Here is a 57,671-nt window from a genome sequence, read left to right as displayed (position 1 = left end):
TTCGGTTTCGTCCATGTAAAATGACTGAACGTGCTGTTGGTTTGGGGTATTATTCCAGTCGTGCATAGGATCATCCTGAACACGGCCCATGGTAAATGTACCTCCTTCAATAAATACTAGTCCAGGACCAGTTTCTTGTTCTTTAAACTGAGGGTCGTACTGAAAGCCGCCTTCTTTAGAGTTTAACTTCCATCCGGTAGCACGGGAACTGTCTTTGTAGTCTCTAGATTTATTGCAACTAACAAATACTGTGGCTGCAAGCGCAGCAACAAATAGCTTTAATGCAAGGTTTTTTCTTAACATCATAAATTCAAAAATATGTGAGAATTGGGTTCGCAATATAGTAATTAACGACAAAATCACAATAATATTTTATTATTATTGCGTTCTAGTAAAGGCTTTACTAAAAAACCTTTTCACGATAGCAAACGTATTAGTTTTGATAATATTATCCTAATTACAATATTGCACAAAGTTATTAAAAAGGTTCAGCTATACTAACTGTTTATTTAAAGCGTTAATAATATTGATGAAAAAACAATTATTTTTATTACTACTTTTTTGCATCCCATCTATAGGTATAGCTCAGTCTCGAAACATTTCAATTAGCTGGAACAACAAAGCAGAATTTGTTGAAACTACAGGAAATAAATTTTCAGATACTGCTACTAAGCAAGAAAAACTTGAAGAATTAAATCTTCAAATTAACGAACAAACCATCAGCTATGGCACACAATGGGAGGATCAAGGCTTCGCCGATAAAAATTCAGTAAGAGTTACCAACGTTACCTACGCCCCACTCTCATCAAGCGCTGTTAGCAATCTAAATACAGATTTAATTCCAAAAGAATTAACCTATAAATTGGTTAGTACAAAATCTAGAGAAAAACTTTTTACAACATTTATTGTTTCCCCAATTGTAGGTTCAAATGGAAATTATAGACGCGTTACATCGTTAAAAGTTGATTATAATTACGGGCCACAAAGTCGTAATATGCCCCCGGGTATTACAAATTCTGTTCTATCACAAGGCCAGTGGTTTAAATTTAAAGTTGATAAAACTGGTGTTCATAAAATTGACAAAGCTTTTTTAAATAGCTTAGGCATGAATACCGACGGAATTAACCCGCAAACCATAAAAATTTATGGCCACGGCGGACAATCGCTACCCTTATTAAATGCTGAGAACAGATTTTTCGATTTACCTGAAACCCCTATACAGGTGGTAGGTGAAGCAGACGGAAGCTTTGATTCTAGCGATTATATACTTTTCTACGGTACAAGCACTAAAGGTTATGTTGAAGAAAACGACTCCAACATCAATCCTTATACCGATGAGTCTTATTATTATATTACTGCAGATGGCGAAAGTGGAAAACGTATAACTCAAATGGTTGAACCAACCGCTACCCCTACTATGACTATCGATGAATTTGACGATTATCAATTTCACGAAAAAGACGAGGAAAGTCCAACGAAATTAGGAAGAAGATGGTTTGGAAACAGATTCGACATTCAAAGTGAACAAAGCTTCACTTTCGACTTCCCTAATATTGTATCGGGTGCTCCAATGAAAATATTAATCAAGGCCGCCGCAGCATCCGAAAGTGCTACTTCTATGAATGTAACTGTAAATAGCACTAGCCTTAATCCTATTACATTTTCTGCTCTAGGCTCTTCTGGGCTTTTAAACTTATCTGAACTTGACACCGAAGTTCCTGCTAGTGGAGAGTCGGTAACAATTGACCTAGCGTATAACAATAATGGAAACCCGTCTAGTATAGGATATTTAGACTATATAAGTATATGGGTTAAAAGAAAACTCACAGGGACAGCTAAACAAATGGCTTTTCAATATAATGATGCTGTCAATCTAAGTGGCGTGGCAGATTATCAATTAGCAAATGCAAGTCAGATAAGTCAGATTTGGGATGTTACAGACCCACAGTTTATCACTTCAAAAAAAAATGAAGAAAGCGCATCTTCAATAAGTTTTAAACAAAATTTAGGCAGGCTTAGAAAATATGTAGCACTTAATCCAAACGACTATTTCACTCCTATTAAGGTTTCCCAATCTGCAGTAGCAAACCAAAATTTAAAAGGAAGTATATTCAAAGATGAGTCGGGACAATTTAAAGACATCGACTACATTATTATAACGGTTCCTTTTCTAATTCAACCTGCATTAAGACTTGCAAATCATCATAAAAACTTAAACGGCCTTAATGTAAAAGTGGTAACTACAGATAAAATTTACGAAGAGTTTAGCTCTGGTAGTCAAGATATATCGGCAATTCGAAATTTTATTCGATATGTTTATTTTAATGCCTCTTCCGAAACTAACCGCGTTAAATACGTCGGTATATTAGGAGACACCTCTATAGACTATAAAAACAGAATTTCAAACAACAATAATATAGTACCAACTTTTCACACCTTATCGAGCACTAGTATAAGTTTTTCATTTATGTCTGATGACTTCTTTGGAAATATGGATGAAAATGAAGGTACTATCGGGCTAAGGTCTGGAGATATTGATTTGTTAGATATCGCTATGGGAAGAATTGTTGCCGATAATGTTCCCTTAGCCAACGCAATGGTCGATAAGGTAATAAACTACACCTCTGAAAATACTTATGGCAACTGGAGAACAAATTTTGTATTAGTTTCTGATGATGCCGATAATAGCACAGACGCAACCCTACAGCGTAATCTCGATGCCCTAGGTGATCAAATTTCAGACGAAAAACCTTTTATAAATGTAAAGAAAATTCACTCCGACTCATACCAGCAGCAAGCATCTGCTGGAGGTAATAGATATCCTGAAGTAAATGAGGCTATAAAAACTGCTTTTGAAGCGGGAGCAATAATCCTAGATTACTTTGGTCACGGAGGTGAAGACGGACTAGCACACGAATTTATATATACTAAAGGAACAGCTGAAGGACTTAAAAATAAAAACAAGCTCCCTTGTGTTATAACCGTAACGTGTGAATTTACCAAGTTTGACAACCCACTTCGCATTACCGCTGGAGAATTAACCTACCAAAACAAAGAAGGGGGTGCCATATCAATGGTTACCACTACCCGTGCAATTTTTATTAGAACAGGGGTAACTTTTAATGAATACTTAGCAGAACATCTTTTTGGCTATGGCAGAGACGTTCCCGTTGCTCCTTCTGAAGGACTTCGCCTATCAAAAGCCGACTTAGGAATAGGAACTCCACTTCGTCGTGTAGTTTTCTATATTGGAGATCCTGCGATGAATCTTGCTTTTCCAAAAAAAGATATCCAAATTACTCATTTAAACGATGTACCAATTGCGCAAGCTACCGACACACTTAAAGCCTTGAGCAAAGTAAAATTTAGCGGTCAAATTTTAAGTCCGAATGGAACACCTATGACAGATTACAACGGCACCCTTGGCGCGAAGGTTTTCGACAAAAAAGTGCAACGACAAACCTTAGACAACGACAATATTGGGGAAATAATGGATTTTGAAGTATTAGGTGAGGTATTGTTTAACGGACAAGCATCAATACAAAATGGGCAATTCGATTTTGAATTTGTTGTTCCTCGAGATATTCAAATTCCGGTTGGTAAAGGACGAGTAAGCCTCTATGCCGAAAGAGAAAACGCTTTGGAAGATCAAGCAGGTGTAAACCTAGACATTAACGTAGGAGGATTAAATGAAAATGCTCCTGAAGACAACGAAGGCCCACTTATTAAATTATTTATGAACGACGAGAGTTTCGTTTCGGGTGGAATAACAGACGACTCCCCTATTTTATTAGTAAAACTTGAAGATCCAAATGGAATAAATACCGCTAGCGGAATTGGTCACGATATAGTGGCTACACTGGACGGAGATGAATCAAATCCATTTGTATTAAACGAATTTTACCAAGCCGAAGTGGACGATTACACTAAAGGTACGGCAACTTTTAAGTTTCGTGATTTAGAAGATGGATTACACACATTAAAGCTAAAAGCCTGGGATGTTTACAACAACTCTTCCACTGCAGAGATACAATTTGTGGTTGCTGGTAATGAAAAATTAGAAATAACTCGTGTTTTAAACTATCCTAATCCATTTGTAAATTACACAGAATTCTGGTTTAACCACAATAGACCTGATGAAACCCTAGATGTACAAGTTCAAGTTTTTACCGTTACCGGAAAAGTAGTTTGGACAAAAAATGCAGCAATTCCGCCATCTGGAAGCTATCTATCTCGAGAAATTACTTGGGACGGTCGCGACGATTTTGGAGATAAAATAGGAAAAGGTGTATATGTATATAAGATTACAGTTAAATCTGCGTTAACCAATCAGCGAGTTGAAAAATTTGAGAAACTCGTTATCCTTTAAAAATTAAAATTATATTTGCTCAAAATTCACAATAATGAAGAAAATTCTTATTACCGTACTAATAGGTTTAGTTGCTTTTAAATCGGTGAAAGCACAAAATGATATCGAAAAATTTAATCCAATTACAACAGGTGTTCCTTTCTTACTTATTGCCGCTGACCCTCGTGCTGGCGCATTAGGAGACATAGGTGTTGTGACTTCTCACGATGCTTTTTCACAGCATTGGAACCCAGCTCAAAACGTTTTTGCATTGTCTAAGCAAGGAGTTGGTATTTCATACACGCCATATTTAAGTAAACTGGTAAACGATATATTCTTAGCAGACGTAACCTATTACAACCGTTTAAGCGAGCGTAGTGCGGTAGGTGCTAGTTTAAGATATTTTAAACTTGGGGACATTGAAGCACGTCAAACATTAGAGCAAGACCCGTTAATCTTAAGCCCTAACGAATTTACTTTCGATGTGTCTTATGCTCTTCGATTAAGTGAGCGTTTTTCTATGGCAGTTTCTGGTAGATACCTTCGTTCAGATTTGAAACTTCAAACAAGTGATGCCGATGCTTCCGCAGCAAGTTCATTTGCAGTAGATGTTTCAGGATATTATCAAAGTGAAGAAATTCCTTACAGCGATTTTGATGGTCGTTGGAGAATGGGTTTCAATATTTCAAACATTGGACCTAAAATTAAATATGACAACTCAGACAATTCTGAAAGTAATCTTCCAACAAACCTAGCTTTAGGAGGAGGTTTCGATTTTATTCTTGATGAGTACAACAAAGTAGGGGTTTCATTAGAAGTTAATAAACTTTTAGTACCAACGCCACAAGATCCAGACCTTAACGGTGATGGTGAAGTTACTTCTGAGGAGATTGCTCAAAACAACAGAGACTATAGAAACATAAGTTTTATCTCTGGTATGTTTAAGTCGTTTGGAGATGCTCCAGGAGGAATGTCTGAAGAGTTAAAAGAATTTACTTGGGCATTAGGTGCTGAATACTGGTATCAAGATGTATTTGCTTTCCGTGCGGGTTACTTCAACGAAAGCGACATGAAAGGGGGAAGAAAATTTGCTTCTGTAGGTGCAGGTTTCCGTTATACTGCTATCAACATTGATATTTCTTACTTGTTCGGAACTGGTAAGGTTGTTACGCCACTAGACGGAACACTTCGTTTTGGATTGACGTTCAACTTTGGTGATACTTACGACGAGTATTAGAATGAAATATTGAGCAATTGGGCTCTCTTCCTGTAAGGTTTTCAAAACCTTTTAGGTATATTAATAATCACACGTGAAAAAACAAAAAATAGAAATCTCAATTGAAGTTTTTGAATCTGTTTCAGAGCTTCCAAAAGATATTCAAGAATTAATGAATAAGGCGCAAGAAGCACGTAATAATGCTTATGCGCCTTATTCGCTTTTTCAAGTTGGAGCAGCTATTCGGCTTGCTTCAAACGAAATTACGATTGGCAGTAATCAGGAGAATGCAGCCTATCCTTCAGGCTTATGTGCAGAGCGTGTGGCTATTTTCCATACAGGAGCGCTTTATCCTAACGAAGAAATTAAAGCAATTGCTATTTCTGCAAGTTCTTCTAAACAAGTTTTAACCGAACCCATTGGGCCTTGTGGCGCCTGCAGACAGTCTTTGGCGGAATACGAACAAAAACAAAAATCTCCAATCGCCGTTTACTTTATGGGTGAAACTGGAAAAATAGTGAAAACTAATTCAGTACTAGATTTACTCCCCTTAGGCTTCGATGCCAAATACCTCTAGCAGAGGCATCACACACAAAACAACTATTTTATAAATAAAACATGGTTTAAAACTTGCTTTTTGCATTTTTTAGGGCATTTGTATTTTAGGAATTGTTATTTGTATTTTCTCCTTTTAAAGTACTATTTTTGTTATCCGTTTAATAAATTTTCCCCTGGGAAAACCTTATAGCAGATAGATGAAGAAAATCACTAAGAAAACGTACCTAGATTGGTACGAAAACATGCTCTTTTGGCGCAAATTCGAAGACAAACTTGCGCAAGTTTATATCAATCAAAAAGTAAGAGGTTTTCTACACCTTTACAATGGTCAAGAAGCTGTTCTAGCAGGTGCTCTGCACGCTATGGACCTTTCTAAAGACCGAATGATTACCGCATACAGGAATCACGTACAACCTATTGGTATGGGTGTAGACCCAAGAAAAGTAATGGCAGAGCTTTACGGTAAGGCAACTGGTACTTCTCAAGGTTTAGGAGGTTCTATGCATATTTTTGCAAAAGAACACCGTTTTTACGGAGGTCACGGTATTGTAGGAGGACAAATTCCACTAGGTGCTGGCTTGGCTTTTGCCGATAAATATTTTGAAAGAGATGCTGTAACCTTAACCTATATGGGAGATGGTGCTACGCGTCAAGGTTCGCTCCACGAAACTTTTAACCTTGCCATGCTTTGGAAACTTCCAGTGGTATTCTGTGTTGAAAACAATGGGTACGCTATGGGAACTTCGGTTGAACGTACTGCAAACCACACCGATATTTACAAACTTGGTCTTGGCTACGAAATGCCGTGTAAACCAGTTGATGCTATGAAGCCAGAAGTAGTAGCAAAAGAAATGGACGAGGCTATTAAACGCGCACGTCGCGGAGATGGACCCACTTTCTTAGAGTTGCGTACCTATCGCTATCGTGGTCACTCAATGAGTGATGCACAGCATTATAGAACAAAAGAAGAAGTTGCCAAGAAACAAGAAGAAGATCCTATAAGTTATGTTCTTCATCAAATCTATGAAAACGATTGGGCAACTCAAGACGAGATTAAAAAGATAAACCAAAGGGTGAAAGATTTGGTTGAAGAATGTGAAAAATTCGCTGATGAATCTCCATACCCAGAGAAGAACGTGATGTTCGATTCTGTATATGAACAACAAGATTACCCTTTTTTATCAGATAAATTATAAGAGATGGCAGAAGTAATTAACATGCCGCGTTTAAGCGACACTATGGAGGAAGGAACGGTAGCAACTTGGCTTAAAAAAGTTGGGGATACCGTAAACGAAGGCGATATTTTAGCCGAAATTGAAACCGATAAGGCTACAATGGAGTTTGAATCTTTTTACGAAGGAACATTACTTCACATAGGTATTGAAGAAGGGGAAACCGCCCCTGTAGATACACTTTTGGCTATTGTTGGTGAGGAAGGTGAAGATATTTCAGATTTAATTGATGGGAAGACATCAGATAAATCTTCGGAAGATGAGGTTCAAGATGAAGATGAAGCAGAAAAAAAGTCTTCGGATAAAAAGAAGGATACTTCTAAAGATGAAGATTCTTCTGGTTCGGCTGGACTACCTGATGGTGTTGAGGTAATTACAATGCCACGCCTAAGCGATACCATGACGGAAGGAACTGTTGCTACCTGGCTTAAAAACGAAGGCGATAAAGTTGAAGAAGGTGATATTTTAGCTGAAATTGAAACCGATAAGGCAACTATGGAGTTTGAATCGTTCTACTCTGGAACACTTTTAAAAATTGCCATTGGCGCAGGCGAGTCGTCACCTGTAGATGCTGTACTTGCTATTATTGGTCCAGAAGGAACAGACGTTTCTGGAATTGTTGAAAGCTATCAAACAAAATCAAAATCTTCTGAGGCACCTAAAGAGGAGAAAAAAGAATCTTCTAAACCAAAAGAAGCGGAAAAAGCGACTCCGGTTCAAGCTTCAAAAGAAAACACAAGATCAGAAACTGTTAATGAGGGAAGACTATTTGTTTCTCCTTTAGCAAGAGTTTTGGCAGAAGAAAAGGGAATTAACCTGCGTCATGTTCGCGGAAGTGGTGAAAATGGACGTATTGTAAAAAGCGATATTGAAAACTATCAGCCAGCCGCAGCAGGTGGAGCACAAGCTTACACTCCAGTTGGAACAGAAAGTTTTGAAGAGGTGAAAAACTCTCAGATGCGTAAAACCATCGCCAAGCGATTGTCTGAATCTAAATTTACGGCTCCAGAATACTATCTAACTGTTGAGTTGGACATGGATATCGCAATTTCCTCTCGCCAAGCAATTAATTCTGATCCTGACGTGAAAATATCGTTTAACGATATGATCATTAAAGCGTGTGCAATGGCGTTGCGTAAGCACCCACAAGTAAACAGCCAATGGTCGCCAGAAGCTACAAAAATCGCAAAGCACATCCATATTGGGGTTGCAGTAGCAGTAGATGAAGGGTTACTTGTACCGGTATTGAAATTTGCAGACCAAATGACGTTCTCTCAAATTGGAGCACAAGTAAAAGAGTTGGCTGGAAAAGCAAGAAATAAGAAAATAACTCCACAAGAAATGGAAGGTAGTACGTTTACTGTTTCCAATCTTGGTATGTTTGGAATAGATGAATTTACTTCCATTATAAATCAACCAAATTCAGCAATACTATCAGTTGGAGCAATTGTTCAAAAACCAGTTGTGAAAAACGGGCAGATTGCAGTTGGTAATACTATGAAAGTAACCCTAGCTTGTGACCATAGAACAGTAGATGGCGCAACAGGAGCAAAATTTTTACAAACAGTACGACAGTATATTGAGAATCCTGTTACTATGTTTGTGTAGAAATTAAAAGACTACAAGGTGTTTTCCTCTTTTTAACAGGTCTCCTTGTAAGTTTAATATTCATTAGGTTTAGACCTACAAGGTGGGCTCCGGCAGCACCTTGCAGGTCTTTTCATTAAATATCACTTCATGAAAAACATAATAATTACAGGAACATCAAGAGGTATTGGCTTTGAAATGGTGAAGTTATTTTCAGAAGCTGGACATAATGTATTGGCGCTTTCGAGAAACTCTAAGCCTGTTTCAGCGTTAAACTTGAAAAATGTTACTGCTTTAGAATTTGATATAGCCGATGCAGCTGCTATTGTAAAACTATCGAGCTTTTTACAAGCCAGAATGGAAAGAGTAGATGTATTAATAAACAACGCTGGACACTTGGTTAATAAACCTTTCGAAGAAATTACTGCTGAAGAGTTTAAAGCTTGTTACGATGTAAATGTGTTAGGGCCTTCTATTTTAATAAGAACCTTGCTACCTTATATAAACAAGGATGGACACGTGGTAAATATCAGTAGCATGGGTGGTGTTCAAGGCAGTGTGAAGTTCCCAGGACTAAGCGCATATAGCAGTAGTAAAGGCGCAATACTTACCCTAACAGAATTGCTTGCTGAAGAGTATAAAGAAACGGGTCCTTCTTTTAATGCGTTAGCATTAGGCTCTGTACAAACGGAAATGCTTGAAGAAGCTTTCCCAGGTTTAAAAGCCCCACTTTCAGCCACCGAAATGGCGCAATACATCATGGATTTTTCACTTACAGGAAATAAATTCTACAACGGAAAAATACTTCAAGTTTCTAGTACTACGCCTTAACTTTTTACAATTTTCTAAGCTTTCTTTTTAGCAAGTTTTTTCTTTTTATCTTTTAATTTTTTAAGCCAAATAATTACTCCTGTAATCGGAAGACTTGTGGCAATTAAACAGGAAATAAAGTAAATAGTTTTTGAAAACCAGCCAAAAATTGTTCCCATATGAAGTGATTTTATGGAACTCGCAATTTGCTTATTTAGGGATTTTTTTGAAAAAATTTCTTTAGCTATTATTGATCCATCACGATCAATTTTCAATTCGTCTACAGCAGTTTTAAAAAATTCTTGATCGTGGTATTTTCTAATATTAAATATTTCTTTTTCATCTGTAGGAATTTGTAAAACTGTAGTACCCTCAAAAGGTAATTCTCTTTCAGTAATGTTTAATATATCAGTAAAATCTACACTTCCTTTATCTAAATCAATTTTAGATTCTATTTTAGGTCCGCCACCGCGACCACCAAAAACCTCAGTCCCGAGTACTGCGCTTCCGGCATCCCTATACCACTCAAAAGACCAAAACAAACCTGTTACAGACATTATAACTAAAAATATAGCCGTATAAAATCCTAGAGTAACATGTAGGTCATGGTTAATACGCTTCCACTTGGCTCGCCAAGCAATTTTAAAACCAGGTTTTAAATGTTTCCACTTCAGTTTTGACAATTTTTTCTTCGGAAACCAAAGTACGATTCCAGAAATAGAAAGAATTAAAAATATAATAGTTGAAATTCCAACAATAGGCCTTCCGATAGATATATCTAGTAACAACCACCGATGCAATTTAAAGTTGGTCATAAAAAAACCATCCAACGGATTTTTAGGTTTTATGGCATACACCCCCTTGTACTGGTCAACAAAAAACGTAGTTCCTCGACGGTCATTTTTATTTGTCTTTACAGAAAACTCATAGGGTTTTGTAGGTTCTGGGCTAATACTCACGCGCATAACTTCACCTTCAGGAGTAAGCGTTTGTACTAATTGCTCAATAGGTATCTTTATTTCGGTTGGTGAAACTGCAATTTCCTCAGCAAAAACACTTTTAATTTCTTCTTCAAAAGTAAGTATGGTTCCCGTTAAGCAAATAATAAGCAAAATAATTCCACTACCTATTCCCAACCACAAGTGAACATCGTTTATAAACCTTCGGAGTGTATATTTTTTAGTTTTCATCTATAAATAACTCAATTAATGATAAAGGCACAACCTTGGTCGTGCCTTTATTAATTAACAACTCAAACAACTAAAAGCTATAACGAACTACCCCAGCAACACTTCTTGGGTCAGTTTGATTGATATAGCGAGTTCTATAGGCGTTGTAGCCTATTTCATTAAAGACGTTATTTAAAAGAAATTGAACACTCCAGTTTTGATCGAATCTATATTCAGCTTGGAAGTTTACTAGCGTATATGCTTCTACATTGAAAGGTTTTTGTCCAGGAACAATCCCTTCATGCGTTACAGGTCCTGAAGACCAATCGTTAATTGGGCGTTCACCTGTAAAGTAAGCTCCTGCTCCGATAGTTAAACCATCCAATGCACTATTTCTAAATGAATAATTGGCATAAGCATTAAACGTATGCTTTGGAGTATTAAGCGGGGCAGATCCGTAAACATAAGAGGTGTGCTCCTTGTACTGAGCGTCTATATACGAATACCCACCAATCAACTCCAAGTTTTGAAGCGGACGACCTGTCAATTCAACTTCTATTCCTTGTCGCTGGTCATTACCACCTTGGGTGTAATACAAGATGTTAGTCCAAGTTTCATCGTAAACAGGGAGGTTAATATTTTTATTGTTGATTTTGAAAAGTGTCACATTAAAACGCAGTCTGTCGTTTAACCAAGTAGTTTTTAAACCTGTTTCAATCTGATCGTAACGCTCATTACCCAATTCCTCACCGTTTTCACCTAAGCGTGAAGCTGTTCTTGGATACGAACTATTGGTGTATGAAGCAAAAATATTGATGTTTTTAATTGGTGAAATAATAAAACCACCTAATGGATTAAAAGCGTCGCTACGCGTATTCTCAGTTTCAGAAATTGTTTCCGTAGAACTATAGCGCGCTCCTAAAAATGTTTTTAACCATGAATTCCATGAAATTACATCTTGTGCCACAAAACCTAGTGAATTTGTTTTTCCACCGCTAATATTGGGGTCGTTTAGAGAAACATTTGGTAAGCGATGTGCTATATTCTGAAAAACATTAATAGTATCGACTACTCCGGCAGATTGGCTACTAGTACTTACTCGAGAAGAACGATAATCAAACCCAACTTGAAAAGTGTGTTTAATAGAACCCGTGTATACATCGTCACCAATTAAATCGAATTGCAAAACGCTGTTGTTATCATCTCGGGTTGATGTAGTATAGCTACGCTGACGAACATTGTATAATGGAGCGTCATTTTCTTCAATTGTTTTCCCTAGACTAGCACCTTTATCGTCTAAACTTAAAGACGAGCTGTAAAACGCACCTTTTAAGGTAAGCTTATCGTTTAATTCGTGATCCATTCGAATTGCATAGGTCGTATTTTGAGTAATGGAACGATCATTTTCAAACCCTAAAAACTGTGAATCTGGAAGATTGTAGATTGCGTTTACATCATTATCTGCAAGGTTAACGGTTCCTAAATCTGGCGTACGACTATCGTAATAATGGTCTAACTCTAGTGTTACAGTAGTTTTCTTATTCACTTTCCATTGGAAAGAGGGGTTGAAATAAAAGCTTTCTTTATCTACCATATCGCGATAGCTATCAGCTCTTTCTAATGCTCCATTTAAACGGAATGCAATGTTTTTTTCTTTATTAAGTGGTCCATATAAATCGAAGGTTGGCCTAATCTGTCCAAAACTATTTCCTCTTAAACTCACACTTCCTCCTGTGTTGTATTTAGGGGTTTTGGTAACTATGTTTATAATTCCACCCGGACTTCCCAAATCGGTAGCCACCCCTTGTGTAATTGAGGCTGTACCTTTTAAAATTTGAATATTATCTACTCCCTGCATATCGGTCAATACTCCAACACCTCGAAAATCGGAGTGTACTCGCACGCCATTTTTAAGTATTGGAATACCTCTAAATCCACGAGACGACATACTTTCACGCTTATTGCCATAAGTGGCAAAAGTGTAAACTCCGGGAACATTTTTAGTAGCATCAGAGATAGAAAGAGCTCCTTGATCTTCAATTACCTTTTTAGAAATAACAGAAATACTCTGAATCTGCTCATAAGGTTTTAATGGTAAACGCGTAATAGATTCAATTTTATCTGGATGGTCGTTTCGGTTACCAAAAACTTCTACTTGCTCTAATTCATTATCAAAAGGAAGTTGAAAAACAATCCCGCTTAAAACAGATTGATTAGGATGAATTGCAATTGAAATTGCCTGATACCCTACTCCACTAGAAGTTAATTGCCATTCCCCATAAGGAATATTGTTTAAGGTAAATTCACCATCTCCATTTGCTGTTCCTCCTTTCTTTATTTCGGAGATATAAACACTAGCAAAAGGGATAGGATTGTTGTCGATATCGATAACCTTTCCTTGAATTGTTGCTACTTCCTGCGCTATCATAAACTGGGCGCAAATCATAAAAAGTAACGAAGTAATGTATTTCATTTTATGTTATATTAATTTAGATTGAATTTAAATAAAGTGCAAAACTATTGCGCAAAACTCAATTATCCAAGACTATTTAGAATTAATTTAAATAAAAATATTTAACTAATTGATACTAAAATGAATGGTAACTACAATAGCTTTCGATTCTTAATTTTATTTTATATTTTGACATCTAAACGGGCTTTTTAAGGCTAATTCTGGGTATTTTTGAAGCTATTTCTAGGCGTAAAAATTTATATCTTGTCCTTCTATGATAGAGATTCTTGAGAAATATATTCCGCAGGCGTCTGTTGTTCCTGTTTTTGAGCTAATAAAGACTTACAATGTTCACCTAAAAATTGTTAACCAACGTGTTACACGTCACGGTGACTATAGAAGAATGCCTAATGGGCAACATCAAATTACTGTAAACACTTCTTTAAATAAATATCGTTTTCTTATTACCCTTATTCACGAAATAGCACATTTAGAAGCTTTCGAAAAGTACGGCAAGCTAATTAAACCACACGGAATTGAATGGAAACGCACATTTCAATTGCTAATGCTTCCCTATTTACGACCAGAGGTTTTTCCTAATCAACTTTTACCATTATTAGCGCGGCATTTTAAAAATCCGACAGCATCTAGTGATACCGACGCAAAATTATCTTTAGCGCTGAAGCAGTTCGATCCCGAGAATGATAAAAACTATATCTTTGAAATCCCCTTAGGTGGTAGTTTTAGACTGTATAATGGAAGAATATTTAAACGCGGAAAGAAGAAAGTGAAGCGATATGAATGTGTAGAAATTGCAACAGGCAGAGTTTACCTTTTTAATCCAAATGCGGAAGTGGAATTTTTGAAATAAATATGAAAAGATTCCGATAAACCGTTAGCAAGAACTATACTTAACCTATTAAAACATACAGACATCGAATTAGATCTTGTTCTCTAATTCTTTAGTGTCTTGAATCAAAACATTAACTATGAATAATAATTATTATGCAGTAATAATGGCGGGTGGAATTGGCTCAAGATTTTGGCCAGTAAGCACACAAGAGTTTCCAAAGCAGTTCCACGATATGTTGGGGTCTGGAGAAACCTTACTGCAGAAAACATTTTCGAGGCTTAATAAAATTATACCTTCGGAAAACATCTATATACTTACCAACGAAAGGTATTTGGAGATTACACTTGAACAACTACCCAAGATTTCAGAAAAGCAAGTAGTATTAGAACCTGCAATGCGAAATACTGCGCCTTGCATTTTACTTTCCGCTTTAAAAATAAAGAAAAAAAACCCAAATGCACTAATGTTGGTTGCCCCAAGCGATCACTGGATAGAGGATGAATTAGCTTTTTCGAAAGACGTTCAAGAATGTTTTGAGGCTGCTGAAAAAGAAGATATTTTACTTACTTTAGGAATTAAACCTACATTTCCTAACACTGGATTTGGCTATATAGAAAGTAAAACGGAGCCTACATTAAGTGAAGCTGAAAAACTTGATAACCAAAAAGTAGATAATAAAAACATTACTAAAGTAAAACAGTTTCGAGAAAAACCAGATTATGAAACTGCCAAGAAATTTATAGCCGCTGGGAATTTTAATTGGAATGCTGGTATTTTTATTTGGAGTGCAAAAAGCATAGTTAGTTCCTTCGAAAAATATTTGGGTGAGATGTACACCTTATTTTCAAATGGAAATGAGTATTTAAACACAGATAAGGAAAAGACATTTATTGAAGAAAACTATTCAGCGGCAGAAAATATATCTATTGATTACGGAATTTTAGAAAAAGCTGATAATGTTTACGTAAAAAAAGCTACTTTCGATTGGAACGATTTGGGTACTTGGGGAGCGCTTCACGACAAGTTAAAGAAAGATAATTTTAATAATTCTATTGTAAATGCTGACACTCTCATAGAAAAATCGAAAAACAATATGATATTTACATCGTCAAAAAAACTTGTTGTTTTAGACGGTATTGAAGATTATATTGTAGTGGACAAAGAAGATGTTTTACTTGTATTTCCAAAAGATAAGGAACAAGAGATAAAAGAACTTTTAAAAGAAGTTTCCAATAAATTTGGTAAAAAATATTTATAAATGGAGAATACAAATAACAATAATGATATAAAGGTTACTCCTAACGACGAGGAGTTTGAGCAAGTAAAACTCAATACTTGGCAAAGCCTCAAACAGTTCTTAAAAGAACTTTTCGACATTCGTGCAGACACCGACCGAGACGCTACTATTGACGCAGTAAAAAAGGACATTTCTTTTAAAGGACATACTGCTTGGATTCTTATTTTCTCCATATTCGTTGCATCTATTGGTCTTAACGTAAGTAGTACTGCTGTTGTAATTGGAGCCATGCTTATATCTCCACTTATGGGACCAATTGTAGGTATTGGATTATCTGTAGCTATTAACGACGTTGAAACCCTTAGACGTTCGCTTATAAACTTAGGGGTAATGGTATTTTTAAGTGTACTTACAGCATTTCTTTACTTTAAGTTATCGCCACTTACCGAAGAAACACCTGAGCTTATTGCAAGAACATATCCTACAATTTTAGACGTGCTGATCGCTATTTTTGGTGGATTAGGACTTATAGTTGCTAAAACAAAGAGCGGAACAATTGCTAGCGTTATATTTGGGGTTGCAATTGCCACCGCCTTAATGCCACCCTTGTGTACTGTGGGTTATGGATTGGCAATTGGAAATGCTTCATATGCCGGTGGTGCTTTATACTTATTTAGCATTAACGCAGTGTTTATTGCGCTATCTACATTTATAGTTTCAAAAATTTTGAGATTTCCATTAGTAAGGTATGCAAATAGTAAAAGACGTAAGCGAATTTCTCAAATTGCATCTTTAATTGCGATTGCGGTAATGGTTCCTAGTGTATGGCTATTTATAAAACTATTAGACCAACAAGTTTTTGAAAACAGAGCTAAGGAGTTTGTGAACAAAACAGTAAAATACGACGGAGCCGAAGTAGTTAAATTTACTCAAGATTACAAAACAAAAGATATAGATGTTTATTTTATTGGTCGTCCAGTGCCACAATCTAAAATAAATGAATGGTTAACAGAATTAGAAAACACTGATAAACTCGAAACCGCTCAATTGCGAATTTATCAAGGAACTGATCAAAGTGGAGAAATGGCAGCAAGGCTATCAGGAGAAATAAAAGCAGGTATTTTAGAAGATCTTTACGTAAAAAACGAACAGATTATTCAAAATAAGGATGAAAGAATTCGCTTTTTAGAGGATCAAATCACCATGTTAAAAGTTAAAAGTATTCCTTTTGAAGAAGTGAGCAAAGAGCTAAAAATAAACTACGAAAACGTTGAAACATTTAGCTATTCAAATAAAATTACAACCAACTTTAAAAAAACCGATACACTACCAGTGATAAACATACGTTGGAAGAAAAATGTTCCTGCGAGACAACGCCAAGAAGAATTAAAGAAAATTGAAGCTTGGATTAAGTTTAAAATGAAATTGGATACGCTTGATGTATCAGAATATAGATAAGGTAATAAACTAATTAAGCTTTATTTTCCTTTAACTGAACATCGCGTATTTTCTTAAATAGATCTGATGAATACACAAAACTGGTAACATCTTCGTTATCGGTTTTGAATATTTCTTGATTTGTCCCTTGCCAGACTAGTTTGCCATTTTTAAGCAACATTACCTTCTCACCAATTTCCATAACTGAATTCATATCGTGAGTTACCACGATAGTTGTAATATCGTATTCATGCGTAATCTCTTGAATTAATGTATCAATTAAGGTAGCTGTTTTCGGATCTAGTCCAGAGTTAGGTTCATCACAAAATAAATATTTTGGCTTGTTTACGATTGCACGAGCTATAGAAACACGTTTTTGCATTCCACCAGAAATTTCGGCAGTATATTTTTTATTAACCCCTTCGAGGTTTACACGTTTTAAAACTTCATTTACTCGGGCTAGCATTTCTTGCTTCTTCATCTTTGTAAACATTCGCAACGGAAACATTACATTTTCTTCAATATTCATCGAATCAAACAATGCTCCACCTTGAAAAAGCATTCCCATTTCTTCGCGAAGCTTGCGTTGCCTTTCGTCGTCCATATCTTGAATAGCCTCGTCTCCGTAATAGATTTTACCTTGTTCTGGCTTAAATAATCCAATAAGACATTTAAGCATAACGGATTTACCACTACCACTCTGCCCGATAATAAGGTTGGTTTTCCCTTTTTCGAATACAGTGGAAATTCCTTTTAGAATTTCTTCTTCACCAAATCTTTTATGTACATCTTCAATTTTTATCATGCGCTTAAAAGGAGTTGGGTTATTATATAGTTTGCGGCAATTATAAGTACACTAGTCCACACAAAGGAATTTGTACTTGCTTTACCTACTTCAAGTGAGCCACCTTTCATATAGTAACCTTGCCAAGAAGGTACAGTAGCTAATATAAAAGCAAATATGAATGTTTTAAAAAAGGCGTAAAATAGTTGATAGGGTATAAAGTCTTCTTGAACTCCAGCAATAAAATCGGCAGAACTACTAAAACCACCATACACCGCTGCTACCCAACCTCCAAAAACTCCTAAAAACATTGAAAGCACTATCACAAAAGGATAAAACATTAAAGCGACAATTTTAGGGAAAACCAAGTAGTTTAGGGAGTTTATCCCCATAACTTCCAAAGCATCAATCTGCTCTGTAACTCGCATAGAGCCGATACTGGAAGTAATAAAAGATCCAACTTTACCCGCCATGATAATAGAGATAAAAGTTGGAGCAAATTCCAGGATAACAGATTGTCGAGTTGCAAATCCAATTAAACTATCTGGAACAATTGGGTTGTCCATGTTTAATGCTGTTTGAATAGATACAACACCTCCCACAAAAAAAGATATAAATGCAACGATACCCAAAGAACTTATAATAAGGTCGTTTATATCTTTAAAGATCATATGTTTCAGTACTGATGTTTTAGTGAAGCTAGCGAACACTTTTTTAAGCATCAAAAAATAAGAACCAATATCATGTAAATACTTCATAAAATCTATAGTTATGGCTAAAGTACTAAATTTACATTAGTGTAATTTATAAAAGTGCGTTAAGAATTCATTGGTAAGATGTTTTTTACAAATTAAATTAATTTTAAAACAAAATATCTAACCTCCCAGACCTCATATAACAGTCAGTAAAATAAAAATCATTATTCGAAAAATCGATTACTTTAAAAGTTCCATCATTTTAAAGTAAATCTCATTGTTTTCATAAATTCCATTAAACAATTCTGCTCCAGGTCCTTTAGCAAAAACAGGCACCATTGTGCCAGAGTGTCCCGTAGTTGAAAACACTGGGTTTATTTTGTTATAATCCCCATCTTTAGACGCTAAAGTGAAGCCTCCAGTTTCATGGTCTGCAGTAACAATTACCAAAGTTTCACCGTTTTTAGCGGCAAAATCTAAAGCAACACCTATAGCTTTATCAAAGTCTAAAAGTTCTTCAATTAAATAGTCACCTTCATTATTATGTCCGCCCCAATCAATTTGGCTACCTTCAACCATTAGGAAAAAACCATTTTCGTTTTTAGACAATTTCTCCATCGCTAGTTTTGTTGCATTTGGAAGGAAATTTCCCCTACCCTCACTCATTTTTGGCATTCCATTCTCAGCAAGTAAAATCAATTGATTTTTTTCACTTGGAGATTTTGGTAATTCATCTGTTATCACCTCATAACCATTGTCTCTCATGGAAGCCAACAAATCCCTACCATCTTTTCTTTTGTTGAAAAACTTTAGCCCCCCACCTGCAAAAAAATTAACGCCACTTTTTGGAGCAAACTCTGTAATTTCCTCATACATACTTCTGCTTTTTACGTGTGCATAAAAAGAAGCAGGGGTCGCATGTTGTATAGATGAAGTTGCAACAATTCCGGTGCCATAACCCCGTTTTACAAGATGTTCTACAATAGTTGGAACGGGAATGGTGTCCTTATCTACACCTATAGCTCCGTTATAGGTTTTAACCCCAGTAGAAAAAACTGTTGCACCTGCAGCAGAATCGGTAATCAACTCGTTTGAAGAGGAAGTTTTACTCAAACCTATAGTGTTAAAGCGCTCAAAGTTTGGCTTTGCATTTTTATAATAAATAGCCGCTGAAACCTGACTTAAGCCCATACCATCACCTATTAAAAGGATGATATTTTTAGGTTTTTTTGATTCTTGAGGCACATGTGAAACGGTGTTATCTTTTACATTAACAGAAACACATGAAGTTGAAATAATTGAAACTGACAATAAAACTGCAAGGAGAGAAAACTTAATCTTCATATTATATAATTTTCCGGTAAAAATAGGAATTAATAAGGTTATGATGTGTTAAGAGTTTGTTGTTAAATAAGGTATTCTACACTAATCTCCCGCTCATTGAATTAACGAACTCCTATTTTCCTAAAAATATTTTTCCAGCGCAAATCTCGGATAAATTTTCCTTCTTTTTCTGAAACCATATACTCTAGGTTTTCCCTTTTCGCTTTGTAAAAACCTTTTATTGCATTTATGAAAAATGAAAAGCTATTTTTTTTGGAAGCTAGTTTTGCTGAAGCGATAAACGTTAGCCAAAACCCATAACGCATCTTATAAAAAGCTTCACCCTGCTTAAGTTTGGCGGTGTGGGTATAAACTTTTCCTGTGGGTTTTAAGTGTTTTACTTTTAAGGAAGTATCAGTTTTTATAGTCCATCCGTGGTATTCTGCCAATAAGCCATCTACAGAATCCCAACCAATAGATTTTTTAAGGCCACCTATATCTTCAAAACATTTTTTACGATACAGTTTTATAGGTCCGCGGACTTTGGTTTTTTCTGAAATAGCTTCAAACTTCCATTCCCCATCATTTTCAATATAGAGATTCCCTCCAGCTATACCTACGTTATTATCAGCCGTGAAAAGTTGAATGGTTTTTTTAAAATAATCTTTAGGAAGTATTAAGTCGGCATCAAATTTTCCAATTAGTTCAAAATCTGAATCTAGCGTTTCTAAGCCTTTGTAAAATGCATTTACTACTTTACTTCCAGGCTCGTGAAGTGCTTTTGAATTGTGAAAAACACTTTGAATATATGGATACTGTTTTGAAAATTGATCGACAATCTTTTGAGTATCGTCGGTTGAAGCATCATTTACAACAACAACCTTTTTAGGAAGAATTGTTTGTTCAACGATTGATTGCAACATCTTACCTATATAAGCCTCTTCATTATGGGCGGGTATGATGATGTAAAATTCCATTAATTTCTAACAGCGTAAACTAGATAATATCTCGGTGTAAAACTACGTAGTATAGGACGTATTCCTATTCTCTTTACTGGGTTTGTAAACTTTTCACGCTTAACGATTCGCCAACCTGCTTTTTCAAGAAGCCAATCAAATTGCCAATCTTCAAATTCGTGATAATGTCTGTCCCATTTATCGGTTTTACTTCTATAGGCCGAAGCAAACCAAAGCCTTAACGGGATTGATGCTACTAATTTCTTAGCTTCAATATCTTTTATAACATTAAAAGGAGACACTAAGTGTTCAAAAATCTCGAATGCTGTAACAACATCGTAAGAATCAGTTTTAACAACATCGGTCTTTAAGTCTAAATCCTGCCCCTGAGTATTTGTTACGTCGTAGCCTTCCTTGGTAAGAATTTCAGAAAAAGGATTTGCAACCCCTAAATCGAGAATTTTCTCTTCTTTAGAAATTACATCATTCAAAAAACGTAATGTGTGCTTATATCTTTTAGTAGGAAATTTACCTTCGTACATGTTTTTTAATTCAGTATTCAGAATACGGAATTCTGAATTAATTATACCTTATATACTATCGCATTAATATTCATTCCTGCACCTACGCTTGCTAGAATAACTACGTCTCCTTTGTTTAAAGAATGCCCTTCAAGTTCACCATTTAAAACTAAATCGTAAAGTGTTGGAACTGTAGCTACACTGCTATTTCCTAACTTACCTATACTCATAGGCATAATTTTATCTGGAGTAGGCTTGTCGTAGAGTTTATAGAAACGGTTAATAATAGCCTCGTCCATCTTTTCATTGGCTTGATGGATAAGAATTTTCTTGACCTCATCAATTCCGATTCCAGAATTATCTAGGCAAGTTTTCATAGCGTCTGGCACTCGATTTAAAGCGAATTCATAAATTTTTCGACCGTACATTTTTATATATCGACGCCTATCTTTTACTTCAAAATTATTGCTTTCACCAAAATAGATGAAATGTGCTTCATCAAATGCATAAGTTGCACTAAAATGACTTAATATACCGCCCTCTTCATCTGTTGCTTCAACAACCGCTGCACCTGCACCATCGCTGTAAATCATTGAATCGCGATCGTGAGGATCAACAACTCTTGATAGCGCCTCAGCACCAATCACAAGGCATTTTTTTGCAATACCAGATTTTATAAAGGCATTGGCTTGAATCATACTTTCTATCCATCCAGGACATCCAAAAAGCATATCGTATGCTACGCAGGTTGGTTTTTGGATTTTAAGATTGTGCTTTACGCGAGTTGCAATACTTGGAACCGTATCACTTTGCGCAGAATCGTGTTTAACATCGCCATAATTATGCGCTACAATAATATAATCTAAATCCTCCTTATCAATCCCTGAATCTTTAATAGCCTTTTCGGCAGCAAAAGTTGCTATATCAGAAGTATTTAAGTTTTTTGGGATATAACGACGTTCATCTATTCCAGTAATAGCCTTAAACTTCTCAATAATTGTATCATTTTTTTGACCAAATCGGGTACCATCTTCATTGTAAAAATGATGATTCCCAAACTGTTCATTCTTTGCAATTTCGCTAGGAATATAACTGCCTATACCTGTTATTTTGACATTCATATTTTGAAAAGTTTTTTTTAAAAATACGGAAAAAAATATTTAATCCCGAAGCTATATAGTGAAACGGTATTCAGTAAAAAAAATTAAAATCAATTCAATACTGAATACCGTTGCTTTTAATTAATTATGCTTCCATATAAGCTTCAATTGGGTCGCAAGTACAAATTAAGTTACGATCACCATAAGCATCATCTACTCTTCTAATTGATGGCCAGAATTTGTTGTCTGAAATATATTCTAATGGGAAAGCTGCTTCTTGTCTTGTATAAGGAAAATCCCATTCATTTGAAGTAAGCATCTGTAAAGTATGAGGCGCATTTTTTAATACATTATTTGACTCATCTTTATCGGCATCCTCAATTTCTTGACGGATAGAAATCATAGCTTCACAGAATTGATCCAACGCCATTTTACTTTCACTTTCAGTTGGCTCAATCATAAGTGTACCAGCAATAGGGAAAGAAACTGTTGGCGCGTGGAAGCCGTAATCCATCAATCTTTTAGCGATATCTACAACTTCAATTCCTTTTGCTTTAAACGGACGACAGTCCACAATCATTTCGTGAGCTGCACGACCTCTTTCTCCTGCATAAAGCACTTCATAATGTCCGCTTAATCTTTCTTTAATATAATTGGCATTCAATATGGCGTGTTCTGTAGCTTTTTTCAAACCATTTACTCCTAACATACAGATGTAAGCATAGCTAATTAAGCAAACCAACGAGCTACCATAAGGAGCCGATGATATTGATGAAATTGCCTGATCACCTCCAGTTGGAATTACTGGGTTGGTTGGTAAAAACGGAACTAATTGTTCTGCTACACAAATAGGACCAACTCCAGGACCTCCACCTCCGTGAGGAATAGCGAAAGTTTTGTGTAGGTTTAAGTGGCAAACATCTGCTCCAATAGCACCAGGATTGGTCAACCCTACTTGAGCGTTCATATTTGCACCATCCATATATACTTGTCCACCATTTTCGTGAATAATGCCGGTGATTTCACGAATTGCAGATTCATAAACTCCATGTGTTGACGGATATGTTACCATTAAGCAAGCAAGGTTGTCTTTGTGCTTTAAGGCTTTTTCACGAAGATCGTTAACATCTATATTTCCTTCATCCGTAGCTTTAGTAACGACCACTTTCATTCCCGCCATTACTGCACTTGCAGGGTTTGTTCCGTGTGCAGAAGAAGGAATCAAGCAAATATTTCTATGTCCTTCTCCGCGTGATTCGTGATAAGCTCGAATTACCATTAATCCAGCAAATTCACCTTGCGCACCACTATTAGGTTGTAGTGAAGTTCCAGCAAATCCGGTAATTTCCGTAAGTTGTTTTTCTAGTTTCTTTAAAACTGTTTGGTACCCTTCTGCTTGATCTACTGGTACAAATGGGTGTACATTCCCCCACATTGGATCGCTTAATGGCAACATCTCAGCTGCAGCATTAAGCTTCATAGTACAAGAACCCAGTGAAATCATTGAATGATTTAATGATAGATCTTTGCGCTCCAATTTTTTGATGTAACGCATCATGTCTGTTTCACTGTGGTACTTATTGAAAACTTCTTGCTGAAGGAATTCGGTTTTACGAGCTACTTCTTGCGGAATTTTATTTCCAGTTTCAAGTTCATTTAACTTTTTGAAGTCTTTTTTAACAGCCTCAGCAAAGATTGCAAGTATTTTATTTAAGTCTTTTACTGTTGTAGTTTCATTTATCGAAATAGAAACTGTTTCACTATCTGGATAATAAAAGTTTACTTCTTTAGCCTCAGCTAAGAATTTGATTTTTGTAGCATCTGTTTTAATAGCTATAGTATCAAAGAAGGTATCGTTCACTTGCTCGAAACCTAGTTCTTCTAATGCATTTGCAAGCGTCACTGCACTGTTATGTACTTTTCTTGCAATATACTTTAAGCCTTCGGGTCCGTGATAAACAGCATACATTCCAGCCATTACAGCTAATAATACCTGCGCAGTACAAATGTTTGAAGTTGCCTTATCACGTTTAATATGCTGCTCTCTAGTTTGAAGTGCCATGCGCAAGGCACGATTTCCGTCTGCATCTTTAGTAATTCCAATTATACGTCCTGGAATACTTCGTTTGTATTCTTCCTTTGTCGCAAAATAAGCAGCGTGTGGACCACCATATCCTAATGGAATTCCAAAGCGTTGTGTAGTTCCAACAACTACATCAACTCCATAATGCCCAGGAGATTCCAGCATCACAAGACTTAAAATATCTGCAGCAACAGCAACCTTAATATTGTTTGCGTTAGCTTTTTCGATAAAGTTTTTATAGTTGTGAACTTTTCCTGTTCTACTTGGGTATTGAAGAATTGCTCCAAAGAACTCATCAGCGAAATCAAAATCTTCGTGATTTCCTACTACCAATTCAATATCTAAAGGATTTGAACGAGTTTGTAGTAGCGAAAGTGTTTGTGGAAGAATATCTTCTGAAACAAAGAATTTAGAAGCGTTATTTTTTTTCTTATCTCTTTCACGTACATTGTATAGAAGCGACATAGCTTCTGCTGCTGCAGTCGACTCGTCAAGAAGAGAAGCGTTTGCAAGCTCCATTCCTGTAAGATCACTAATTACCGTTTGAAAGTTTAATAATGCTTCTAGCCTACCTTGTGCAATCTCTGCTTGATAAGGTGTATACGCAGTATACCACCCTGGATTCTCCAATATGTTACGTTGGATTACGGGAGGGAGAATAGATTGGTGGTATCCTAAACCAATGTAGGTTTTAAATAATTTATTCTTAGACGACAATTCTGTAATATGCTCTAAATACTCCTGCTCACTCATAGCCGTTTCTAGGTTGAGAGGGTTTTTTAGCAGAATATCGTCTGGAACCGTTTCATAAATTAGTTGGTCCATAGAGCTTACACCAACTGTTTCAAGCATCTCAGGAAGGTCACTTTCCCTTGGGCCAATATGTCTTAATGCAAAAGAATCTGTGTTCATAAAAATTGCCGAATTTTAATCTTTAGTTGTGTTGATTGCCAAATAAAACAATCAAAAAAACTTAGGATTTATGTAATAATAATATTTAGATTTTTAATACGAGCAGACTATTAAAACTCAATAGTTTGCAATGCGGCGCAAAATTACGATTTTTAACGAGAATCAATTCCTTTTTGGTGATTTGAAAAATTAATTTTTTCAACTAAATCAATAGGTTACTAACAGTTTGCCTAATTTTGGAATCATGAATTTCCTGAGGGGTGTTTTCAGCTTTTATATAAATAGCAGCATACATGTTGCTTTAGCTGTTTTAGCCTTCTTTTTCATCACCGCTTTAGAGTATAATTTAAAGACACCATTTACCACCTCAGCCTTTATTTTTCTTGGAACAATTTCTGCTTACAATTTTGTAAAATACGCTTCAATAGCAGGACTACATCACAGAAGTCTTACCAATTCTTTGCGGGCGATTCAAGTTTTTTCTGCCGTTTGCTTTCTGCTCTGGATTTTTCTAGCCTTTCAACTCTCATATAATACAATTCTCTATATAGTATTATTTGGAGTCACAACTGTGCTATATGCAGTTCCAATTATACAACATAGGAGTCTGCGTATGTTTTCTGGATTAAAAATTTTTATAGTTGCATTTGTTTGGGCAGGAATTACGGTCATTATTCCATTTATAGCTTCGGAATCAGCAATGACAAGCGATGTGATTCTTACGTTTATACAACGTTTTTTAATTGTAATCGCACTTATTTTACCTTTTGAAATTCGCGATATTCAATATGATGCCTTAGATTTAAAAACTATTCCACAACAACTCGGTGTTAAAAACACTAAAATAGTAGGTTTAGTTGCTTTATCAATTAGTTTATTTATTGAGTTTCTAAAGGAAGCATCAGAAACTGCTTATCTCACAAGTTTGCTATTATTCTCTATAATTTTAAGTTGGGCAGTTTTAATTTCAAAAAAAGACCAAAAGCGATATTTCTCTTCATTTTGGGTAGAAGCTTTACCAATACTCTGGTTTGTAATGTATGTCACTTTTAAAGCAATTTAAGAATTATACTTATCGGCTAGCTCTTTTTGAAGCTTCTCTTTTAACTGTAATTTACTTTCGGGATTAAGAGTTTTAATTTCTACAGCTTTTAAAGTATTTGTAAGTTTTTGATTCTTCTTCGCGTATTTATTACACAGTTTACAAAGTAAGAGATGTAGTTTAAGTTTTAATTTTTCGAATATACTAATCTCTTTATATTGGCTTTTGTCACACAAACATGCTGCTTCGCGACATTTTAAAAATAACTTCATAGAATATTAATTGTACCAGTTTTTTTCTAAACACTCCATCAAATTCTTACGTGCTCTGTGGATAATAACCCACAGATTAGACGGAGTAATATTGTATTCTTTACAAAGAACATCCGTATCTTGATTTTCAATTGTTTTCTTTTTGAAAATTTCGCCTTGCTTTGTTGGTAGTTTATTCAAGCACTTTATAATGGCGAGTCCGAGTTCGTTATTCTCCATTCTATCCTCGGCTGTTTTGTCAAATAAATCTGCAGCATTTTCTTCAAGCCAGTTACCTTCTATATCGTCGCTTTTATATGAAACAAGAACCTCAGCCTTCCCTTTATTTGAATTTTTTTTACGGTAATAGTCAATTATTTTCCGCTTTAAAATCGAAATAAGCCATGTGCGTTCACTCGCCTCACCTTTAAAATTGTGTTTAGACCTTAATCCTGCTAGAAAAGTTTCTGAAATCAAATCTTGCGCAATCACAGCGTCATTCACCCTTACAATTGTATAATTATAAAGATAATCGGCGTAATTATCTACCCACTTACTCGGATTTAATACTTCCACTATATACTTGTTTTATCTTTTTCAAAATAGAGGAGGATATTAATTTAGACTTAAGTTAAGTTCTTATTTAACACCATAAGATACGTCAAAAAATTTAAACTTCATTATTAGGAGTTTAAATTCATTAAAAGTTTTAATTTTACGTAAATTAACTTACAAACTTCCCAATGAAAAACCTTACAACAACCTTTATCTTATTCTTTTTTTTAGCAACTGCGGTAGTTGCACAAAACAACGATTCATTTTACGCAACAATGAGCGGAGAGACTGCTTTAAAATTTAAGCAGCTATACCCAAATGATATTCAGATTTTAGATACAAAAAACAACGAATCTGCTGTTTTTCTTACGGAGGAAGTTTCTCATAAAATACACGAAAGCGTTCAAATTCACGGTCCGGGATATATTTTTAGACCTTCTAAAGAAAAAGCGCTACAAGCTTTAAATAGAGTTCAAAGTAGAAATTCATTTTTAGAATACACCATCACTGAAACCGACTTAGTTAATGAATGTTTAGATCTGGTTAATAACCAGAATATAGAAGATGATATCTTAGAATTGCAAGCCTACGGAACAAGGCATCACGAAACCTCTCAAGGCGAACAATCTGTTCACGACTTAAAAGCTAAATGGGATGCCATGATTGCACAATCTGGCAGAACAGACATTCATACCCGTATTTACAATCATCAAAACACACCAATGCCTTCTGTAATCCTAACTATTGATGGCGCCAACACTCCAGATGAATATGTTATTATTGGTGGACATCTAGATTCAACTTCATATTGGGATATTAATGATGCTCCCGGTGCCGATGATAATGCCTCAGGAATCTCATCTTTAAATGAAATGATTCGTGTGCTTATAGCAAAAGAGTTTGTTCCAAATCGCACTATTGAAGTTATGGCTTATGCTGCTGAAGAAATTGGGCTTGTAGGTTCAGAAGAAATTGCATCAGAATACGCTAGCAACGGAATAAATGTTGGGGCTTACGTTCAGTTTGATATGACAGGCTACAATGGCTCTAACGAAGATGTTTGGGTTTCTACAGATTGGTACAACAGTAGCGCCTTAAACAACTTTTTGGTTGACTTAATGGATCATTACAACGGAGCTGGTAACCACGCTTTTACCTATAACTTTACCGAATGTGGATACGGTTGTTCCGATCACGCAAGTTGGGCAAACAATGGTTACGAGGCTGCATTTCCTTTTGAAGCTAAATTCAGCGAGTCTAATCCAAAAATACATACAGATGAAGATGTATATTCTTTTTTCGACATCCCTGATCATTCAGCAAAATTTACGAAACTGGGCTTGCAATTCTTAATTGAAGCTGCAAAGCCACAAACAATGTCTGTAAACGATTTTTCAGAAAATGCTATTGCTGTATTTGTAAATGAAAACACACTTAATTACCGACTAAACAATCTAACTACAAACGTTAGCGATATTTCTATATACAATATAGGCGGACAAAGTGTTATCGATAAAAAAACAAATTCTCAATCTGGAAGTGTTAATCTTACAGCCTTAGACAAAGGTTTTTACATTGTAAAATTCAACTTTACTAACGGCAGAACATTGAGTAAAAAGTTTATTCTAAAATAATTCTCGTAATCAACAGGACCCCTTAATAGCTTGGCTATTTTTAACAATAGATTTCAAAATATTGCGGCCCAAAACAACTTAATTCTAATTGAGGTTAAGCAACTTTTTGGTGGAGATATTAATGAAGTATTTCTACTGAAATGTAAAGAAGGGAATTTTGTAGTTAAATTGAATGATGCTATAAAATTTCCCAATATGTTTACTACAGAAGCAAAAGGTTTAAACTATTTAAGAGATTCGAATAGTTTTAAAATCCCTAAGGCTTTAGCAAATGGAGAGATTGAAAACACCTCATATTTATTACTCGAATATATCTCAAGTGGAGAGCTAAATGCCTGTTTTTGGGAGTCTTTTGCCGATAATTTAGCAAAGCTTCACCAGGTTACACAAACAGATTTTGGATTAGACCACGATAACTATATAGGTAGTCTGCCTCAAAAAAATAACTTTAGTAAATCTGCTTCAGAATTTTATATAAGTAATCGGTTAGAGCCACAATTTAATATGGCATCAGAAAATGGATATCAGTTTAAAAAGCTAGCTAACTTTTATAAATGCATTTCTAAAATAATCCCAAATGAAGCACCATCTTTAATTCACGGTGATTTGTGGAGTGGCAACTATATGGTTAGTAAAAAAAGTCAAGCTGTCTTAATAGATCCTGCGGTGGCCTTTGCTCCACGAGAAATGGATATTGCCATGATTAAGTTGTTTGGAGGGTTTTCAGAAGAATTAATTGTCAAATACAATTCTATTTTTCCTTTAGAAAAAGGTTGGGAAGAAAGAATTTCTCTTTGGCAGCTATACTACCTACTCGTACATCTTAATTTATTTGGAAGTAGTTATTTACCGAAAGTTAACTCGATTATAAATAAATATTCTTAATTTAATAAGAACATGTCGCTTATTGCGCAACCAATCCTTTTTCGATAGCAAGCAAAAATCGTGGAATTAATTCCTATTTTTGCAACTCAAATAAAAAAACGAATTAAATGAAAGCATATATCTTCCCTGGACAAGGTGCTCAATTCACTGGAATGGGTAAAGACCTTTACGATAATTCTGCGAAAGCAAAAGAATTATTTAATCAAGCCAATGATATCTTAGGCTTTGACATTACCAAAATTATGTTCGAAGGTTCTGCCGACGAATTGAAGGAAACAAAAGTTACACAACCAGCTATATTTTTACACTCTACAATATTAGCAGTAGTATTGGGCGATAGATTTCAACCAGAAATGGTTGCTGGACATTCATTAGGGGAGATTTCAGCTTTAGTAGCTAATAGAACCATTGCATTTAGCGATGGATTGCAGTTGGTTTACAAACGTGCTTTAGCAATGCAAAAAGCCTGTGAGCAAACTCCTTCAACTATGGCTGCTGTTTTAGGTTTAGAAGATCATTTAGTGGAAGAGATTTGTGCAAATACTCCAGGAATTGTGGTGGCTGCAAATTATAACTGTCCAGGACAATTAGTTATTTCTGGTGAAATTAATGCTGTAGGTACAGCTTGTGAACGTTTAAAAGAAGCAGGAGCTCGTAGAGCACTTATTTTACCAGTAGGAGGTGCATTCCACAGCCCGTTAATGGAGCCAGCAAGAGAAGAACTGGCTGCAGCCATTGAAGGAACCCAATTTACAGATCCAGCTTGCCCGATTTATCAAAATGTGTCAACTTTTGCGGTTACCGACCCTTCTGAAATAAAGAAAAATCTTATATTCCAACTTACAGCTCCAGTAAAATGGACACAAAGTATTCAGAATATGATTAAAGATGGCGCAACTAAATTCATTGAAGTTGGACCAGGAAATGTATTACAAGGCCTTGTGAAGAAAATTGACCGTTCGGCAGAAACTGAAAAAGCCGAAATGTAAATTAAAACTTCATATTAAAATAATTAAAAACGTCGAAGACTAAATTCCTTCGACGTTTTTTTATACCTATTCTTAAAAAGTATTATTAATCTTAGCCTAAATATTAAAGACTATACACTTATAACTCGATATTGAGTTCCCATTAATTTTCTGTTTATTTTATTTTTTAAGGGTAACAATTCATAACTCGTGTTGATATAATGATATAACATCAAAAATATCAATACTATGAAAACTTTTTTATCAATTTTCAGCCTTGCAGTGCTGAGCTGCTTATTGTTTACGAATTGCTCTTCTGATGACGACGGTACTATAAACGATGACACAAATAATTCACCTTGTTTCGATTACAATAAAAATTTATTGACTTTAAATACAATATTCGACAACAATGTAAATGCTGTTATAGATTACAATTCTTTTCTTATTAATAACCTTGACACTACCACTCCTATTTATGAGGGAAGCTTAACAACTAATACCAACCTCACTTATCAATTACCTACAAGTACTTCCTTATATAATGATAACAGTGAGCTACACGGTGTGCTTGTAACGAGAGCAGGAAAATATTTCACTTTCAGCACAAATACCGGGACAGGACAGGAATTTACCACGCCATCAAATATAGCTGCACCTATAATTGTCGATGGAGAAAGTTATGTAATTGAAGTTTCAAACTCTGGTTATGCAAATTCTGGAACCGACAATCACTTTTCTGTAAAACCATTTAATATGAACAATGGAACTACAAGTACAGCACTTACAATTCCAGCGATAAACACCACTTTTAACAATAACAGTTTCTTTCACGTAGAATCTATGAGTGCAGCTTCAAACGGGGTAAACGAATTGTATTTTGTATCAGGAACGAATTTAATAACCGTAAATGTATCTAATAATACAAGCTCTCATGTTGATTTATATCCATCATTTTCAAATACAGATTTTGTGAGATTTATCGGGTTAGAATATTCTGAAAGCTTTGGACTGTTAGCAATAATGGATATGCCTGATATCAATTCGAGAAAAATCGTAAAAATAGACCCTACTAACGGAACGTATTCAGATTTACTTTCAATTCCGACAAATATAAATACTGAATTTTATTCTACAGTTTACAGTGAATGCAACAAGACTTACTATCTCACTTCTTTGGCTAACGGAAATACTGTACAAACCAATTATTTTGAATTTGATTTAGTGGCAAATACAATTTCAAACACTCAGGTTTTCAACGATTATGTCTTTGGAATAGAACTTATAGATTAAAAAACCCTTTATAGAATTAGCCATAATACATCTTTGAAGGTTGAGGGGGCCTTCAAATTAAAAGCGAGCAGAAACAAAGTTTCTCTCGCTTTTTTTAGTAAACACACTAAACTTTACTCTGTAATACTTTTACCTCTATTATAAAACTCTTTTCTTTCAAAATCTGGTACTAAGTCACCACCTGTAGCCCAAACGATATGGGTGGCATTGTTCATATTAATATTATTATTTTCGGCATACTCTGTTTTTGAAATAATCTGCGGACCGCATAAGCCAGCAGTAGCGGAAGGCTCTAAGAATATTTTTTCAGTGTCCATCAATTGACTTAATAGCCTAAAGAGACGATGATCTTCAAGAGTATAAATACCACTAATTAAATGTTCACTAACCGAAGTTGCAAATTTTGAAGGACGTCCTACTGCTAAGCCATCGGCCTCAGTTTTATTGTCTATCCCAATATCCTGTACACTAATATTACTCATTTCACCCGTAACTAAACCTGTTAACACCGCAGGTGAGTGTGTAGGTTCTACAAAGAAACAATGTACATTATCGCCAAAAATTTGTTTTAGCCCAAAAGCAGTTCCTCCGGGAGAGCCACCAACACCACAAGGAGAATATACAAACAACGGATGCGAATCGTTCACCTTAATATTAGCTTTTTCCAATTGTTCCGCCAATCGAAGCGCCCCAACTGTATAGCCTAAAAACAGTTTTTTAGAATTTTCATCATCAACAAAATAATCCATTGGGTCGGCTTTTGTTTTTTGTCTTCCTGCCAAAATTGCTTCACTAAAATCTCCTGCAAACTCTACTACTTGAACTCCTTTGGTGCGCAACAAATCTTTTTTCCAAGGTTTAGCATCGGCAGAAACATAAACCGTTACTTGAAAACCGAGCTTAGCACTAATAATTCCAATACTCAACCCGAGGTTGCCTGTAGAGCCAACGCCTATTTTATATTTGCTAAAAAATTGCTTGAATTTATCAGAAAGAAAAACTTCATAGCTATCTACTTTATTTAAGATTCCAGCCTTTAAGGATAATTCTTCTGCATAGTGTAACACCTCAAAAAAACCTCCTCTAGCCTTAATAGATCCAGCAATAGGTAAGGCATTATCACATTTCAAAAATAAACGACCTTCAATCTTTGGCGATTCTTGGTTTAAAAGCTCTTTCATATTTTGAATTTCCTTTAAAGGAGATTCAAGAATGCCGTTTGTAGCTTCAGTTTCTGGAAAAGCTTTAACAAAAAACGGAGCAAATCGTTTCCACAATTCTTCCGCAGCCTGTATATCCTTCATTTTTATAGGAAATTTAGGCATTTCAGAATGGCGTTTCTTTTTGTCGTTAAGCCAAACCACAGGTTTTAAGTCGATTACTTCCTTGAGAATAGGCGACTTTTCTACAAATGAATCTATTTTATTTGATGAATACATTTTTTCTAGTTTTTATAATAAAACCGGTGATAACTTAATAACTAAATAGAATAGCAATTATGAATTTTTGGCTACACCTTCTACACGAGTAGCTGAATCAGCTTTGTTTAAGCTCAACCTAACAGTACTCGTTTCAAGTGCTTTTAAATCGTGTGGCACCCCACCTTCAAGGGCAACTAAATCACCTTTCTTTAAGTTATGGATTGTCCCATTTACTCCAAAATCTATGGCGCCTTCAAAAATTTCCACCACAATTGGGAATGGCGTTTTGTGCTCTTTCATTACCTGACCTTCCTTAAAAGTAATCCTGATTTCCTTCCCTGAATCGGTATCTATTAAAACCTGAATCGCTGGTCTGTTTTCATTGTATTCTAGATTGTCTATAAGTGATGCTAGTTTCATAATTAATACATTTTTTAGTTTCGTTATTTAGAATCATTCAAAATTAAATAAAATTACCTTATTGTCCTAAATTAAAACAACAAGTTTTCCACTTATGATTAACCTCATAACTATTAGAAATCAGTTTTATGAAATTTGTTTAATTGTTTAAACATGGATAAAAAAAATATGCATAAAGGAAACGAAAATAAATATTTATCACTTACACCTCTTATTGAAGATCACGATGAGGTGATTCTTTTTTGTGAACGAATAAGAGAAGCGCTTCAAAGAAAAATTGAAAGTAATCGGATTAAGGGTTATATCGATTGGTTTAAAGAAACTTATCTAGATCCACATTTTGAAATTGAACAAGAATTTATTTTTCCAATATTAGGGAATAATAATGTTCGAGTGAAAAGGGCTATTGCAAATCACCGACGACTAAATCGATTGTTTAATGAAACGTCTAGCCTCCATACAGTTTTTCACAAAATTGAAGAGGAACTAACTACTTATATAGGCTTTGAAGAAGGCATATTATACCAAGAAATACGAGCTATTACTACTCAAGAAGCGTGGAAGGAAATCGAGGAATTACACTCCCAATTAAAGTTTTCGGATGATGAGTGGACAGACCGGTTTTGGGAGGTTTGATGTGTATATCATAAATCAACTAAAATAAAAAACGCCGAATGATAAGGAATCATTCGGCGTTTCTTTTGAATTCAAAATTATTAATTCACAATTTTTCTAAGCACTTATAACACAATCTTCGCAATCTTTAATTTCACCATAATAGGTTTCGCGATATTTGTGTAATGTTTTAAAAGGGATGTTTAAAAATGTTTTTTTAATGTAAATCACACTTGTTGTGAACATTCCCATTTTTTGTGTAAATCGTTTTTCTGTTTTTGTTTGTCGTTTCACTGAAACTAACTTCATCATATTTTTTTTGACCCCCTTCAGCTCGCAAAGCATTCATTTTGAAGCAGAAGTCCAGAGTACTATTCGAGTGCAAAGAAACAAATATTAGCTCCTAATTCCAAAAAATGAGCGTTAAACCTATCTTAAGTTTAAATAAACGATTTTATAAACCCTTACGTTTCTATGAATTTTCACGTACTTTCAGCTCCCATTTCCAGGCAGATGCTAAGGCTTCTTCCATTGTTTTTTGTGCCTTCCAACCTAGTTCTTCATTAGCTTTTTTAGTATCGGCGTAAACAGAAATAACATCACCTGGGCGACGATCTACAATTTTGTAATTCAATTTTTCCCCTGTAGTTTTTTCAAACGAATTTACTACCTCCAGCACAGAACTTCCTCTTCCTGTACCTAAATTGAAAACTTCATAATTCGATTTGTTTTTTTCTGAAAGAAGGCGTTCTAAAGCAATAACGTGTGCTTTTGCTAAATCTACAACATGAATATAATCGCGAATACAGCTACCATCTTCAGTGGGATAATCGTCACCAAATACAGAAAGTTGTTCGCGAACTCCAGCTGCAGTCTGAGTGATAAACGGAACTAAATTTTGAGGCACTCCCGCAGGTAGCTCACCAATTAACGCAGTTTCGTGTGCTCCAATTGGATTGAAATAGCGTAGTGCAATAGTTTTTAAAGAAGAAACAGAACAAGTGTCCTTTAATATCTCCTCAGCAATTTGCTTGGTATTACCATAAGGTGAAGTAGCAGGTTTTACAGGAGCATCTTCGGTAATTGGCAACGAATCTGGCTCGCCATAAACAGTGCAAGATGAACTGAAAATAAAATTATCGATATGATGAGTGTTGCACTCCTGAAGCAAATAAATAAGAGTGTTTAGATTATTTTCGTAATACAATAATGGTCTATCTACACTTTCCCCTACAGCTTTACTTGCTGCAAAGTGAATAATACCATCAATATCATTATTGCGCTTAAAAAAGTCGGATACTGCCGCTTTCTCACGAAGATCCAAACGTTCAAAAGTGGGTGGAGTTTTAGTAATATCTGTAATACCTTCCAAAACGTCTAAAGACGAATTGGATAAGTTATCTATAATTACAACTTGATATCCTGTTTTTTGTAATTCAACTACAGTGTGACTACCTATATATCCTAATCCTCCTGTTACTAATATTTTTTTCATAATTCTACTCCTGTAACTCAGGCTATTTCTTTATTAATTATTCTCCATAAATTCGATGACAGTTTTTGTGATATAATCTATCTGCTCATCATCAAGCTCGGTATGCATTGGTAAAGAAATAACTTCTTTAACTAACTGATTGGTAACCTCAAAACCTTCCTCTTTATATCGCTCATCTCTGTAAGCCTTTTGAAGATGTAACGGAATTGGGTAATAAACACCGCAAGGAATTTCGTTTTCATTCAAATGTTTCACTAAAGCATCGCGATCTGCATCTACAATCTTTAAGGTGTATTGGTGGTAAACGTGACAGTTGCATACATCTATTTCTTCATTCGAACACTTTCCACAGCCAGTAGGTGTGATGATATTTTTATGATTTTTAAAAGCTTCAGAATACTTTTGAGCTGCGATTTTTCTAGCTTTATTGTAGTCATTTAAATGAGGTAATTTTGCGCGAAGCACAGCAGCTTGAATTGAATCTAATCTACTATTAACGCCTACAACATCATGGTGATAACGTTCGTACATCCCATGGTTTACAATGCCGCGAATTATGTGCGCCAAATCATCGTCATTTGTAAAAATTGCTCCACCATCACCATAACACCCTAAGTTCTTAGAGGGGAAAAATGAAGTAGAAGCAACGTGCCCAATTGTACCAGTTTTTTTCTTAGTGCCATCTTTTGAAGTATAATCTGCGCCAATACCTTGGGCGTTATCTTCAATTACATAAAGATTGTGTTCTTCAGCAACTTCCATAATTTCGTCCATATTGGCCGCTAGACCAAAAAGATGTATTGGAACAATAGCTTTTGTTTTTGGAGTAATGGCTTTTTTAATTGCTTCAACATCAATATTGAAGTTAACCGGATCCACATCAACTAAAACTGGAGTTAATTGTAAAAGTGCAATAACCTCTACTGTTGCCGCAAAGGTGAAATCGGCGGTGATAACCTCATCACCAGGCTTTAAACCAAGACCCATCATTGCAATTTGAAGAGCATCAGTACCATTTGCGCAAGGAATAACGTGTTTTACCCCAAGGTAATCTTCAAGCTCTTTTTGAAATTGGTGAACTTCTGGACCATTCACGAAAGCTGTAGTTTCAATTACATTCATAATAGAACTATCTACACGCTCCTTAATATTTTTATACTGACCCTTAAGGTCTACCATTTGAATTTTTCTCATTTTTTATAATAGTATTGAATTTGTAAAATTACGAAAAATGAAGTTTGTATACTTGAACTTAACGAGTTATTGGCTATTTGTATTATTGAGAGAGTATTTTAGAATTTGGAAGTCGAATTTTGGTATTTTTACACGCGATGCACATTATCTATAACCTACTTATTTACCTAGCTTCTTTTGCCTTGAGGATTGTGGCGCTATTCAGCAAAAAAATGAAATTGTTTGTTGATGGCAGAAAAGATGTTTTGGATATAATTGATCAAAACATATCGACTTCCGATAAAACCATTTGGTTTCACTGTGCATCATTAGGTGAGTTTGAACAGGGAGTACCGATTATAGAAGAGGTAAAAAAGGCAAAACCTGATCATAAAATTATAATTAGTTTCTTTTCACCTTCAGGTTATGAAATTAAGAAAAATACATCTTTGGCAGAAGTAGTTGTTTATCTACCGATGGATACACCTTTAAATGCCAAGCGGTTTATAGATGCTTTACACCCAGCGCTTGCAATTTTTGTAAAATATGAGTTCTGGCCAAACTATCTTCTTCAATTGAAAAGGAAAAATATACCTACACTACTTGTTTCTGGTGTATTCAGAGAAAATCAAATCTTTTTTAAATCCTATGGAGGTTTTATGCGCAAAGCACTAAATAGTTTCAGTCACTTTTTCTTACAAGAAGAAAATTCGATTAAACTATTAAATGATATAGGATTTAAAAACACAACCTTAAGTGGTGATACTCGATTTGATAGAGTTTCTCATCAAATTGAAATGGATAATACGCTAAATTTTGCGAAGGAATTTAAAGGAGACGCACTTTGTGTTGTTTGTGGGAGTACTTGGCCGGAAGACGAAGCTGTACTTTTAGATTATATAAATTCAGCACCTAATAATGTAAAATTTATTATTGCGCCTCATAAAATTGAACAAAGTAAGATTAAGGCGTTTACCGAAAAACTATACAAACATAAGGTTATTCTTCATTCACAAAAAGACGATGTTAATCTCGCCGAATACACCGTATTAATTATTGACTGCATTGGTCTTCTTACTAAATTGTACAGCTATGCAGATATAGCCTATGTAGGCGGTGCTATGGGTAAAACTGGATTACACAATATTTTGGAACCTGCAACTTTTGGAGTGCCTATTATAATTGGAAAAAATTATAATGAGTTCCCTGAAGCTATACGACTTCGCAATTTAGCTGGCTTATTTTCAATTTCCAACTCCAAAGAGCTTAGCGATGTTTTAACCAAGTTGGTTTCTGACGAAAATTACAGAAAGAAAACAGGAATGATCAGTGGGCACTTTGTGAATTCCAACACTGGTGCCACAAATAAAGTGATGGATTACATTGTAAAACTCTAAATTTGAACCTTCATTTATTTTACAATTTATAGGACACTTATATAAAACTCCTCTTTTATATTAGCAATAATTTCACATTTTTTAGTATTTAATTACCATAAGCGTATTTTTAATTACCTTAGATTTGTCCAAACAATCTAATTAAATCAATATATGAAAAACTTATTTTTATTATTTGCTATATCTGCTATAGCACTTGGTTCTTGTCGTGAAACTAAAACTGAAACTAAAGAAGTGGTTCGCGAAGTAAAAGTTGAAACTCCTGAAAAAACAGATAACGAGGGGATTTTAGAAAGAGCTGCTAAAAAAGTAGATAAGGAGGTAAATGAAGAAATTGACAAAACAATTGATGAAATCGGAAACGACTAATCACTTTGTAATTTTAACATAAAACTAATCACTAACTAAAACTAAATCAACAATGAAAAAATTAACAATGATTGCCTTATTTGCAGGATTTCTAACAGTTTCACTTACATCTTGTAGAGATCAAGAAACTAAAGAAGAAACCTTAGAAGAAACTTTAATTGAGGACATGCAAGACAAGGACGCAGATATTAAAGTAAAAGACGACGGTGACAAAATTAAAATGAAAACCGAAGACGAAAAAGTAAAAATCAAAACCGACGAAGACGGTGATACTAAAATTAAAGTAAAGGATAGAGACTAATTTTTTTTCTAGCCTGTACAACTTAAAGGATGCTCAGAAATGAGCATCCTTTTTTATTTCAATCCGCTTATTTGTCCTTTTAATTCATCCATAGATTGCTGCAATTGCCTTAGCAGATTACTTTCTGAAGGCTCATCTACACCGAAGCTCAACTTACTATTTACCATCCAAAGCTCTTGTATATCTCTTACTTTTACTTCTATAGGCAAATAACTTTCGTTTAGTGAAATCAGCCTAATAGCTTGAGGATTGCCAGGGATTTTCTGCAACTTTTTTACTAATACAGAGTCTCTTAAAACAACAATATAAATTTTAGAATCGGTAGCCTCATTTATACTTCCCACTGCTCTACCCAAAACCCACTCATTTGGTCTTATATTTGGTAACATACTATCTCCTTCTACTTGAAACCCTCTATATGAGGCGTTTCTATATTCTGGCAAAGGAATATTGAAAGCAGGTAAGGTTTGATACCACCCTGTATCGTGTATGTTGTTAGGATATCCGGCTGCAGCTTTTTGATTCACCAGAAGAATACTGTCATTGCCTTCGGTATCTAAAGTGATAATTTTTGGACTAACATCTCCTCGAGAAGAATCGATGTGCTTTTCATAGCTCTTACCATAAAGCCACAATGGATTAACATTGAATTGCGCCATTAACTCCGTAACTACTTTGCCTGTTATTTTTGTTTTACCACGCTCAATATCAGCGGTGGTAGATCCAATACCCAAAAGCTCAGCAAACGATTGCTGAGTGTGTCTTTGTTCCTCGCGAATTTTTTTAAATCGCTGTGCCTCAATGGTTAGTTTAGATTCCATACACAAATATACTTTATTTTGGAATATATCCAAATTAAATTTGGATATAAACCTATTTTCTAGGATTATTTCCTTAATTTTGGCGATATTCCAAGATTGTATGGACTTTAAAAGAATAAACGCAAAGTTAGAAATACTGGCAGACGCAGCAAAATATGATGTTTCCTGCTCCTCCAGTGGCAGTAAAAGAGAGAACAAAAATAAAGGCTTAGGCAATAGTAGCGGTATGGGAATTTGTCATAGCTATACAGAAGACGGTAGATGCGTTTCGCTATTAAAAATACTTTTGACCAATCACTGTATTTTTGATTGTGCTTACTGTGTAACTCGAAAAAGTAACGATATAAAACGAGCTGCTTTTAAAGTGCAAGAGGTTGTCGATCTTACTATCAATTTCTACAGAAGAAACTATATTGAAGGCCTGTTTCTTAGCAGTGGAATTTTCAAGAATGCCGATTACACTATGGAGCGACTAATTGCGGTGGCCAAAAAGCTCAGACAAGAAGAGAATTTTAACGGTTATATTCATTTAAAGTCTATTCCTGGTGCGAGTGATGAATTGATGCGAGAAGCCGGACTTTACGCAGATAGACTATCGGTAAATATTGAAATTCCAACTGAAAAAGGTTTAAAACTTCTTGCTCCTGAAAAGGATAGAAAGGATTTCATAAAACCTATGGAAAAGGTTAAAAATGAAATCGTTCAGTATAAAAATGAAAAGAAACTTTTAAAAAAAGTTCCCATTTATGCTCCGGCTGGGCAAAGCACTCAAATGATAGTTGGAGCTAGTGGCGAAACCGATGCTGAAATTATGTACACTTCGGCATATTTTTACAAATCGTTTAACTTGAAGCGAGTTTATTATTCCGGCTACGTCCCAATCAGTAACGATAGTCGCTTACCCACACTCGGATCGGCCGTGCCAATCTTGCGCGAGAACAGACTTTACCAAACCGATTGGCTTCTTCGCTTTTATGGCTTTGATGTACGTGAACTGTTAAACAAAGAACATCCAAATCTAGAGTCGGATATAGATCCAAAATTAAGTTGGGCGTTGAGAAATCTAGATCAGTTTCCTCTAGATGTTAATAAAGCGGATATGAGAATGTTATTACGTGTGCCAGGTTTAGGATTAAAATCTGTAAATAAAATTATCAAGGCACGAAGATATCGAAAGTTAAATTGGGAAAACTTAAAATCTATTGGAGCATCCTTAAACCGAGCTAAATATTTTATTATTTGCGATTCAAGTACTTTTGAAACAAAAGATAGAACTTCCGCACAACTCAAAAGCATAATTCTTTCAAACTCAAATTCGAAGTTTTCAGCGACTTTAAGCAATCAATTAAGCCTTTTCGACAATCAGAATACATTATCTGCGTGAAAACCATTTTAAAATACGACAGTTCTTTTGAAGGGCTTTTGTCTTGTGTGTTCTATGTTTATGAATACAAGTTAAAAGAAGTTTCAATTGTAAAAGAGGAGCACTACGAACCTAACTTTTTTGACCATAGCATATCAATACTTTCTGAACCAAAAAAAGCCAAGCGGGTATGGCAGGGCTTGTCTAAAAAATTATCTTCTAAGGCGAAGACTAAGCTTTATAAATCATTTTTAAGTGAAACATTAAATATTGAGAATACTATTCTTCATTATATAAGAAAAGCGTTATCTACAAGTGTAAGTATAGAAAATGATTTTACCGATTCGGAAATTCTACATTTAGAAAAAACCGTAAAAAAGGTAGATAGGGAAAAACACAGAATGGATGCATTTGTGCGATTTCAACTTACTAAAGACGGAATATACTTCGCTACAGTAGAACCAGATTTTGATGTTTTACCTTTAAATGCATCCCATTTTAAAAGTAGATATACAGATCAAAAGTGGTTGATTTATGATTTAAAAAGAAATTATGGAATATTTTACGACTTATTAAAGGTTCAAACCATTACCTTAGAATTATCAAAAGATATTAATAGAAGAAATAGAGCCTCTTTATATTTTACTTACGAAGAAATAGAGTTTCAAAAGCTATGGTTCAATTACTTTAATAGTAGTAATATTGGCTCAAGAAAGAATATAAAGTTACATATTAAGCATATTCCTAAGCGGTATTGGAAATTTTTAACAGAAAAAAATTTTTGAATCATTTTTTTACTTACTTTTGCTCATTATTAATCACTAATATATTACCAAAATGAAAAAAATATTTTTATCACTTGCAGCTCTTGCTTTAGTTGCTTCTGTTTACTCTTGTAGAGAAACTACTGAAGTAAAAGTTGACGAAACTGCTGAGTCTATTGAAACTGAAACTGAAAACGCACTAGATAACACTGGTGACGCTATTGATGATGCTGTTGATGCAACAGGAGATGCAATGGAAGATGCAGGAGATGCTATCGAAGATGCTGCTGAAGACACTAAAGATGCTGTAGAAGACGCAACTGACGGTCAGTAAGCAATAAATTTGCTATAAAATTTAAGCCTTTTCTTAATTGAAAAGGCTTTTTTTTGCATTATAGTTTAATCGAAGATTATCTTGAAATCTTCTCTCTTTCTTCTCTAATTGGAATCCGAGTCCATTTTTTATCCGATTCAGACTTACTGCTCTCTTCAGTTATTACTTTAGTATCTTTTATTTTTTTGAGATTTAGTTTTTTCTCACGAGAAATAAACAACCCAGAAGTTAGCCTATTCCTATATTTTAAATGGTGAACAAATATTTGCGATGGTTCGGTTGGCTTCCATTTATTCTCTGTAAGTGCTATTCGTATAAAAGTTAAATCGGGATTGTTGTCCTCCGGCCTAAACCTGTTTAAATTTTCTATATACTCACGATAGTAGTCTTTAAAAAAAACATAATTGAAATCGAAGTTGTCTAACTTTTCATAGAATTCTTTAATATCATCTAAAGCCTTGGCCGCTCGTTGTGGATTTGAAAACCTATGTCTAAATTCAACGATTAAGTTGTGAAACTTTCGCTGTTTTTCGATGAGTGGTTTGATGCCAAGAGAAAGAATATTTAATATCAAATTAGCCATTAGTTTTTAGCATTTTGATGAATGACAAATTTACGGAATCGAGGAGAACTAAGGAGAAATAAAAGGTAAATAAATAACAGATAAAAAAAATCCCCAATGTTTAAAAACAAAGGGGATTTTGTACTCGAGGCGGGACTTGAACCCGCACGACCAAATGGTCACAGGATTTTAAGTCCGGCGTGTCTACCAATTCCACCACTCGAGCTTAAAGAGGTTGTCTACTACAACCTGGACTTAACAAAAAACACCGAAAAACGATATTTTTGTTGAGCGAAAAACGGGATTCGAACCCGCGACCTCCACCTTGGCAAGGTGGCGCTCTACCAACTGAGCTATTTTCGCGTATTCTTAAAAACCGAAACAAGCACCTCCAGTAAAATTGGATGATACTCTACTTTCTCAATTTTACCTGAGAAGGTTATTTTCGCATGATTTTTAATGAACGTCGCTTCTTATTCAAAGCGGAGGCAAATTTATAAATTTTACTTCAATCACAAAGTGTTTTTTGAGAAATTATTTCCAAAATTTACTTTTTTATTTTTAAGGTAGCATTCCGCTCTAGCATTCGCTTAATTTCATTCAGCTTCATTAAAGCTTCCACAGGCGTAAGTGTATCAATATCAATATCTAAAATTTCTTCCCGCAATTCTTCAAGCAGAGGATCGTCTAATTTAAAAAAGCTCAATTGCATTTCATCTTGCGAAATAGACTTCATTTCTTCAGTCAATTCTTCCGATCCGTGATTTTTTTCTAGCCTTTTTAAGATTTTATTTGCTCGTTGGAGGACTGTTTGTGGCATCCCTGCCATTCTCGCAACATGTATTCCAAAACTGTGATGACTACCACCAGGAATCAATTTTCTCAGAAAAAGCACATTGTCTTTTAATTCCTTTACCGACACATTATAATTTTTAATTCGCGTAAAAGTTTCGGTCATTTCATTCAACTCGTGATAATGCGTAGCAAAAAGTGTTTTCCCGCGAGATGGATGCTCGTGCAAGTATTCACTAATAGCCCAAGCAATAGATATCCCATCATAAGTACTCGTACCTCGTCCAATTTCATCCAAAAGAATCAAACTGCGTTCCGACAGGTTATTTAAAATACTTGCAGTTTCATTCATTTCAACCATAAAAGTTGATTCGCCCATCGAAATATTATCGCTAGCCCCAACTCTGGTAAAAATTTTATCTACAGACCCCATCCTAACAGCCGATGCAGGAACAAAACTCCCCATCTGCGCTAATAATACTATTAAAGCTGTCTGCCTAAGTATTGCGGACTTACCACTCATGTTAGGACCGGTAATCATAATTATTTGTTGAGATTCCCTGTCTAAGAAAACATCGTTTGCAATATAAGGAGAATCGGGTGGTAATTGTTTTTCAATTACCGGATGACGACCGTCTTTTATTTCTAAATCGAAGGATTTATCAAGCAGCGGACGACTATAATTTGCCTCTTTAGCCAGAGTTGCGAAAGAGCATAGACAATCTAATTGCGCTATTAAGGCGGCATTTTGTTGTACTGAAGCTATATATTCCAGCATCCACTCTACTAGCTTAGCAAAAAACTCTTGTTCTAAGGCTAAAATTTTTTCTTCAGCACCAAGAATTTTAGACTCGTATTCTTTAAGTTCTTCGGTTATATAACGCTCGGCATTTACAAGGGTTTGCTTGCGTATCCACTCTGCTGGAACTTTATCTTTATGAGTATTTCTAACTTCAATATAATATCCAAAAACATTATTTGAACCTATTTTAAGAGAAGAAATACCTGTGCGATTGGTTTCACGCTCTAGCATTTCATCTAAATATCCCCTACTATTTGCTGATAGATTACGAAGGTCGTCGAGTGTTTCTGAAAATCCCTCAGCAATTACATTTCCTTTAGCAACACTTACAGGTGCTTCCTCAAAAAGTGTTTCTTTTATTTTATTTCGAAGCAGCTCACAATCGTGTAATTGTTCGCCTATAATTTTTAGCGATTCATTCTTTGAATTTAAGGAAAGTGCTTTAATAGGCACAATCGCTTCCAAAGAGTTTTTTAGTTGAATTACCTCGCGCGGATTTACTTTTGCAGTGGCAACCTTTGAAATCAGCCGCTCCAAATCATTAATCCTCTTGGTATACTGTTGAATTTTCTCTAAGACAGCAGGATTATCGAGTAAAAAACTAACAACTTCGTGTCGTCTATTTATTTTTTCAACGTTTTTGAGTGGCAGCGCCATCCAGCGTTTTAAGAGCCTTCCACCCATCGGTGAAATAGTTTTATCTATAACATCCAAAAGAGTAACAGCATTTTGCTGTGTGGAGTGATACAACTCCAAATTGCGAATTGTAAATCGATCCATCCAAACATATTCATCTTCGGCTATTCTCGACAACCTTGAAATATGTTGAAGTTTGGTGTGTCTGGTTTCACTTAAATAATGAAGCGCAGCTCCTGCAGCAACAATTCCTTCGGCTAAATGATCAACTCCAAAGCCTTTTAAGTTTTTGGTATTGAAATGCTTCGTAAGGGTTTCAAAAGAATAATCTTCTTGAAAAATCCAGTCTTCAAGATGAAACACGTGATATTCATTTCCAAAAGTTTCAGCAAAAAGTTTGCGTTTCTGCTTTGAAAAGAGCACTTCAGAAGGGCTAAAGTTCTGAAGTAGTTTATCTACATATTCTGCCGGGCCTACAGAAACTAAAAATTCACCTGTAGAAACATCTAAAAATGAAACACCCATATTTTGTGATTTAGCTGATCCTTTTGAAGCACCGAAATGCACCGCAGCTAAAAAGTTATTTGATTTTGATTGAAGGATATCATCGTTAAAGGCAACACCAGGAGTAACCAATTCGGTAACTCCACGTTTTACTATAGTTTTGGTCATTTTGGGATCTTCCAATTGATCACAAATAGCCACTCGACAACCGGCCATAACCAATTTTGGCAGATACGTATTTAACGAGTGATGAGGAAACCCTGCGAGCTCCATCTTATCACCCCCGTTATTTCGAGCCGTAAGCGTAATGTTCAAAATTTTGGCAGCACGGATAGCGTCTTCACCAAAGGTTTCATAAAAATCCCCTACGCGAAACAACAGCAAAGCATCTGGATACTTAGCCTTAATATTGTTGTACTGCTTCATTAATGGGGTAACCTTCTTCGCCATAACGCTGATTATTCTTTAACCGATAAAAGTAACGAAATTGCTGTTTTCTTTAAAATGAAGTATAAATGAATTATCTTGTTTTATCAACAATAAACCTAGATTTTGTAAAATTTTGGTTAAATGGTTTTCCTATTCAACTTTTCCTAAACCCCATCTTTTTATGAAGTACTGCATACTAGCCTTCCACTTTTAATTTATAAGAATTAACTTTGCCGGCTTATGAAAAACCGCAAACTCAAGAATAGCGAATTAGACCGCATAAATTCTGAAGAATATAAAGCTTCAGAAAAAACTCCGTTAATCATTGTTCTCGACAATATAAGAAGCTTAAATAATATCGGTTCTGTTTTTCGCACTTCTGATGCTTTTTTAGTTAAAAAGATTTATCTCTGTGGCATCACCGCGCAACCTCCGCACAAAGACATTCATAAAACTGCACTTGGTGCAACTGAAAGTGTAGATTGGGAATACGCCGAAAACACACTTGATATTATTTCTAAATTAAAAGAAGAAGGTGTTTATATAGCGTCTATCGAACAAGCTGAAGATTCAATAAACCTCAACGACTTTACTGTAGCAAAAGATAAAACTTACGCTATAGTCTTTGGAAATGAAGTTAAAGGCGTGCAGCAAAAAGTTGTTACTGCAAGCGATGCAGTTATTGAAATCCCACAATTTGGCACAAAACATTCACTTAACATCTCAGTAAGCGTTGGCGTAGTGGTTTGGGATTTATTTGTTAAGATGAAGTAGAAATTAGTGGTGAGTTTCTTCTAAAACAATTTATTTGCTAGGAAGCCTGGGTTTATTAATACAATACTGAACACCCCAATTACAATGGCAAGCTTTAATATATTGTGTAAAATAAGATAATGAATCTTATTTTTTGATTTCCAAAGAACAGTTAAAAACAGTACTAAGCCGGCAATACTAGCGTAGAAATAGAAATCCATATACCCTATTTCATCTTTGAATTTTGTAATTAGTAGTGCTATTGGCACAAGCGTTAACACACTTAAAGCTGTAAGCATAAGTTTAGAGGTCTTTTCACCATAGACCACCGGAATTGTATTATATCCGTGCGTGATGTCTCCTTTAAGGTTTTCTAAATCCTTGACCAATTCACGCATAGAAATAAGCAGGAACAGAAATGTTGCGTGTACAAAAATCACTATATCGAAATTAGCATAATGTACAAAAATTGCAAAGAAGGGAACTACTGCAAGTATGGCTGCAATCATGTTTCCTATAAAGGGATATTTCTTGAGTTTATGCGAATAGAACCACAGCATAAAAATATAAATTGAAAAAAAGACGACCGATTTAAATGAAACATAGCTAGCAAATACTACTGATAAAAAGTTTAACACAAAATAAGTAGAAAGCTTTGTACGCTGACTTACAAGTCTATCCAACATTGTTTTTCTAGGCCTATTTATAAGGTCTTTCTCACTATCGTAAAAACTATTGATAATGTAACCACCTGCGATTGCAGTAGATGAAGCTAATACTAGCATTAATAAATTAACGTCGAATAGAACTTCTCGAAAAGGTAATTCGGGTGCTAAAATGTAAATACTAGTAAGGTATTGGGCTGTTACAATTATTAAAATATTGTATCCACGAACCACTGAAAACAGGCTAAAAAACTTAAGGAAAAGGAGCTTTTGTTTTCGGTTGAGCATAAACTATAAGGTTGAAAATAGGATGCTTAAAAAATTATCAATTCTACTTGAGCGAAGTCGATAATATCATTTACTCATAGAGGATCCGAATGTGCTCGACTAAACAGATTCACGATTGTAAATAAGTTGTAATCCCTAGTTTAGAAATTATAAACAACTTCTAGATTGTAATCTTTTAGTGCTTCTTTAGCTTTATCGATATCTTCGGTAAAACCTAACATATAACCACCTCCGCCAGAGCCACAAAGTTTTAAGTAGTAGGCGTTACTGTCTATTCCTTTCTTCCAAAGTTTGTGGAATTGTGCAGGAATCATAGGTTTAAAGTTTTCTAAAACAACTTTGGAAAGTTGTTTAATATTTCCAAAAAGTGATTTTACATCGCCTTGAAGAAAGTCTTCAACGCAAGCATCTGTATGTTTCACAAATTGGTCTTTCAACATATTTCTAAAACCTTCCTGCTTCATATTTTCCATGAAAATCTGAACCATTGGCGCTGTTTCACCCGTGCTTCCACTGTCTAATAAGAAAACTGCACCCTTACCATTTTCAGTTTGAGATGGAATACCTGCAGGTTCAATGTTATCGTTAGAATTGATTAATATTGGCAGGCTTAAATAACTATTTAAGGGATCAAGACCCGATGATTTTCCGTGGAAAAAAGATTCCATTTCGGCAAAAACATTCTTAAGAGTTAATAGTTTTTCACGTGTAAGGTTTTCAAGAACAGTAATTTTATTGGTAGCATATTTATCATATATGGCAGCTACCAAGGCACCACTGCTCCCTACTCCATATCCCTGTGGGATACTACTATCAAAATACAATCCCGCCTCAATATCATTTTTTAACGCTTTCATATCGAAAGATACCAATTCAGGATTTTCACTTTGAAGGTTTTCCAAATAATCTGCAAATCGCTTTAAACTAGCGTTCGACTTGTGCGTGGAAATGGTGTGATGCTTATCTATTTTAAGCGCCCCGTTATAAAAATTATACGGTATAGAAAGTCCTTTAGAATCTTTTATAATTCCGTATTCTCCGAAAAGTAAAATCTTAGAGTAAAATAAGGGGCCGTGCATATGATAAATTCTTAGTGAGGTCTAAAAATACTATTTTTAGTAATAATTAACCTATATGAGCTGCAAAGATACAGTTTTTAAGAAATACAAGCGTTAATTAATTTGTGCTAAAACTAAATTCTAATTAACACAATTATCTGTCTTAAAACAAAGTATAATTAATTAATCATTTTTTTACTGCTCCAAAACCAACCTCATCCACAATAAACTCATTGTTTTTGCAAAATTGCGAAAGCTCGGTATTTATAAAATTTAGCACACTTTCCTTTTCAGCTTCGGGATATAGAACGTGTACGTTTGCACCAGCATCTAGGGTAAAACAAACCTTACTACCTGTCTCCTCTCTAAATGCCCAAATACGATTTAAAATTTCGAGTGTATTTGGTTTCATCAGAATAAAATAAGGCATAGAAGTCAACATCATAGCGTGTAATGATAGAGCCTCACTTTCAACTATTTTAATAAATTCAGAAACATCGCCATTTTTTAATACGGGAATGAGTTTAGAAAGATTGAACCCAGCTTGTTCAAAACGTTGTTTCGCAAAAGGATGGTCGTGCATAAGTTCGTGACCTACAGTACTACTAACTTGTTTTTCACCTTTATCTACTAGTAGAATAGTATCCTGATAATTTTGAAAATTCTCGTGTACCTCGAGCTTGTATTGCGTTCCATAAAGATTACTACTCCCTTCTATTTCGGGATGTTCTCCCCAAACCATAATTGGACCTTGCAAACTACGGCAAGCACTACCCGACCCTAAACGAGCGAGAAATGAAGCTTTTTGCATTTCGGCTTCACTAAACGACGGAGAACCATCGGGAGCTGAGCGCAGTTGAAGCTCCATATCCATTAAACAAAGTGCCAAGGCGCTCATTCCACTAGCGGAAGAAGCAATACCACTACTGTGTGGAAAGCTATTTGAGGTTTCAATTCTAAATTTATAATCTCTTAAAAAAGAAAGATACTGTTCTATTCTTTTAAAAAACTTTAAAATTTTTGGCTCAAAAGATGACTCTCTCTTCCCGTCAAGAAACACTTCAAATTCGAATTCGCCAGAGCTCTTTGGTTCGAAGAATACTGTAGTATTTGTATGGCTATTTTTAAGCGTAAAGCTAATAGAAGAATTCATTGGCAATTGCTCACCATACTTACCCCAATATTTCACTAATGCGATATTACTCGGCGATTGCCACGAAACACTTCCGGAGGAAAGTTTTTGAGAATAAATTTTACCAACAAAACGATCTATTGTCATAATTATAAATTAAAAAACAAAAGTAAAATACTTTTTGATGAATGCGACAACAATTTAAAATCCTTTGCTTCTTGAGGTTATTATCTCTTCATCTGAAAACTACATCCTCCGTAGCAGAAATTAACTTTTTTCAAAATAAATGCTTTTTAGTGATGACCTTTTTAGATTTTCCCATTATAACAATAAACAATTCATTGGTAACACATTAAAATGACCAAAGCGCGATACAGAATATAAAATGTTTTAACAATCTAATTTAAAAATGTTGTATATTTCATAGTAATTTCTATGAAAAACACATTAAACAAGGAAAAATTCGTGCTATTGGATGCTTTTTTGACCAATAAAGAAATACCTATGCAAAAATTTTACCTAGCCGAATATCCTAAAACTAAGTATTACATATTAAAAAATGGAGGTGCCATAGAAAATGCAAAAGATATATTCCAAGAAGCTTTTTTAGTCTGTTGGAAAAAAATATGTTCTGGAGATTTTAAACCTATTAATGAACAACAAATGGAAGCTTACTTGTTTACCATCGCGAAGAACAAGTGGATAGATTATACAAGAAGTGCAATAAAAAAGAAAACAACATCTATAAACGACAAGCTGTATCAATTTTCAATTGAAGACAATACACAAACTAATGAAACGGAAAAAGCCGAATTACAAATGTCTATTACTTTAAATGCATTCAACAATTTAGGGCAATCTTGTAAGGACCTATTAACTCAGTTTTATTTTTACAAGGCTCCCTTAAGAGCAATAGCAGAAAACCTTGGTATTGAAGAAGCTTCTGCCAAGAATAAGAAATACAGATGCATTCAAAAGTTAAAAGAAATAGCATTAAATTATAAATAATCCCCCACAATGAAAACCCAAATTGAAATCACCCAAGTAGAGTGGGATATGATTGAAACCTATTTAGATCGAGAAAACGATTTCGATTTAAACAAACATTCTATTTCTGAAGAAATAAAACAAATACCCGGTTATGAACAAAAAATAGAATACATAAAAAAACTACGTGAAGAAATAGAAGACAGCATTAGACATTCCAAAATAGATGATTTTCACAAACACCTTAACGAAACTGAAGATACGAACGTAAAAAAGCTGTCGACTCCTAAAACAAAATCCTATACCCTGTGGTTTTCAGCTGCCGCTATATTGATATTGTTGTTTGGAATATTTTGGATGTTAGATAGCAACACCACTGCCGAGAAGATTTTTGCAGAAAACTTTAAACCCGACATCGGGTTACCTTTAAAGATGGGAGGTGCAGATAGCTATGAATTTTATGAAGGGATGTTAGACTACAAGCAAGAAAATTACAAAAAGGCAATTTCGAAGTGGGAGGTTTTACTTAAAGAAAATCCAGAAAACGACACTTTAAACTACTTCTTAGGAGTAGCAAATTTAGCTTTAGGAGATGCTAGCGAATCATTAAAATACTTGACAGACCAAGACCGTTTTCAAGAAGGCATGTTTAAAGAAGAAGCTACGTATTATGCAGCTTTAGCTAAGATAAAAATAGGTGAAATTGTAGCAGCCAAGGTGCTGCTTAAAAAAACTCCGTCTATTCAAAATACTAAACTCCTCAGACAACTTGAGAAAGAATGAAACAAATTGCCCAAATAATAGGTGTATTTGCCCTACTCTGCTTACTTGGCACTGTTTCAACTTATTCCCAAGAAAAAATTCGGACTGTTAGCGAAATCCTTAACCTCATTAATCAAGATTCATTAGAAAAGGCTAAAACCATTGTAAAAAATAACATTCAATTTTATAAATATAAAAAGCAATACGACAGTCTTGCCGAGTATATAAATCTTGAAGGTAGTTTAAAGCTCAATGATGGAAATTCACAACAAGCATTTCATAAAGCAAAGCAACTTGCAGATTATATAACCTCAACGAATAACCCACATTATATTAAAATAGCGCTGCACGAACTTTCATCTGTTTACCACAATTCAGGGCAAACAGAAAAAGCATACAACATTCTCAAAGAAGCTGAAGCACCAACCTCACGTATTAATGATCCTGAAAATACTGATGCAGCTTCAGTTCAATATATGTTGGGATACTACAAAATGAGAACTGGAGATTATGTATCAGCTAAAAACCATTATTTAGAGTCATTGGCGCTTCACAATAAAAGCACAACAAAAAACTACACATCTTTCAATCAAATTTATACTGCTCTTGGAGGGGTTTTATGGCAGGAATCTAAATTAGACAGTTCAAAATATTACTTCGAGCAAGCTTTAAATGCCTTGCATAAAACCGACTCCACCGATTTAAAAAACAAACTCTTTAGACCGAGCTTGCTTAAAATGAACATGTCAGTATTATTCAATGCTATGGGAAAAAATCGAGAGGCTATTTCTATTTCCCATGAGGCAATTAAAGACTTTCAAAAGTTTATTAAAACCTCGAATGATGAAAATGCGGTAAAACAAGCAAAGGGGTTTGTTTTTAGCACACTAGACAATTTAGGTTCTTATCACAACACCCTAGGTGAATTTAAACGAACCGAAGAAATTTTAGAGTATTCCTACGCTCTAAAGCAAAAAGAATATGAGGAAAACGATATGAATTTGATTATCTCACATATCATTTTAACCCAAATTAAAACAACGAATCAAAATTTTAAAGACGCTGAACTACACTTAAAAAAAGCAATTGATTATTACAAAAACAAAGAAGTGGCAGACTCTTATTGGAAAGCTTCGGCCTATTCTATTGGCGGCACTTTATATGAAGAAATGGGAGATATAGAAAAAGCCGAGTTTTACTACGAAGAAGGGAATAGGATTTACGAGACTATATCAGAAGGACGCTACTCCGTGGATGATTTGGATCGGTTTATTCACTTGTCCAGATTTTATGTGAAAACTGGAGAAAAAGACAAGGCTATTTCAGTAGCAGAAGAAGCTTATAAGTATTCCCAAAATAATAGCCTGAAAAACACATTGCAAGAGTTTTTCCAGGTTCAAAATCTAGCTATAATACATTTCAAATTAAACAATTATGAAAAATCCTTGGCGTATAGCAACAAAGCCTTGGCGTTTAACCTTCTCAATGAGGAAGAAAAAATGAGCATGTCCGACTCTATTGTTATACAATATCGCAAACCTACTGCTATACTTACCAAGGTTGCTTCTAAATACCATCTATCAGGAAATAAAACTACGGCAGACTTAAAACAGTATGCAAGTGAACTCAACAAGGCAATTTCAATTTTAGACCAACGTAAAAAAGTAGTTAATAACTACGACGACATAACTATTCTGAATAAAGAAAACAATGTACTTTTCAATTTTACAAAGAAGATTCTGTTAGAGCTTTATCAAAACACTAGGGATGAAGCTTATTTAGATCAAGCTATTTCACTTCATGAATCTGCAATTTACAATCGCATTCGCTCAAGATTAAACAGTCGCGATAATATTGCTTTTAAACATGTCCCGAATGAAATTATAAAAAAAGAAAAACTTCTTAAAAGTGATATATCTAAGACATTAGAGGCAAATAATGGAGACGTAAACGCTTATATTTCAGCATCTGAAAGGTGGGACATTTTTATGAAAACCTTGCAAAAGGACTACCCCGCATATTATAAAATGCGATATGAACCCTTGGAAGAACCAATAAAGGACTTGCAAAAAAATATTCCTGAAAACACTACTATTGTCCGATACCTTTTTATTGAAGACAAACTAAATGCATTTGTGGTTACACGATTTAAGAAACATATTTACTCTTTAGACAATTCATCTCTTCAAATGAAAATAAAAGAATTGACAGTTGAAGATTTTTCAGTGGAGAAAAAAAGTGCATTGCTTCACGACCTATATATAATGCTATGGAAGCCTTTAGAAGAAAACATTAAAACTAAAAAAGTGGTTGTAATTCCAGATAGGGAGTTGTTTAATATTAGCTTCGAAATGTTGACGCCCAAACCTTTAGAAAGCTTTAAAGAATTCGCTACAAATAGTCTTTTATCAAAGTATGATATTTCATACAACTTTAGTCTTTTACTCTATAAGGATAACAGAAAAGTTATGGATTATAACGAAAATTATGTCGGTTTTGCGCCAGGATTCAATAAGAATATGAAACAAGAATATCTACTCGGTATACAAGATTCGATGAAACTGGATAAATCATACTTAACACTTCTACCTCAACCTTTTAGTGAAAATTTAGTGAAACAATACGCCAAAGTTTTCAAAGGAAATTATTTCATGAATGAAAATGCTAGCAAAACCTTGTTTATCAATAACGCTAAAGAACATAAAATAATACACATTGGAACACACGCTGAATCCGACAATATCACTCCTGAACTAAGTAGATTAGTGTTTGCCAAGCGAAAAGGTGAAAATCTAGCCCTAGATGAGAATTCACTTTATGCTTATGAAATTTACAACACTAACCTTTCATCGAACCTTGCCATATTAACGGCATGTGAAACAGGAAAATCTATCTACCAATCTGGTGAAGGTGCAATTTCGCTTGCACATGCATTTAATTATGCCGGCAGTGAAAGTATCCTCACAAGTTTATGGAATATCGATGAAGTATCTAGCACCCAAATTGTAGATTATTTTTATGAATATCTCGCACTAGGACTTCCAAAGGATGAAGCACTTAAAAAGGCAAAAATACAATACCTCTCTACTGTGGAAGGTCGAGCTGCCGCACCGCAATATTGGGCTGGATTAGTGTTAGTTGGAGATACAACTCCAATTGCATTACAAAAAAACTCAAATCATATTTGGTGGTGGATAGCTGGGATTGTTTTAACAATAATACTTTTAATCTTTTTTTATTATCATCATAAAGACCGAAACCACAACATTTAAGGTTTTAATTTATTTTTCAACACCCATTTGAAGGCCCTTTGATTGACTAATCCATCTTCCTTTTCTCCGTCAATTTTCGATATATTTGGAAATAACTTTTATATCCCTAAATGGAATTATCAGACTTTCTTCTTTCACTAACTCCTTTCGATTCAGACGAGCTCAAAGATATTACATCGCACTTTGAGGAAGAATTCATTTCTAAAAACACGCTTTTGATTGAGCAAGGTCAGGTTTGTAAGAAACTTTATTACATCGAAGAAGGAATGGTAAGAAGTTATTATTTAAAAGAAGATGGCAAGGAAATAACGCAATGGTTTTTTAATGTCGGTAAATTTATGAGTAGCGTAGATAGTTTTTTCCAACAACGTCCAAGTTTGTATTATTTAGAAACTCTAGAAGATTCTGTTGTTCATTCAATTTCCAAGGAAAAAATGGATTTGTTGTTTTCAAAATACCACAAAATGGAACAGCTGGGAAGATTAGTTTCAATAGAAATGCTTACAAAGGTAGTCAACAAGCTTAACGCTATTCAATTTCAATCCGCTCGCGAACGTTATGAATATATGTTGGCAGAATTCCCAGATATTTCCCACCGCGTACCTTTAGGATATATAGCTTCTTATCTAGGAATGACTTCAGAAACGCTAAGCCGAATTCGTAGAGGATAATAATCTGAAAATGTTACAGAATTCGAGAAACCAAACTAGCACTCTATAAAAATGCGTTTTACCCAGCGTTTAAATTTTTTCTTCTATTTTAGCGTAAGTCATTGATTTTTAAATCGATTTAAGAGCGTTTTTTGACCTAGGTCAAAAGAAACCCGCTTGAATTGGCGTAAATTTGTAACGAAAATATAAAAACCGTTATAAATGCGAATCAAAAAAGGCATATTCAATTTCTTATGTATCAGTATTATTGGATTGTTTGCTAATTTAAGCTTTTCACAAGAATTAGATCCAGTATTGCAGGACCTCATTAATAAAGGTTTAGATAAAAGCCAGACGGTGAATATTAAATCCCTTGAGGCACAGCAAGCAAAATTAGATCAGCAACTAGCAAAATCGGTATTCATTCCAAAAGTTACATTGAATGGTAGCTACACTCGTTTAAATGAGGATATCACTTTTGACGAGGACACTCAAAACCTCTTAGTTGCCACGCAAAAACTTCTTATTAAAGAAGGAGCAGGAGTGCCTTTTAACGCGCCTTTTCCGGATGGAATTCCTTTAAAAGAAACCCCAAATCTTCAGGATAAAAACATTTTAAAGACATCTGTTGACGTTGATTGGGTTCTTTTTAGCGGCTTTGAAGCAAGCAACGCAATTAAGGCGAGTAAACACAAAGAGTCTTCTTTAAACTATTTGGGAATGGCAGAAAAAGATAAGCTCGCACTTAAGATTATTGAAACCTATGATAAGCTTGCTTTGGTTTATGCTTCGGAGAAAGTTTTAAATTCTTCCGAAGACTACCTAAATGAACAGGAGCATTATGTGCGAAAAGCCATTGAAAATGGCCTTGCCACCCCTATCGGTAGAAAGAAAATTGAATTAGCACAACAACAGTTAGAAGGTAAAAAATTAGAATTCAAACACAACAAAACTCTTTTACTTGAAGCCCTACACCAACTTACAGGCGAAAGCAGAGATAATTTAAAGTTATTAAGACCAAAGCTAGAGTCCTTTAGGTTGAGTGCAACTTCTAATGCTGAAAAGCGAAATGAAATTAAAGCCTTAGAAGAAGCCGAGCAGGCAACACTTTATAAATCTAAAATGGAAAAAAGCCATTTTATTCCGAAAGTTGCATTAAAAGGTCACTACGAATTTATTGAAGAATACCTGTCGCTTTTAGACCCTAAATGGTATGTAGGGGTTGGGATACAATGGAATATTTTTGATGGCACGCAATCAAGTATAAAAGCTAAGCAATCAAAAATAGAAGGTGAAATTTATAGAGAACGAATTAGAGAGACCGAAGAGTTAATCGACTTGAGTATTGTAAAAGCTGAGCAAGCTTATCAATCAACCTTACAGAATTCAAAAATTGTGGAAAAGGAAATTGAATTAGCTACCGATACTTATGAAATGGTAAATAAGCAATACAAAAACGACTTAGCTTCTATAAATGATGTTTTGGATGCCTTAACTGATTTAGAAAAAGCGAACTTTAAGTTACAAGAATCACTTTTTGATCAGCGAAGAGCAGTTACAGAAATGCTTCACGCCAAGGGAGTTTTAAAATATTAAAACTGTCGAGAAATGGATTTCTTTAGAATTAATTCGATGGATTTAAGACAAAAAAACCAACCTACAATAATATTATAGATTAAAAGAAATTATAAAGATGAAATCAACTAAAACCATATTAGTCGCACTTGTTTCCTTGTTAGTTTTGAGTTCTTGTGGTGATGATAAAATAAATACAGAAAGAGGAAAAGTAAAATTTGAAACTATCTCCTTAAGCAGTAAACTAGGTGGAAGAATTTCAAAAATATATGTTAGCGAAGGCCAAGAAGTAAAAAAGGGTGATACCCTAGCATTTATCGATATCCCAGAAGTAGGTGCTAAAATGATGCAAGCTGAAGGAGCAATTACTGCAGCTCAGGGACAATTAAACATGGCCTATAACGGAGCTACCACTGAACAATTAAGTCAG

General features: G+C 34.9%; 51 protein-coding genes and 2 tRNA genes (2 of these 53 running past the window's edge). 28 read left to right on the top strand and 25 right to left on the bottom strand.

Features of this window, described 5'->3' with window-relative positions:
• Positions 1-306, bottom strand: partial view of a gliding motility lipoprotein GldJ gene (gene gldJ / locus RT250_RS06105; RefSeq protein ID WP_435373070.1) — the 5' end (the start) only. It extends 1,371 nt beyond the left edge of the window; the window shows 306 of its 1,677 coding nt (coding positions 1-306); the start codon lies at positions 304-306; its stop codon lies beyond the left edge, outside the window.
• A 223-nt stretch (positions 307-529) separates the two neighbouring features.
• Here gldJ and porU point away from each other — a divergent pair, with 223 nt between their 5' ends.
• From porU to RT250_RS06075, 6 genes are all read left to right on the top strand, one after another.
• Positions 530-4,369, top strand: coding sequence for a type IX secretion system sortase PorU (gene porU / locus RT250_RS06100; protein ID WP_313113052.1), 3,840 nt, complete (start codon positions 530-532; stop codon positions 4,367-4,369).
• A gap of 34 nt (positions 4,370-4,403) precedes the next feature.
• Complete coding sequence (gene porV / locus RT250_RS06095) at positions 4,404-5,585, top strand: type IX secretion system outer membrane channel protein PorV (protein WP_185099040.1); 1,182 nt, start codon at positions 4,404-4,406, stop codon at positions 5,583-5,585.
• 73 nt (positions 5,586-5,658) lie between these two features.
• A complete protein-coding gene (gene cdd / locus RT250_RS06090) occupies positions 5,659-6,141 on the top strand; it encodes a cytidine deaminase (protein ID WP_313113049.1) in 483 nt (160 codons plus the stop codon).
• A 178-nt stretch (positions 6,142-6,319) separates the two neighbouring features.
• On the top strand, positions 6,320-7,318 hold the full coding sequence (pdhA, locus tag RT250_RS06085; RefSeq protein WP_313113047.1) for a pyruvate dehydrogenase (acetyl-transferring) E1 component subunit alpha: 999 nt from the start codon (positions 6,320-6,322) through the stop codon (positions 7,316-7,318).
• A gap of 3 nt (positions 7,319-7,321) precedes the next feature.
• Positions 7,322-8,962 (top strand): pyruvate dehydrogenase complex dihydrolipoamide acetyltransferase, encoded by a 1,641-nt coding sequence (locus tag RT250_RS06080; protein WP_313113046.1) that lies wholly within the window; start codon positions 7,322-7,324, stop codon positions 8,960-8,962.
• Positions 8,963-9,091: 129 nt separating this feature from the next.
• Positions 9,092-9,772 (top strand): SDR family NAD(P)-dependent oxidoreductase, encoded by a 681-nt coding sequence (locus RT250_RS06075; RefSeq protein WP_313113045.1) that lies wholly within the window; start codon positions 9,092-9,094, stop codon positions 9,770-9,772.
• Positions 9,773-9,786: 14 nt separating this feature from the next.
• Here RT250_RS06075 and RT250_RS06070 read toward each other — a convergent pair whose 3' ends face one another.
• Both RT250_RS06070 and RT250_RS06065 read right to left on the bottom strand, forming a co-directional pair.
• Positions 9,787-10,941: a PepSY-associated TM helix domain-containing protein gene (locus RT250_RS06070; protein ID WP_313113044.1), complete on the bottom strand. Its 1,155-nt coding sequence runs from the start codon at positions 10,939-10,941 to the stop codon at positions 9,787-9,789.
• A 70-nt stretch (positions 10,942-11,011) separates the two neighbouring features.
• On the bottom strand, positions 11,012-13,393 hold the full coding sequence (locus RT250_RS06065; RefSeq protein ID WP_313113042.1) for a TonB-dependent receptor: 2,382 nt from the start codon (positions 13,391-13,393) through the stop codon (positions 11,012-11,014).
• Between the two features lie 253 nt (positions 13,394-13,646).
• On the opposite strand from RT250_RS06065, the gene RT250_RS06060 reads away from it, so the two are divergent.
• The 3 genes from RT250_RS06060 (at position 13,647) to RT250_RS06050 (ending at position 16,920) form a co-directional block, all read left to right on the top strand.
• Entirely contained in the window at positions 13,647-14,243 is a 597-nt protein-coding gene (locus RT250_RS06060) for a SprT-like domain-containing protein (protein ID WP_313113040.1), read from the top strand.
• A gap of 118 nt (positions 14,244-14,361) precedes the next feature.
• Positions 14,362-15,483, top strand: a complete 1,122-nt coding sequence (locus RT250_RS06055; protein ID WP_313113039.1) for a mannose-1-phosphate guanylyltransferase — start codon at positions 14,362-14,364, stop codon at positions 15,481-15,483.
• Positions 15,484-16,920, top strand: coding sequence for a DUF389 domain-containing protein (locus RT250_RS06050; RefSeq protein ID WP_313113037.1), 1,437 nt, complete (start codon positions 15,484-15,486; stop codon positions 16,918-16,920).
• Between the two features lie 13 nt (positions 16,921-16,933).
• Here RT250_RS06050 and RT250_RS06045 read toward each other — a convergent pair whose 3' ends face one another.
• From RT250_RS06045 to gcvP, 7 genes are all read right to left on the bottom strand, one after another.
• The gene (locus tag RT250_RS06045) at positions 16,934-17,704 is read right to left on the bottom strand and encodes an ABC transporter ATP-binding protein (RefSeq protein ID WP_313113035.1); all 771 of its coding nucleotides are present in this window, start codon (positions 17,702-17,704) and stop codon (positions 16,934-16,936) included.
• On the bottom strand, positions 17,701-18,441 hold the full coding sequence (locus tag RT250_RS06040) for an MlaE family ABC transporter permease (RefSeq protein ID WP_179951763.1): 741 nt from the start codon (positions 18,439-18,441) through the stop codon (positions 17,701-17,703). Before RT250_RS06040 ends, RT250_RS06045 begins: the two co-directional genes overlap by 4 nt.
• 177 nt (positions 18,442-18,618) lie before the next feature.
• Positions 18,619-19,722: an alkaline phosphatase gene (locus RT250_RS06035; protein ID WP_313113031.1), complete on the bottom strand. Its 1,104-nt coding sequence runs from the start codon at positions 19,720-19,722 to the stop codon at positions 18,619-18,621.
• Positions 19,723-19,823: 101 nt separating this feature from the next.
• Positions 19,824-20,678, bottom strand: a complete 855-nt coding sequence (locus RT250_RS06030; RefSeq protein WP_313113029.1) for a glycosyltransferase family 2 protein — start codon at positions 20,676-20,678, stop codon at positions 19,824-19,826.
• On the bottom strand, positions 20,678-21,199 hold the full coding sequence (locus RT250_RS06025) for a class I SAM-dependent methyltransferase (RefSeq protein ID WP_313113027.1): 522 nt from the start codon (positions 21,197-21,199) through the stop codon (positions 20,678-20,680). Before RT250_RS06025 ends, RT250_RS06030 begins: the two co-directional genes overlap by 1 nt.
• Before the next feature lie 41 nt (positions 21,200-21,240).
• Positions 21,241-22,299 carry a 3-oxoacyl-ACP synthase III family protein gene (locus RT250_RS06020; RefSeq protein ID WP_313113026.1) on the bottom strand — a complete coding sequence of 353 codons (1,059 nt, stop codon included), beginning with the start codon at positions 22,297-22,299 and terminating at the stop codon, positions 21,241-21,243.
• Between the two features lie 124 nt (positions 22,300-22,423).
• On the bottom strand, positions 22,424-25,273 hold the full coding sequence (gene gcvP / locus RT250_RS06015; RefSeq protein ID WP_313113024.1) for an aminomethyl-transferring glycine dehydrogenase: 2,850 nt from the start codon (positions 25,271-25,273) through the stop codon (positions 22,424-22,426).
• Positions 25,274-25,517: 244 nt separating this feature from the next.
• Here gcvP and RT250_RS06010 point away from each other — a divergent pair, with 244 nt between their 5' ends.
• Positions 25,518-26,336: a UbiA prenyltransferase family protein gene (locus RT250_RS06010; RefSeq protein WP_313113021.1), complete on the top strand. Its 819-nt coding sequence runs from the start codon at positions 25,518-25,520 to the stop codon at positions 26,334-26,336.
• On the opposite strand, the gene RT250_RS06005 is transcribed toward RT250_RS06010, so the two are convergent.
• Together RT250_RS06005 and RT250_RS06000 are read right to left on the bottom strand one after the other, a co-directional pair.
• Complete coding sequence (locus RT250_RS06005; protein WP_313113019.1) at positions 26,333-26,587, bottom strand: hypothetical protein; 255 nt, start codon at positions 26,585-26,587, stop codon at positions 26,333-26,335. The two genes, RT250_RS06010 and RT250_RS06005, sit on opposite strands and share 4 nt — an antisense overlap.
• A 6-nt stretch (positions 26,588-26,593) precedes the next feature.
• Positions 26,594-27,142: a sigma-70 family RNA polymerase sigma factor gene (locus tag RT250_RS06000; RefSeq protein WP_313113017.1), complete on the bottom strand. Its 549-nt coding sequence runs from the start codon at positions 27,140-27,142 to the stop codon at positions 26,594-26,596.
• A 167-nt stretch (positions 27,143-27,309) separates the two neighbouring features.
• On the opposite strand from RT250_RS06000, the gene RT250_RS05995 reads away from it, so the two are divergent.
• The 4 genes from RT250_RS05995 to RT250_RS05980 all read left to right on the top strand — a co-directional run bounded on the left by RT250_RS05995 (position 27,310) and on the right by RT250_RS05980 (position 31,901).
• Positions 27,310-28,755 carry a M28 family peptidase gene (locus tag RT250_RS05995; RefSeq protein ID WP_313113015.1) on the top strand — a complete coding sequence of 482 codons (1,446 nt, stop codon included), beginning with the start codon at positions 27,310-27,312 and terminating at the stop codon, positions 28,753-28,755.
• 30 nt (positions 28,756-28,785) lie between these two features.
• Positions 28,786-29,640 carry a fructosamine kinase family protein gene (locus tag RT250_RS05990; RefSeq protein ID WP_313113014.1) on the top strand — a complete coding sequence of 285 codons (855 nt, stop codon included), beginning with the start codon at positions 28,786-28,788 and terminating at the stop codon, positions 29,638-29,640.
• A gap of 107 nt (positions 29,641-29,747) precedes the next feature.
• Complete coding sequence (fabD, locus tag RT250_RS05985; RefSeq protein ID WP_313113011.1) at positions 29,748-30,629, top strand: ACP S-malonyltransferase; 882 nt, start codon at positions 29,748-29,750, stop codon at positions 30,627-30,629.
• Between the two features lie 228 nt (positions 30,630-30,857).
• Positions 30,858-31,901, top strand: coding sequence for a hypothetical protein (locus RT250_RS05980; RefSeq protein ID WP_313113009.1), 1,044 nt, complete (start codon positions 30,858-30,860; stop codon positions 31,899-31,901).
• A 113-nt stretch (positions 31,902-32,014) separates the two neighbouring features.
• Here RT250_RS05980 and dsdA read toward each other — a convergent pair whose 3' ends face one another.
• Positions 32,015-33,340 (bottom strand): D-serine ammonia-lyase, encoded by a 1,326-nt coding sequence (dsdA, locus tag RT250_RS05975; RefSeq protein ID WP_313113007.1) that lies wholly within the window; start codon positions 33,338-33,340, stop codon positions 32,015-32,017.
• A gap of 57 nt (positions 33,341-33,397) precedes the next feature.
• Entirely contained in the window at positions 33,398-33,742 is a 345-nt protein-coding gene (locus RT250_RS05970; RefSeq protein WP_139853814.1) for a cupin domain-containing protein, read from the bottom strand.
• A 153-nt stretch (positions 33,743-33,895) separates the two neighbouring features.
• On the opposite strand from RT250_RS05970, the gene RT250_RS05965 reads away from it, so the two are divergent.
• The gene (locus RT250_RS05965; RefSeq protein ID WP_313113004.1) at positions 33,896-34,378 is read left to right on the top strand and encodes a hemerythrin domain-containing protein; all 483 of its coding nucleotides are present in this window, start codon (positions 33,896-33,898) and stop codon (positions 34,376-34,378) included.
• Positions 34,379-34,474: 96 nt separating this feature from the next.
• On the opposite strand, the gene RT250_RS05960 is transcribed toward RT250_RS05965, so the two are convergent.
• The 3 genes from RT250_RS05960 to RT250_RS05950 form a co-directional block, all read right to left on the bottom strand.
• Positions 34,475-34,666 carry a hypothetical protein gene (locus RT250_RS05960; protein WP_139854400.1) on the bottom strand — a complete coding sequence of 64 codons (192 nt, stop codon included), beginning with the start codon at positions 34,664-34,666 and terminating at the stop codon, positions 34,475-34,477.
• A 163-nt stretch (positions 34,667-34,829) separates the two neighbouring features.
• Positions 34,830-35,852, bottom strand: a complete 1,023-nt coding sequence (gene galE / locus RT250_RS05955) for a UDP-glucose 4-epimerase GalE (RefSeq protein WP_313113002.1) — start codon at positions 35,850-35,852, stop codon at positions 34,830-34,832.
• A gap of 33 nt (positions 35,853-35,885) precedes the next feature.
• Positions 35,886-37,046: a DegT/DnrJ/EryC1/StrS family aminotransferase gene (locus tag RT250_RS05950; RefSeq protein WP_313113000.1), complete on the bottom strand. Its 1,161-nt coding sequence runs from the start codon at positions 37,044-37,046 to the stop codon at positions 35,886-35,888.
• Between the two features lie 212 nt (positions 37,047-37,258).
• Between RT250_RS05950 and RT250_RS05945 the strand changes: the two genes are divergently transcribed.
• The 3 genes from RT250_RS05945 (at position 37,259) to RT250_RS05935 (ending at position 39,092) form a co-directional block, all read left to right on the top strand.
• Positions 37,259-38,422 carry a 3-deoxy-D-manno-octulosonic acid transferase gene (locus RT250_RS05945; RefSeq protein ID WP_313112998.1) on the top strand — a complete coding sequence of 388 codons (1,164 nt, stop codon included), beginning with the start codon at positions 37,259-37,261 and terminating at the stop codon, positions 38,420-38,422.
• Positions 38,423-38,575: 153 nt separating this feature from the next.
• Positions 38,576-38,791: a hypothetical protein gene (locus RT250_RS05940; RefSeq protein WP_313112996.1), complete on the top strand. Its 216-nt coding sequence runs from the start codon at positions 38,576-38,578 to the stop codon at positions 38,789-38,791.
• 52 nt (positions 38,792-38,843) lie between these two features.
• The gene (locus tag RT250_RS05935) at positions 38,844-39,092 is read left to right on the top strand and encodes a hypothetical protein (protein WP_313112994.1); all 249 of its coding nucleotides are present in this window, start codon (positions 38,844-38,846) and stop codon (positions 39,090-39,092) included.
• Between the two features lie 53 nt (positions 39,093-39,145).
• Here the strand turns inward: RT250_RS05935 and RT250_RS05930 are convergent, their stop codons facing one another.
• Positions 39,146-39,913 (bottom strand): LexA family transcriptional regulator, encoded by a 768-nt coding sequence (locus tag RT250_RS05930; protein WP_313112992.1) that lies wholly within the window; start codon positions 39,911-39,913, stop codon positions 39,146-39,148.
• Positions 39,914-40,013: 100 nt separating this feature from the next.
• On the opposite strand from RT250_RS05930, the gene RT250_RS05925 reads away from it, so the two are divergent.
• From RT250_RS05925 to RT250_RS05915, 3 genes are read left to right on the top strand one after another with little or no spacing between them, the layout of a single operon-like run.
• The gene (locus RT250_RS05925; protein ID WP_313113065.1) at positions 40,014-41,297 is read left to right on the top strand and encodes a putative DNA modification/repair radical SAM protein; all 1,284 of its coding nucleotides are present in this window, start codon (positions 40,014-40,016) and stop codon (positions 41,295-41,297) included.
• A complete protein-coding gene (locus RT250_RS05920; RefSeq protein WP_313112989.1) occupies positions 41,294-42,061 on the top strand; it encodes a TIGR03915 family putative DNA repair protein in 768 nt (255 codons plus the stop codon). Before RT250_RS05925 ends, RT250_RS05920 begins: the two co-directional genes overlap by 4 nt.
• A 52-nt stretch (positions 42,062-42,113) precedes the next feature.
• Positions 42,114-42,374, top strand: coding sequence for a hypothetical protein (locus tag RT250_RS05915; RefSeq protein ID WP_237606309.1), 261 nt, complete (start codon positions 42,114-42,116; stop codon positions 42,372-42,374).
• A 76-nt stretch (positions 42,375-42,450) separates the two neighbouring features.
• Here the strand turns inward: RT250_RS05915 and RT250_RS05910 are convergent, their stop codons facing one another.
• From RT250_RS05910 to mutS, 4 genes are all read right to left on the bottom strand, one after another.
• A complete protein-coding gene (locus tag RT250_RS05910) occupies positions 42,451-42,957 on the bottom strand; it encodes a hypothetical protein (RefSeq protein ID WP_313112986.1) in 507 nt (168 codons plus the stop codon).
• A gap of 121 nt (positions 42,958-43,078) precedes the next feature.
• A tRNA-Leu gene (locus RT250_RS05905) sits at positions 43,079-43,162 on the bottom strand.
• A gap of 64 nt (positions 43,163-43,226) precedes the next feature.
• Positions 43,227-43,299: transfer RNA gene (locus RT250_RS05900), tRNA-Gly, on the bottom strand.
• A 184-nt stretch (positions 43,300-43,483) separates the two neighbouring features.
• On the bottom strand, positions 43,484-46,120 hold the full coding sequence (mutS, locus tag RT250_RS05895) for a DNA mismatch repair protein MutS (protein WP_313112984.1): 2,637 nt from the start codon (positions 46,118-46,120) through the stop codon (positions 43,484-43,486).
• A 219-nt stretch (positions 46,121-46,339) separates the two neighbouring features.
• Between mutS and RT250_RS05890 the strand changes: the two genes are divergently transcribed.
• The gene (locus RT250_RS05890; protein ID WP_313112983.1) at positions 46,340-46,873 is read left to right on the top strand and encodes an RNA methyltransferase; all 534 of its coding nucleotides are present in this window, start codon (positions 46,340-46,342) and stop codon (positions 46,871-46,873) included.
• A gap of 20 nt (positions 46,874-46,893) precedes the next feature.
• Here the strand turns inward: RT250_RS05890 and RT250_RS05885 are convergent, their stop codons facing one another.
• The 3 genes from RT250_RS05885 to RT250_RS05875 form a co-directional block, all read right to left on the bottom strand.
• Positions 46,894-47,805, bottom strand: coding sequence for a geranylgeranylglycerol-phosphate geranylgeranyltransferase (locus tag RT250_RS05885; protein WP_313112982.1), 912 nt, complete (start codon positions 47,803-47,805; stop codon positions 46,894-46,896).
• Positions 47,806-47,945: 140 nt separating this feature from the next.
• The gene (locus RT250_RS05880; protein ID WP_313112980.1) at positions 47,946-48,884 is read right to left on the bottom strand and encodes a mevalonate kinase family protein; all 939 of its coding nucleotides are present in this window, start codon (positions 48,882-48,884) and stop codon (positions 47,946-47,948) included.
• A gap of 166 nt (positions 48,885-49,050) precedes the next feature.
• The gene (locus tag RT250_RS05875; RefSeq protein ID WP_313112979.1) at positions 49,051-50,142 is read right to left on the bottom strand and encodes a diphosphomevalonate decarboxylase; all 1,092 of its coding nucleotides are present in this window, start codon (positions 50,140-50,142) and stop codon (positions 49,051-49,053) included.
• A 288-nt stretch (positions 50,143-50,430) separates the two neighbouring features.
• Here RT250_RS05875 and RT250_RS05870 point away from each other — a divergent pair, with 288 nt between their 5' ends.
• The 6 genes from RT250_RS05870 to RT250_RS05845 all read left to right on the top strand — a co-directional run.
• Entirely contained in the window at positions 50,431-51,003 is a 573-nt protein-coding gene (locus RT250_RS05870) for an RNA polymerase sigma factor (protein ID WP_313112977.1), read from the top strand.
• Positions 51,004-51,012: 9 nt separating this feature from the next.
• On the top strand, positions 51,013-51,765 hold the full coding sequence (locus tag RT250_RS05865) for a tetratricopeptide repeat protein (RefSeq protein ID WP_313112976.1): 753 nt from the start codon (positions 51,013-51,015) through the stop codon (positions 51,763-51,765).
• A complete protein-coding gene (locus RT250_RS05860) occupies positions 51,762-55,016 on the top strand; it encodes a CHAT domain-containing protein (protein ID WP_313112975.1) in 3,255 nt (1,084 codons plus the stop codon). Before RT250_RS05865 ends, RT250_RS05860 begins: the two co-directional genes overlap by 4 nt.
• 110 nt (positions 55,017-55,126) lie before the next feature.
• Positions 55,127-55,687: a Crp/Fnr family transcriptional regulator gene (locus RT250_RS05855; RefSeq protein ID WP_313112974.1), complete on the top strand. Its 561-nt coding sequence runs from the start codon at positions 55,127-55,129 to the stop codon at positions 55,685-55,687.
• 201 nt (positions 55,688-55,888) lie between these two features.
• Positions 55,889-57,262, top strand: coding sequence for a TolC family protein (locus tag RT250_RS05850; RefSeq protein WP_313112972.1), 1,374 nt, complete (start codon positions 55,889-55,891; stop codon positions 57,260-57,262).
• Between the two features lie 97 nt (positions 57,263-57,359).
• Positions 57,360-57,671 carry the beginning of an HlyD family secretion protein gene (locus RT250_RS05845; RefSeq protein ID WP_313112970.1) on the top strand. The gene runs 645 nt beyond the window's last position, so the window shows 312 of its 957 coding nt (coding positions 1-312); its start codon is at positions 57,360-57,362; its stop codon lies beyond the right edge, outside the window.

This window comes from Aequorivita sediminis (assembly GCF_032080575.2).
Taxonomy (GTDB): domain Bacteria; phylum Bacteroidota; class Bacteroidia; order Flavobacteriales; family Flavobacteriaceae; genus Aequorivita; species Aequorivita sediminis.
The sequence above is the reverse complement of the archived record's forward strand: the minus strand, read 5'-3'. Positions and strand labels throughout refer to the sequence as shown.

What these genes read in the sequence shown, in the direction of transcription:
- RT250_RS05875 (WP_313112979.1), bottom strand. Translation starts at nt 50,142, where the DNA reads ATGACAATAGATCGTTTTGTTGGTAAAATTTATTCTCAAAAACTTTCC.
- RT250_RS05950 (WP_313113000.1), bottom strand. Translation starts at nt 37,046, where the DNA reads ATGAGAAAAATTCAAATGGTAGACCTTAAGGGTCAGTATAAAAATATT.
- RT250_RS06080 (WP_313113046.1), top strand. Translation starts at nt 7,322, where the DNA reads ATGGCAGAAGTAATTAACATGCCGCGTTTAAGCGACACTATGGAGGAA.
- RT250_RS06040 (WP_179951763.1), bottom strand. Translation starts at nt 18,441, where the DNA reads ATGAAGTATTTACATGATATTGGTTCTTATTTTTTGATGCTTAAAAAA.
- RT250_RS06050 (WP_313113037.1), top strand. Translation starts at nt 15,484, where the DNA reads ATGGAGAATACAAATAACAATAATGATATAAAGGTTACTCCTAACGAC.
- RT250_RS06025 (WP_313113027.1), bottom strand. Translation starts at nt 21,199, where the DNA reads ATGTACGAAGGTAAATTTCCTACTAAAAGATATAAGCACACATTACGT.
- RT250_RS05860 (WP_313112975.1), top strand. Translation starts at nt 51,762, where the DNA reads ATGAAACAAATTGCCCAAATAATAGGTGTATTTGCCCTACTCTGCTTA.
- RT250_RS06075 (WP_313113045.1), top strand. Translation starts at nt 9,092, where the DNA reads ATGAAAAACATAATAATTACAGGAACATCAAGAGGTATTGGCTTTGAA.
- RT250_RS05925 (WP_313113065.1), top strand. Translation starts at nt 40,014, where the DNA reads ATGGACTTTAAAAGAATAAACGCAAAGTTAGAAATACTGGCAGACGCA.
- galE (WP_313113002.1), bottom strand. Translation starts at nt 35,852, where the DNA reads ATGAAAAAAATATTAGTAACAGGAGGATTAGGATATATAGGTAGTCAC.
- RT250_RS05915 (WP_237606309.1), top strand. Translation starts at nt 42,114, where the DNA reads ATGAAAAAAATATTTTTATCACTTGCAGCTCTTGCTTTAGTTGCTTCT.
- RT250_RS06055 (WP_313113039.1), top strand. Translation starts at nt 14,362, where the DNA reads ATGAATAATAATTATTATGCAGTAATAATGGCGGGTGGAATTGGCTCA.
- dsdA (WP_313113007.1), bottom strand. Translation starts at nt 33,340, where the DNA reads ATGTATTCATCAAATAAAATAGATTCATTTGTAGAAAAGTCGCCTATT.
- RT250_RS05970 (WP_139853814.1), bottom strand. Translation starts at nt 33,742, where the DNA reads ATGAAACTAGCATCACTTATAGACAATCTAGAATACAATGAAAACAGA.
- RT250_RS05910 (WP_313112986.1), bottom strand. Translation starts at nt 42,957, where the DNA reads ATGGCTAATTTGATATTAAATATTCTTTCTCTTGGCATCAAACCACTC.
- RT250_RS06005 (WP_313113019.1), bottom strand. Translation starts at nt 26,587, where the DNA reads ATGAAGTTATTTTTAAAATGTCGCGAAGCAGCATGTTTGTGTGACAAA.
- RT250_RS06035 (WP_313113031.1), bottom strand. Translation starts at nt 19,722, where the DNA reads ATGAAGATTAAGTTTTCTCTCCTTGCAGTTTTATTGTCAGTTTCAATT.
- gcvP (WP_313113024.1), bottom strand. Translation starts at nt 25,273, where the DNA reads ATGAACACAGATTCTTTTGCATTAAGACATATTGGCCCAAGGGAAAGT.
- RT250_RS05945 (WP_313112998.1), top strand. Translation starts at nt 37,259, where the DNA reads ATGAAATTGTTTGTTGATGGCAGAAAAGATGTTTTGGATATAATTGAT.
- porU (WP_313113052.1), top strand. Translation starts at nt 530, where the DNA reads ATGAAAAAACAATTATTTTTATTACTACTTTTTTGCATCCCATCTATA.
- RT250_RS05880 (WP_313112980.1), bottom strand. Translation starts at nt 48,884, where the DNA reads ATGCACGGCCCCTTATTTTACTCTAAGATTTTACTTTTCGGAGAATAC.
- RT250_RS05995 (WP_313113015.1), top strand. Translation starts at nt 27,310, where the DNA reads ATGAAAAACCTTACAACAACCTTTATCTTATTCTTTTTTTTAGCAACT.
- RT250_RS05980 (WP_313113009.1), top strand. Translation starts at nt 30,858, where the DNA reads ATGAAAACTTTTTTATCAATTTTCAGCCTTGCAGTGCTGAGCTGCTTA.
- porV (WP_185099040.1), top strand. Translation starts at nt 4,404, where the DNA reads ATGAAGAAAATTCTTATTACCGTACTAATAGGTTTAGTTGCTTTTAAA.
- RT250_RS06070 (WP_313113044.1), bottom strand. Translation starts at nt 10,941, where the DNA reads ATGAAAACTAAAAAATATACACTCCGAAGGTTTATAAACGATGTTCAC.
- pdhA (WP_313113047.1), top strand. Translation starts at nt 6,320, where the DNA reads ATGAAGAAAATCACTAAGAAAACGTACCTAGATTGGTACGAAAACATG.
- fabD (WP_313113011.1), top strand. Translation starts at nt 29,748, where the DNA reads ATGAAAGCATATATCTTCCCTGGACAAGGTGCTCAATTCACTGGAATG.
- RT250_RS05890 (WP_313112983.1), top strand. Translation starts at nt 46,340, where the DNA reads ATGAAAAACCGCAAACTCAAGAATAGCGAATTAGACCGCATAAATTCT.
- RT250_RS05960 (WP_139854400.1), bottom strand. Translation starts at nt 34,666, where the DNA reads ATGAAGTTAGTTTCAGTGAAACGACAAACAAAAACAGAAAAACGATTT.
- RT250_RS05930 (WP_313112992.1), bottom strand. Translation starts at nt 39,913, where the DNA reads ATGGAATCTAAACTAACCATTGAGGCACAGCGATTTAAAAAAATTCGC.
- RT250_RS05965 (WP_313113004.1), top strand. Translation starts at nt 33,896, where the DNA reads ATGGATAAAAAAAATATGCATAAAGGAAACGAAAATAAATATTTATCA.
- RT250_RS06030 (WP_313113029.1), bottom strand. Translation starts at nt 20,678, where the DNA reads ATGGAATTTTACATCATCATACCCGCCCATAATGAAGAGGCTTATATA.
- RT250_RS06020 (WP_313113026.1), bottom strand. Translation starts at nt 22,299, where the DNA reads ATGAATGTCAAAATAACAGGTATAGGCAGTTATATTCCTAGCGAAATT.
- mutS (WP_313112984.1), bottom strand. Translation starts at nt 46,120, where the DNA reads ATGGCGAAGAAGGTTACCCCATTAATGAAGCAGTACAACAATATTAAG.
- RT250_RS05940 (WP_313112996.1), top strand. Translation starts at nt 38,576, where the DNA reads ATGAAAAACTTATTTTTATTATTTGCTATATCTGCTATAGCACTTGGT.
- RT250_RS05935 (WP_313112994.1), top strand. Translation starts at nt 38,844, where the DNA reads ATGAAAAAATTAACAATGATTGCCTTATTTGCAGGATTTCTAACAGTT.
- RT250_RS05885 (WP_313112982.1), bottom strand. Translation starts at nt 47,805, where the DNA reads ATGCTCAACCGAAAACAAAAGCTCCTTTTCCTTAAGTTTTTTAGCCTG.
- RT250_RS06010 (WP_313113021.1), top strand. Translation starts at nt 25,518, where the DNA reads ATGAATTTCCTGAGGGGTGTTTTCAGCTTTTATATAAATAGCAGCATA.
- RT250_RS05855 (WP_313112974.1), top strand. Translation starts at nt 55,127, where the DNA reads ATGGAATTATCAGACTTTCTTCTTTCACTAACTCCTTTCGATTCAGAC.
- RT250_RS06045 (WP_313113035.1), bottom strand. Translation starts at nt 17,704, where the DNA reads ATGATAAAAATTGAAGATGTACATAAAAGATTTGGTGAAGAAGAAATT.
- RT250_RS05870 (WP_313112977.1), top strand. Translation starts at nt 50,431, where the DNA reads ATGAAAAACACATTAAACAAGGAAAAATTCGTGCTATTGGATGCTTTT.
- RT250_RS05865 (WP_313112976.1), top strand. Translation starts at nt 51,013, where the DNA reads ATGAAAACCCAAATTGAAATCACCCAAGTAGAGTGGGATATGATTGAA.
- RT250_RS06065 (WP_313113042.1), bottom strand. Translation starts at nt 13,393, where the DNA reads ATGAAATACATTACTTCGTTACTTTTTATGATTTGCGCCCAGTTTATG.
- RT250_RS06060 (WP_313113040.1), top strand. Translation starts at nt 13,647, where the DNA reads ATGATAGAGATTCTTGAGAAATATATTCCGCAGGCGTCTGTTGTTCCT.
- RT250_RS05850 (WP_313112972.1), top strand. Translation starts at nt 55,889, where the DNA reads ATGCGAATCAAAAAAGGCATATTCAATTTCTTATGTATCAGTATTATT.